The organism is Collinsella intestinalis DSM 13280 (assembly GCF_000156175.1).
GTDB lineage: Bacteria > Actinomycetota > Coriobacteriia > Coriobacteriales > Coriobacteriaceae > Collinsella > Collinsella intestinalis.
The window spans coordinates 1047623-1105293 of the sequence record NZ_GG692710.1 but is presented as its reverse complement, the minus strand read 5'-3'; the positions used below and the strand labels follow the sequence as shown (position 1 = coordinate 1105293).

The following is a 57671-nucleotide window of genomic DNA, read 5'->3' as shown; positions in this document are numbered from 1 at the left end:
GCCGTCCTGTTTATCGAATATCCCAAGTGCACTACCTGCAAAAAGGCCAAGAAATGGCTGGATGAGCATGGCGTCGAGTACGTCGATCGCCATATCGTCGAGGATAATCCCACGGCAGCGGAGCTGGCGGAGTGGCACGAGCGCTCCGGTCTTCCGCTGCGCCGCTTCTTTAACACGAGCGGTATGAAGTACCGCGAGCTCGGCATCAAGGCCAAGCTCGACGTCGGCATGACGGACGAGGAGGCCTATGAGCTGCTCGCCACCGACGGTATGCTGGTCAAGCGCCCCCTGATCGTTGCGGACAACGCTGTTTTGACGGGGTTCAAGGAGGACGCCTGGGCGGAGGCACTCCTGTAGCCGTACACCGCGCGAGCATGTCCCGGTGCGGCGCGCGTGTGGCTTCTGCGGCGGTTGACATATGTTTCACGTCGGGCATCTCGCCCGGATACCTTTGAGTCCGGCCGCGGCACCGCGCTGCGGCCGATCACGTGGATGGAAGTGCCATCCGGGGAATCGAAAGAGAGGCCGATGGAGGTTCATGAACTAGAAGCTCTCGCCCGCGACGTCGCGGGCGGACGTGTGGCTCCTGACGAATTGGTGAGGCGCGTCCAAGCCGGTGCGACGACCGATCTCGGCTACGCGTGCGTAGACATGCAGCGCGGCCTTCGCACGGGCGTGTCCGAGGTCATCTACGGTGCGGGTAAGACTGCCGGTCAAATCGCGGGCATCGTCGGTGCCATGCGTGAGGGCGGCCAGGAGCGCGTCCTCATCACGCGGCTCGACGAGGCGAAGGCTCGGGACCTCGCCGACCTGGGTTGCCCGTTCGAGTATGTTGAGGCCGCCCGCTGTGGCGTGGTGGGCGGACTGCCCGAGCCGGATGGAAATGGCGAGGTCTTGGTGCTCACCGCCGGCACGAGCGACCTGCCCGTCGCCGAGGAGGCTGCGTTCACCGCGCGTTTCCTGGGCAATCGCGTGAATGTGGTTCACGATGTCGGCGTCGCGGGCATCCATCGGCTGTTGTCCCATGCCGAGGAGATCTCCCGCGCGCAGGTGATCATCGCTGTCGCTGGCATGGAGGGGGCGCTGCCGAGCGTGGTTGGCGGTCTGGCGCGGTGCCCGGTGATCGCGGTGCCCACGAGTGTGGGCTACGGTGCGAACTTCGAGGGTGTGACCGCGCTGCTCGCCATGTTGAACAGCTGCGCGAGCGGCGTATCCGTCGTGAACATCGACAACGGGTTTGGAGCTGGGTTCCAAGCTTCGCTCATCAATCATCTGCCTGGTAGGGAGGCATAGACTACATGGTGAACGAGAAGGGGATGCCCTCATTGGCGGATGGCACCGCTGGCAACGACGCTGGCCGCGGCCGCACGTTGTGGCTCGACTGCCAGGCCGGTGTCGCGGGCGATATGCTCGTGGCCGCCTTGATCGATGCGGCCGAGGATTCGGAGGCGGCCGAGCGAGCCGTGCGCGCTACGCTGGCGGCTCTGCCGGTCGAGGGATTCTCCCTCGAGGTGGGCCGCGTGTCCAAGGCGGGCATTTCGTGCCTGGACTTCAATGTGGTGCTGGACGAGGCGCATGAGAACCACGACCACGACATGGCGTACCTGCATGGGCACGAGCATGCGTGCGAGGGTGATCACGGTCACATCCACGGCCGGGAGAGCGGGTGTGGCCACGACCATTGCGACGATCATCACCATGAGGGCCATTACCACCATGCCGGCCACACCCACGACCATGCCCACCATCATGATCATGCGGGAGGCGGCGCCCACGACCATGCCCATCGCAACCTCGCCGACATCCTCGCCATCATCGAGGCCGCCCCGCTCACTCCTGGGGCCGCCGCATTCGCCCGCCGCGCCTTTGGCATCCTCGCCGAGGCCGAGGCCGAGGCCCACGGCTTGCCGGTCGAGCAGGTGCACTTCCACGAGGTGGGGGCGGTCGATTCGATCGCGGATATCGTGGCGGCGGCGGTCCTCGTCGATCTGATTGGCATCGAGCGCGCGATCGTGCCCGTGCTCGTCGAGGGGCGCGGAACCGTGCGCTGCCAGCACGGCGTCATGCCCGTGCCGGTTCCGGCGACGGTGGGCGTGTGCCGTGCACACGGTCTGCCGCTGGCGCCCTGCGAGGTCGAGGGTGAGTTGGTAACGCCCACAGGCGCCGCCCTGGTGGCGGCGCTCAACCCCGAGTTCGTGCTTCCGGAGCGTTACGTCGTGGCGAGCGTGGGCCTCGGTGCCGGCAAGCGTGCCTACGAGCGGCCGTCCATCCTTCGGGCGATGCTGATCGAGCCGCTGAGTGGGCCGACGCCCACTTTCCATCGCGGGCGCCGCGGTGCCGCGGGCGAAGATATCCTTGCCGATCCCCTGCCCTCGTCTCGGCCCGCGCCCCTCTCGAGCGAGACGCAGCCTCCGACCACGGTATGCAAGCTCGAGTGCGACCTGGATGACATGACGCCCGAGCAGATGGCTTACGCCGCCGAGCGACTGTCCGAGGCCGGTGCGCGCGAGGTCCATTGGGTGCCGATCGTTGCCAAGAAGGGCCGCCCCGCCTACGAGCTGCAAGTTCTGTGTGAGGCGCAGGAGGCTGCGGCCATCGAGGCCGTGGTGTTTCGCGAGACGAGCACGCTTGGCATCCGCCGTTGCATTATGGACCGCACGGTGCTGCCGCGTCGCCTCGAGGTGCGCGACACCGCGTTCGGCCCTATCTCCGTAAAGATCGCCGTGCTGCCCGATGGGGCCGAGCGTGCGACTCTCGAGTACGAGGATTGTGCCGCGGCGGCTCGGGCGGCCGGCATGCCTTTGACCGCCGTGATGAATGCGGTGCGCGCGTCCCTTTGACCTGACGGGGGATGCAGTGCGTGCGTCCCCTTGATCGGCCGGGTTCTCCCGACACACCTCGATGCAGCGCGGCGCACGTCCGCGCGGAGAGGATTCACCATGAAATTCGTCATCGCCTCCGACATCCACGGGTCGGCATACTGGGCCGAGCGCCTGATGGAGGTCGTCGATCGCGAGCGGCCCGACCGCGTGCTGCTCTTGGGCGACCTGCTCTATCACGGCCCGCGTAACGACCTCCCGCGCGATTACGCTCCCAAGCGCGTGATCGAGCTGCTGAACGGTCTGGCAGCGACTGGGCGCCTCATCGCCGTGCGCGGCAATTGTGAGGCCGAGGTCGATCAGATGGTGCTCGCCTTCCCTTGCATGTCCGACAGCGCCGTGGTTTTGGACGACGACGGCCGCGAGCTGTTCTGCACCCATGGGCATGTCTTTGGCGCGGGCAAGCACAGCAGCACGGATCGCGTGCCGCAGCTCCCGGAGGGTTCGGCGCTGCTGTTCGGTCACACGCATATCAAGGTGAACGAGGAGAGCGCGGGCCATCCCGGCCTGTGGCTGTTCAACCCCGGCAGTGTATCGATTCCCAAGGACGGGTCGAACAGTTGCGGCATCTACGAGAGCGGGCTGCCCCTCTGTGAGGCCTTCCGCCACATCACCCTGGACTAATCGCAATTTGTACCTGTCCCCAATCGAGACGTCAGAGCAAAAGGAGCACGAGACATGGGTTCATGGACCGAGACCGGGTCGTCGAGTCTGGCGAGCATCACACGCGACACCTCGACGCTTTCCGACGCGCGCGAGGAGATGCAATCCCTCGTTGAGACGATCTGGCGCCTGCGCCAGCCCGATGGTTGCCCTTGGGATCGCAAACAGACCCACGAGAGTATCGGCAAGAACATGATCGAGGAGGCCTACGAGGCCCTGGACTGCATCGAAGCCGGCGATGAGGCGCACTTGCGCGAGGAGCTCGGAGATGTGCTCATGCAGGTGGTGTTGCATGCCCAGATCGCGGCGGACGCCGGTGCCTTCACAATGGCCGACGTCGCGCGCGACATCAACGACAAGCTCATCCGTCGCCACCCGCATGTGTTTGGAGGGCGCAGCGCCGATTCCGCCGACGAGGTGCTCGCCATTTGGGACAGCGTCAAGCTTGCCGAGAAGGGCGCCAAGGACGCCGATGCGGCGGAGGCCGGCGAGCGTCCAGAGGGCCTGCTCGAGGGCGTTCCGCGGTCGTTGCCGGCGCTCATGGAGGCTCAGAAGGTCTCGCGCAAGGCGGCTTCTGCGGGCTTTGAATGGGAGACCGTCGCAGACGTATGGGACAAGGTGGCCGAGGAGCGTGCGGAGTTTGAGGCGGAGGCACCCGGCACCGCCGAGCGCGAGCTCGAGTTTGGCGACCTGCTCTTCGCACTGGTGAACGTGGCCCGCAAGGAGGGCATCGACGCCGAGAGCGCGCTGCGTGCGAGCACGGCGAAGTTCCGCGAGCGTTGGGCCGCGATGGAAAACGTCGCCTATGAGGGTGGGGTTTCCCTGGAGTCTCTTATGACCGAGCAGCTCGATTCGCTGTGGGACAAGGTCAAGCGCGGGTAACGCGGACCTCGCGTTGCCACATGCAGGCGAAGCGCAGGCCGGCGAGCGCCAGAGCGCACCCGAGGCCGGTGTAGAACACCGCGATGAACCCCTCGGGGGCGAGGCCGAACGCGCGGATCGAAATGCCGCCCGTCATCATGACCGCCATGATGACAAAGGCCGGTACATCGAAGAACTTGAGGAAGAAATGACGCTCCTCCTCATAGCCGGTGATGCGTGCGGTGTGCTTCACCACGAGCTTGCCGAAAATGAAGGTCCAGAACACGATGCCCACAACCGCGCTCAGCACGATGTTGAGCAAGGTGAGGTGTCCGGCGGCGTAGGCCTCCAGGCCGATGCGGGCGATGTTCACGCCGGCCGCGAGCCAGACGATGCTAGCGATGAGCAGCAGCGTGTTCTTGTGAACGCTCAGGAATTTCATGATGCGCCTCCTGACGAATGGATGGGACGGGGTGTCCGGAACGCGTGCGCCTTAGGAACGTTTGGCCGGACGGAACACGAGCACGGCGGCGATGGCCGCGACCACGAGGCTCGCGATCACGGCGGGGACCGTGCCGAGCTTGATCATGGGGATGCCGACGAGCATGCCAATGACATAGGGGACGAGCCAGGCGACCCACACGGCGGCGCTCAGGCGATGGAAGGTGCGCTCGCGCTTGAGGGCGGCCGCGCCACCGCGCTTACCCTGGAAGTAGACGAGCGTCGCCCAGCCGGCATGGAAGAGCATTAGCAGGATCGCGGCGAGCCCGGTGATGCCGTGGATCGCGGGGGCGGCTTCGGCGCTGGTGCGGGCCATGATGGACATCAGGGTGGTGCCGGTGGTGTCACAGGCCAGGCCGATCCAGAACAAGACGACGTGCGACCCGCGCAGGCTTCCGTCGGCCCGTTCTTTGAAGACGCCGATGGTGTAGAGGACGAGTGCGCTTGTGATGGCGAGGCTGGCGAATATGAGCATGGGGGACATACGTCTTTCCTTTCCACGAGTAAAACGTGCGTTGTTCGCATATAATATGAACAACGTTCATCTGAACAATGTTCATGTTAGGGTTCGAGGACGGGCCGGGCAAGAAACAACGGTCGATTTCCGGATTCACCCTGAACGTTTCACGAGCTTGTTCAGCTGGCGGAATTGCCTGCCATAAGGGGTGCGGTCGGGCGATGCCTGGAAAACGTGAGGAAAGGAACCCGCCGTGGGGAGTAGGAAAGCCATCACCAAAGAGCAGATCATCGACGTCGCGTACGAGAAAGCCCAACGGGAGGGCCTTTCCTCCTTGAGCGTCCGCGCGGTCGCCGAAGCGTGTGGTGTGGCAACCGGAACCATGTACAACCACATCCCCGACATCGCCGAATTGCGCACCGAGGTGCTGAGGCGTTTTTGGCGAGAGGCGCTGAGCGGGGCGGACCTGAACCAGTGCGCCCGCGAGGCGGGTTCGGCGCTGGATTATTGCCGCAAGCTCACGGAGACGCTCGCGGAATCACTGCGTGGTTTTCGAAGCACATGGCTGCGGGACGCGGGTGCGGCCGATGGTCGCACGCGTCAGCGCGCCGCCGAGGCCGAGCGTGCCTGCCTGCAGGACATCCAGCTCACCGTGCGCCATGCGTTTGAGCGCGATGCGGCGATTTCGGAGCGCGCTCGCGCCGAGCTCGACATGGGCAAGGTGGCCGAATTCGTGTGGACGGCGATGCTCATGGGCATCAAGCGCGACGACTTCTCGTGCGAAACGCTTTTTGCGCTGGTCGAGCTGGCCCTCTATTAGGTTTTGTTCTATTGGCCCGGTTCTTGGTTGGGGGCGGGACCGCTTGATTCGGGCGGCGGGTGGACTCTGCACGATTGCACCCGCAGGCGTTCTCCCGCCGCCCCGCCGGCGCGGCAACTTCGACGGGGCGCGCGCCGTCGAGCGCGTCCCGTCGCAGCAACCACAAAGCCTGCATCCCCGCCAGAGCCCGCCGTGCGATAATGGACAGCGCATAAGCGCACATACACCTTCAATCACACAAGGCGCCCATGGCTATTTCTTCTTCGAACAAAACATCTTCCGCCCGCATGGGCGATCCCGATAAGACCGGGGATCTGTCCGCCGCTGCTGCGGCAGCGGCCCCGTCCAAACCGCATAAGCGTTCAGCCCGCGGTAGCGATGTGGTCAAGCGCGAGAAGCAGGAGCGCCGCGCCGCTCGCAAACAGGCCGCGACCGCTTCGCACTCCACGCGTAAGTCGGTTGCCGGCGCTCCGGTTGCGAGTGGCTCCCCGCGCGCGAAAGGCGGCAAGGCACCGCGCCCGGCCCAACAGGATCTCATGCGCTACGCTTCGGATAACGCGGTGGTGCGGTGGTTCTACGCCCTGACCACCGGTCCGCGCCGCTATCTCTTTTATGGCGCTGTGGTCGCGCTGGTGTTGGTGGGGATTTACGGCCCGGTGAAGGATTTCTACATCGCGCGCCGCACGGTGATGATCCTCGAGGAGCAAACCGCGATTCGCAAGGAGTACAACGAGACTCTCGGTGACGAGGTGGGCAGCCTCATGTCCCAGGAGGGTATCGAGGACACGGCGCGCAAAGACTTGGGCATGGTGATGCCCGGCGAGCAGATCATCACCGTCGAGGGTTTGGACAGCGAGGGCAATCCGGTTGTGGTCGATCCGAGCAAGCCCGCCGAGGAGGGCGAGGGCGCTTCGGACGAGGCATCTGCCGAGGACCCCGCCAAAGTCGACTCCGATAAGGATTCCCAGCCGCTGAAGGGTGCCGACGCCGCGAACAAGGACAAGACCGGGTCGAGCGCCGCCGCGGCCGACCCTTCGAAAAAGCCGATGACCTCTGCGGAAGTCGAGGCCGCCGAGCGTGCCGTGTTGGAGAACTCCCCTTGGTATTGGAAGGTGCTCGACGTGCTTTTCGGGTTTGACGGCGCGAAAGGCATGGCCGTGGTCTCGACGGGGGAGAAGGAGTGAGCACGGTGAAGATCGCCGCTATCGACTTGGGAACGGTGTCCTCTCGTTTGCTGTGCGCCGAGATGAGCAACGGTCAAATCACGGCATCGATCAAGCGCACCGTCATTACCGACCTGGGCGAGCGGGTGGACGCTACCGGCGTCTTTGCCCCCGCCGCGATCGACCGCGTTACGCAGGCCTGCGCCGAATTCGTCCGCAAGGCGCGAGAATTCGGTGCTCAACACGTGTGCTGCACGCTGACGAGTGCTGCCCGCGATGTGTCCAATGGCAATGATCTGCTGGATCGCTTGCGAGATCTCGGGCTTGTTCCGCAGGTCATTCCTGGCGAGGTTGAGGCTCGCTTGACGTTTTACGGCGTCGCGCACGACTTTGCAAACGAGCGCATTGCCGTAGCCGATTCCGGCGGCGGGTCGACGGAGCTGGTGGTTGGGCGCGCATGCGATGGGGGCCTGGAGCTCGATTGCACCGAGTCGCTCAACATCGGATGCCGTCGTGTGACGGAGCGCTTCTTCTCAAGTGTTCCGCCGAGTGCCGACGAGGTGGATAAGGCCGCGGCATGGGCGCGCGCGCAGTTCGAGCCCTATTGGGCGGGACTTGCCAACCGCCCGGAGCGGCTTGTCGCCGTGGGCGGCACCGTGACCACGCTTGTTGCGATGGTCCACGAGCTCGCGGTGTACGACTCGCATTTCGTGCATCTGCGAGATTTGACGATCGAGCAGGTCGAGGACGGTATCGACCGGATGAGAAGCCTCACCGTTGAGCAAATTGCGCAGCTTCCGGGCATCCAGGCCAAGCGCGCGCCGGTGATCTTGGCGGGTGCGATCGTAGTGCGCGAGCTCATGCGCGCCGGCGGGTACGGCCGCCTGACGGTGAGTGAGAACAGCCTGCTTGCAGGTGCGGCGGCAACGATTTACGAGGCGGCCATGAGCGGTCGCACCGTCATCGGTTGGATCCCCGAGCTATCCAGTTGGTAAACAAGTAAGCCCTCCGTAGCCGGAGGGCTTTTTCATCCTGGTAGAGGCGGTGGGACTCGAACCCACAATCCCGAAGGCCGAAGATTTTAAGTCTCCTGCGTATGCCAATTCCGCCACGCCTCCATAGGGGAGAAGTGTACCATGCGCGGGTGCCGCCTGCTGCCCTGTTCGCACTCGCTCAGAATGTGGCCACGTTCATGGAGGCATTCCTGGCAATCGATGCGCTCGCGTGGCCCGCCGGTGCGGTTGGGGTCGTATCGAAGCGCCTGGTGAGAAAAAATGAAAAAAGTTCTTGCCCGTCCCCGTGTCTTTCACTATTATTGGAAGTCACGCGGGCGTGGCGGAATTGGCAGACGCGTATGGTTCAGGTCCATATGGGGGCAACCCCGTGAAGGTTCAAGTCCTTTCGCCCGCACCACTGATTGAGAGAGCCCCAGCAATGGGGCTTTTTTCATGCCCTGATTCGATGCTCGATGCGCGCGGTGCTCGGTACGCACGCAGCGCTCGATGCGCACGCCCATTCAGCGATGTTAGCTGTTGGGGGGCGCTGGAGGGCATTGCGTCCCATCCCGTGCGTGTCCGAGTGTGTGTCCGATTTGGGCGTCACTGTTGCCCTGCGGTCCTCGTTTTTCCGCAAATGAATAAAAATCAAAGTTTCGCCACGCACAATGAATAAGTTTTTGCGAATGACGGAAATCGCTTCGTGCGTTTTCGGCGTTATGGTCAAAATACCCTGATTGTGCGCTGAATTTCGCTTCCAGAGTTGGTCGGAAGCCGGAAAGGGAGGGCAATGGTCTGCCGAGGGGGCCATATTGCCGAACGCTTGCGTGACAATTGGGCAAAATGCCAGGATTCGGACGAATCCATTTTTATGCACGGCTTCGATGCCCCTCTTTTCGGCGCACTATTAGGGTATTTTGACCACTTCCGGGAAAACGAATAAAAACAAACCCCCTATTGGACGGCATTTGCTGCTCGAGGGCCCGCGCACCTGCCATGTACGCCTTGGTGTCTGCCATGTGCGCCCTTGCGTCTGCCGTGTACGCATTGTTGGGTGCGACGTATTTTCACGGGCAATTAATCGGGAGCTGGTAATCGGCAGAGTAGAATACGGGACGTTGGCCCGTGTTGGCGTTTGGCCGGGCCTCCTTGGATGTAAGCGCCTTCGATTTGGGAATGTCCTGCATGATCGAGCTTCTTAAGCGATTCTATAGGCCCTTTCGCCTCGAGTGCATCCTCGGGCCCCTCAGCAAACTGATCGAGGTCGTGTTCGACCTGACCACCCCTCTCGTGGTGATGCGGATAATCGACCGTGGGGTGGGCGGCCGCAGCGTGGAAATCGTGCTTGCATACGGTGGTTTGCTTGTGCTCATGGCGTGCGCGGGTTTTGTTTTTACGCTTGTCTGCCAAAAAATGGCGTCTCGTGCTTCGCAGGGCATGGGAACCGACATGCGAAACGCCTTGTTCGAGCGCGTTAATGCCCTGTCCTATGCCGAGATCGACCGTTTCGGTACGCCATCGCTCATCACCCGTATCACCAACGATGTCAATCAGGTTCAGCTTGCCATCGCTTTGGGCGTGCGTCAGCTCACGCGCTGGCCGCTGCTTTCGGTGGGCTCGATGATCGCCGCGATGGCCATCGATGCGAAGCTGAGCATCATCTTCTTTATCTCAATGCCACTCATCGGCGGTATTTTCTGGTTCGTGATGGCCCGCTGCGTCCCGTATTTCAAGCGCATGCAGCAAAAGCTCGATCGCATCGGCTTGCTTACGCGCGAGGGTCTGTCGGGCGCTCGCGTGGTGCGCGCATTTGTACGGGAGGACCACGAGCGTGAGCGCTTCCGTCATGCGGCGGATGATCAGGCAGATATTGCCATCGCCGTTGGAAAGCTCTCCTGCGTGCTCAACCCCGCGACGTTTCTCGTGATGAATCTCGCCGTCTGCGCGATTCTGTGGGTGGGAGGTCTGCAGGTGAATGTCGGCGCTCTCACGCAGGGCGAGGTGATGGCGTTCGTCAACTACATGACGCAGACTTTGCTGTCGATCGTCTATGTTGCCAACTTGGTAGTGGTATTCACCAAGGCGGGCGCGAGCGCCGGGCGCATCCTGGAGGTGCTCGATTGCGAGCCGGGAATTCGTTCGGGGGCCGATGCGGCGACCGAGCCGGATGAGCATGCGGAATTCGCCATCGCCTTGCGCGATGCCTGCTTTGCGTATCCCGGGAGCACGGTGAACGCCGTCGACCATGTGACACTCGAATTGCCTCGGGGCGGGACGCTTGGGATCATTGGGGGCACCGGCTCGGGCAAATCAACACTCGTGAGTCTCGTTCCGCGTCTTCACGAAGTGACGGGTGGCTCTGTCGAGGTGCTCGGACGTGATGTACGGGCCTGGGACCTTGATGCGCTTCGTCGTCAGGTGGGTTTTGTGCCGCAGAAAGCCGAGTTGGTGAGCGGGACGATACGCTCGAATCTGACGTGGCGCGATCTTTCCGCCACGGCCGCCGACCTGTGGTCCGCACTTGAGACGGCGCAGGCACGCGAGTTTGTGGCCGCGCTTCCCTTGGGGCTCGACGCACCGGTTGAGGCGGGCGGCAAGAATTTCTCAGGCGGGCAGCGGCAGCGTCTGACCATCGCCCGCGCGCTAGTGGGCAGCCCTCGGATCATCGTCATGGATGATTCGGCTTCGGCGCTCGACTTCAAGACCGATGCCTCCCTACGTACGGCGATTAGGGGGCTCACGTGCGCGAAGGGCGCGCAGGGTGGGGACCCGACCACGGTGATCGTGAGTCAGCGCGTGTCCTCGGTGCGCGACGCCGACCTCATCTGCGTGATGCGGCATGGCTCGGCCGTGGGCGTGGGCACGCATGAAGAGCTGCTGAGCAGCTGCGATATCTACCGCGAAATCTGCGCATCCCAACTTGGGGCAGGGGAGGGGGCGACGTCTCATGCCTAATCCGTACGCATCCACGGCCGGCGCGGCTACCATCACCGCCGCAGTTGCCGGCAACGAGAGCCTGAATGAGCTAAAGGGACCGTCCGGCCCCGATCGCGACCCGGTCTCGGGCACAAGGATGTCGGCGGCTCAGGTCACGCGCCGCTTGCTGACCTATGTTCGTCCGCACCGAATGACGCTGGTCGCCGCGTTTGCAAGCTCGGCGGCGAGCGTGGTGCTGCAACTCTACACGCCGATTCTCATCGGCCGCGGCATCGACATGATTCTGGGTACGGGCCGGGTTGATTTTGTCGCGCTCGCCCCGCTGTTGATCGAGCTCGCGACGGTGGTTGTTGCGGGCGCCTTGCTGCAGTGGTTGCAGGGCGTGTGCGTGAATCGCGTGTCTTATGTCACCGTGCGCGACCTGCGCGTCGAGGCTAACGACAAGCTCACGCGAGTTCCGTTGTCGCTCGTGGATTTGCATGCCCATGGCGACCTCATTTCACGCGTGGTCAATGATGTCGACCAGGTGGGTGACGGTCTGCTCCAGGGGTTGAACCAGCTCTTCAGCGGCGTGGTGACCGTGCTTACGACCCTTGTCTTCATGGTCGTGACTTCGCTGCCCATGGCGCTCGTGGTGGTGCTCGCAACTCCGTTTTCCATGCTCGCGGCCAGTGCCATGGCGCGCTTGTCGGGCAAGAGCTTCACTGCGCAGATGCGCATCCAGGGCGGGCTTTCGGCGTATATCGAGGAGTATGTCGGAGCGCAGCGGCTGGTGAGCGCGTTTGCGTACGGTGACCGGGCATGTGAGGGGTTCTCGGCAATCAATGGCGAGCTCTATGCGGCGGGCGAGCGCGCGCAGTTTTTAAGCTCGCTCTCCAATCCGGGAACCCGCTTTGTAAACAACATCATCTACGCCGCAGTGGCCGTGGCGGGATTCGTCGGCGTGATTACCGGGTTCCCCGCCCCGCTTACTGTGGGCGAGGTCCAAATCTTCCTGTCTTATGCGAACCAGTACACCAAGCCGTTCAACGAGATCTCGGCGGTGGTGACGCAGATTCAGGGCGCATATGCCTCGGCGCACCGCGTTTTCACGCTCCTCGATGCCGTTGAGGACGTGCCGGATGCGGAAGATGCGGTCGAGTTGGACGTGCATGCGGCAGGCCCGGCTGTTGCGGCGGGCGATGTCGTGTTTGACCATGTTGATTTTTCTTACGTCGAAGAGCGTCCCGTGCTGCGAGACATCTGCCTGCACGCGCGCCCTGGCATGCGTATGGCGCTTGTGGGCCCCACTGGGTGCGGCAAGACGACTCTCATCAATTTGCTCCTGCGCTTTTACGACGTGGGCGCGGGCGAGATTCGCATCGATGGGGTGCCCATCGAGTCGTGCACCCGCGAGAGTCTGCGTCGGTCGTTCGGCATGGTGCTGCAGGACAGCTGGCTGTTCGAGGGCACCGTGCACGACAACATAGCCTACGGCCGTCCGAGCGCCACGCGCGAAGAAGTTGAGCGGGCCGCCTGTCGTGCTCATGCCGACGCGTTCGTGCGCGCTCTGCCCCATGGCTACGACACGGTGCTTCCCGAGGATGGCGGCTCCCTGTCGCAAGGTCAGCGCCAGCTGCTGTGCATCGCTCGCGTCATGCTTGCCGATCCGACGATTCTGCTGCTCGATGAGGCTACGAGCTCCATCGATACGCGGACCGAGCTCCAGGTCCAAGCCGCGTTCGATGAGCTTATGAAGGGCCGTACGAGCTTTGTGGTCGCGCATCGCCTGAGCACGATCCGAAACGCCGATTGCATCTTGGTCATGCGCGATGGTCGCATCGTCGAGAGCGGCACGCATGACGAGCTTCTCGCTGCGGGAGGGTTCTACGCCACGCTTTACAGCAGCCAATTCGCTCAATAGTTGCAATCTGTACCTGTCCCCAAGTGGGCCACCAAGTGGGCCCCCACGTGAGGCCCGTTGCACTGCCTTGCGACCGTTTGGCCGAATACTTACCGAGCCTTAACGTGGCGTGCCGTATCATTACGATACTTGCTTAAAGCAGCGTTAGGAACCGACGGGAAGGGCCGCTGGCATGGCACTCAAATACACCAAGATGGAGCGCAACTGGGTCATGTACGACGTGGGCAATTCCGCCCTCGTCCTGCTGAACACCGCTGTCGTGCCCATCTACTTCAACGCCATCAACACCGGCGCGCACCCGGCGGAGCTGGTGACCGCCTGGGCCAATGCCCAGACGGTCGCCTCTCTTGTGGTGGCCCTGCTCATGCCCATCCTGGGTTCGCTGGCCGATTATGCGGGCAATAAGATCAAGTTCTTCACGGGCTTTTTCTTCACCGGTGTCATCTTGTGCATGGTCGAGGCAATCCCCATGGGGGCGCTGCCGTTCTTGGTAGTGTATGTGCTGTGCACCATCGGCCTCAACTCGTCGATGACGTTCTACGACGCCATGCTCACCGACGTCACCACCGATGAACGCATGGACGCGGTGTCGAGCTCCGGTTTTGCCTGGGGCTACGTTGGCTCTACCATACCGTTCATGGCATGCATCGCCCTGATCTTCGCCGGCCCGGGTATGCTCGGCCTGGACACCCTCACCTGCACGCGCATCTGCTTCATCATCACCGCCTTGTGGTGGCTCGCCTTCACCGTTCCGCTGCTGCGCACGTATCAGCAGCGCTTTGGCAAGGAGCGCGACGAGAGCGTGAGCGGCGTGGTCCACAACATCAAGAACACGTTCAAGGGCCTGGCCGACACCATGCGCAGCATCATGCACGACCGCGTGTTGCTCGTCTTCATGGTCGCGTTCTTCTTCTACATCGACGGCGTCCACACGGTCATCTCCATGGCTACCAGCTACGGAGCCGCCCTTGGCATCGACTCCACCCAGCTCGTACTGGCGCTTCTCGTCACGCAGTTCGTGGCCTTCCCCTCGGCGATCATCTACGGAAAGCTCGCCGGCCGCGTGGGCACCTTGCGCATGATCATCGTCGCGGTGGCGGCCTATGTGGGCATCGTGCTGTTTGCCGCCTTCTTCCTCAAGTCCGCTGCGGAGTTTTGGATCTTGGCCGTCCTGGTGGGCATGTTCCAGGGTGGCGTCCAGGCGCTTTCTCGCAGCTACTTCGGTCGTCTCATCCCCAAAGAGCGCTCCAACGAGTATTACGGCTTCTTTGATATTTTCGGACGTTACGCATCTGTCATGGGTACTCTGCTAGTATCTGTCGTGACCTCGCTCACGCATGATCCTTCTTTAGGAGTGCTTTCCATCGGGATCTTGCTGGTAGTGGGTTTGGTCATGCTAGTAAAGCTCTCCCGCATGCAGGAGGCGCGCGTCTAAGCGCTTGCCTGTGCCCCGCGCCGTCCGGTGCGGGGGATGACATCGGTCACCTTTGCGGAGGGCTTTGCGAGCAACAGCAAAGCCCTCCGATTCTTTGAAGGTGATGAAGAACATGGAACAGAACAGCAAGAACACCCCTTCCGTCATGACGGGTGAGGCCCCCGTGCGCTCGCGTGACACGCATTACATCGCGCGCGTGGGCATGATCGCGGCCGTGTACGCCGCCGCCACGCTTGTCACAGTGATGTTTTTGGGCAGTCTCGCCTGGGGCCCCATCCAGTTCCGCGTGAGCGAAGCCCTGTGCGTCTTGGCCCTGTTCACGCCTGCGGCCGTTCCGGGGCTTACCCTGGGCTGCGCCATCGCCAATATCGCCAACATCGCCCTGTCCGGTACGGGCATGCTCGGCATGCTCGACGTGGCGTTCGGCTCCCTCGCCACATTCGTTGGCGCGTCCATCACCTGGAAGCTGCGCCGTCGTCCGGCGATCGCGCTCATGGGCCCGGTGCTGGCCAACGCCCTCATCGTTCCGGCGTATCTTCCTCTGTTGCTGCAGGGGATCGGCTTTTACACCATTCCCTTCACGTCCATCTCGCTAGATGGTACCTATCCGCTTATGTATCTCTTCGGGTTGGTGACCACGGGGCTGGGTGAAGCGGTTATCATGTATCTGTTGGGGTATCCGCTTGCCCGTTCGCTGGCAAAAACGCCGCTCATCAAGCGTGAACTCGCGCAAACGGGTACAAACAGGTAATAGCTGCGGGAGTTCGCTCGCACCGCGCGCCGTGAATCGGCGCGCGATTACAGGCGCTTCCGCTCGAGATGTTAGCCGAGGGGAGGGCGCATGAATCCAACCATCGTGATACCGAGCTATTGGGCGGGCGATTCCGCCGATCTCGAATCGCCGGGGGCGTATGATCACGCTTCCGAGGTGGGCTCCGCGCGCCCCGAGCTCGATCGCTGCCTGGCCTCCCTCGAGCAGGTCAGGAACATCGGCCGCATCATCGTGCTGCTCGTCTGCCCCCAGCAGCTCACGGAGCGCATCGCCGAGCGCGTCCATGGAATCATCGAGGACCATCCCTCGCTCGAGGTGACGCTCGTCACCAACCGCGAGGCCTCGGTCATCATGGACCGTGTCGCCGCGATCGCGCCCAAGGTGCGTGGCGAGGGCGTGTCCCTGCGCGGCTACGGCGCCATTCGCAACATGGGCTTGGTCTGCGCCGCTATTCTCGGCCATGACGCCGTGGTGTTCTTGGACGACGACGAAGTGGTGCTCGCCCCCGATTTCTTGGAGAAGGCCCTGTACGGCCTGGGGCATGAGACGCGCCAGCGCCTGCCCATCCTCGCCAAGAGCGGCTACTTTTACAACGAGGCTGGCTCGCCCCTGGCCGACACCACGAAGAAGAACGGTCTCACCAATCGCTGGTGGACCAAGCGCATCGAGTTCAACCGTTGGATGGAGCGTGCTCTTTCGGGCACGCGCATCTCGCGTTCGAATTACGTGTGCGGCGGTTGCTTTGCCGTGCACGCGCGGGCGTTTCGCCGCGTGTCCTTCGATCCGTTCATCACTCGCGGTGAGGACCTGGACTTCCTGTTCAACATGCGCCTCGCCGGTATGGACGTGTGGTTCGACAACGCCTGGGTGGTCAAGCATCTGCCGCCCCACCAGGCCGAGTACGCGCCGCGTTTCATGCAAAACGTGTACCGCTGGTACTACGAGCGCGCCAAGCTCGCCAGCGCCGCGCGCCGACCCGACATCACATCGGTCACGGCCGCCTCGCTCATGCCTTATCCGGGCCCGTGGATCTCGGATGGGCTGGACGACCGCGTGCGCAAGACCGCGCTGGTCCGCGCCCTGTTCACCCGCGAGCATCGTGGATATTGGCGCGTCTATCGCCATGGGATAGACGAGGCGCGCGAGCATGCGCGCGAGCATCAAGATGATTATCTGCGCTTTGTGAGCTTCTGGCCGAGTATCGTGGCCGGTCTCGCGGGCGACGAGGGGCTGCGTGCCCTGTTGGAGCGTTAATGAACAAGCAAGATATGCGGGCGAGCGCCCGAATCGCCGCCGATGCGCGCGGCCTGGCCCCTGTCGATGCGCTTCCCGCCATACGCCTGTTGAGCGCGATGGCGATTTTCGCGTTGGTCTGCCTGTTCGGCCACGCCATCCTCACGGGCGTCGAATCGATCACGACCCTCGCGGCGCTCACGCTGCTCGTGATCTTGGTCCTCGCGTTCATCTATGCGTTCCTCACGCCTGACACGTTGCGCTCCCAGTACACCGAGCAGACGCTCGCCGTCGCGTCCGAGATGCTCGAGGACATCACCTGTGGCCTCACGCCCGAGAGCGCCGAGCAGATCTGCCGCCGCCTGCTGCCGCATACCCGTGCGATGACCATCGCCGTCACCGACCGCGAGGTCGTCCTCGCTTGCGTGGGCGAGCTCTCTGAGGATTTTCCGGCGGGATCGTCCATTCACACCCCCGCCACGCGCTATGTCATCGATCACGGCATCGCCCAGTCCTTCACCAACGTGATGGACGTGCGCGGCGAGCGGGGACGCCGCCGCCACATTCCGGCGGGCATCATCGCGCCGCTCATGGTGCGCGGGCAGGCGGTGGGAACGCTTAAGTTCTATTTCCGCTCCCCGCGCCATGTCAACCGCACCCAGTATGCATTGGCATCGGGTTTTGCCGAGCTGCTCTCCACCCAGCTCACGGTGCACGAGCTCGAGCGCCAGTCCGAGCTCACCGCCCGCGCCGAGATCCGCGCGCTGCAAGCCCAGATCAACCCGCATTTCCTGTTCAACACGCTGAACACCATCGCGGCGCTCACCCGTACCGAGCCCCTGCGGGCTCGCGAGCTCCTGCGCGAGTTCTCCCAGTTCTACCGCGCCACGCTCGAGAACTCCGGCCAGCTCATTCCCGTCAAGCGAGAGATCGCCCAGACGTTGCGCTACCTGAAGTTCGAGAAGGCTCGCTTTGGTGAGGACCGTATCGTCGTGACCACCAATGTGGACGAGGACGCGGAGGACATGCAGATTCCCGCGTTCGTCATCCAGCCGCTGGTGGAGAACGCCGTGCGCCATGCCATGCCCGACGAGGGGCCGCTCGGCATCTCCATCACCGTTGCCATGGCGGGGAATCGCGCGGTGTCCATCGAGGTCGCCGACGACGGCGTGGGCATGGACGAGCAGACCGCCATGCGCCTGTTCGACCAATCGGTGACACCTCCCGACCCTAATGCACCCCAGGGCGGTGGCGCGGGCGTTGCCATGCACAACATATCTGAGCGCATCAAGCGCTTCTACGGGCCCAAGTCGCGCACGAGCGTCGAGTCCGAGCCCGGACATGGAACCGCCGTTCGCCTGCATCTCGATCTTGAGGGTAGTATGTACGACGAGGGGTAGAATGGGTACGAGACCGTACGGACGGCGCCTGTGCCGGGTCCCATTTGTAGGAATGAAAGGTAATCGATTTATATGCTACGTGCGATGATCGTCGATGACGAGGCCCCTGCGCGCTCTGAGCTGCGTTTCCTCTTGGAGCAGACGGGCAAGATCGGCTCCATCACCGAGGCGTCGAGCGTCCGCTCCGCCATCGAGATGCTCATGGGGACGAGGGTCGACGTCGTGTTCCTGGATATCTCGATGCCCGGAGCGTCGGGTCTGCAGCTTGCCGAGGCCCTCTATAAGCTCAAGAATCCGCCTGCGATTGTATTCGTGACCGCCTACAGCGACCATGCGGTCGAGGCGTTCGACGTGGATGCGGTCGACTATCTCATGAAGCCGGTCGAGGAGGCCCGTTTGGACCGCGCGATCGAGAAGGTCATCGCTCGCGCCAAGCCGGTGCCGGTCGAGCCTGTGGCCAAGCCAACCAACATCGAGCGTATCCCGGTGGAAAAGGGCGGTCGCAAGGTTCTCATCCCGGTCGATCAGATCCGCTTCATCATGGCCAAGGACGATTACTCCTGCATCTTCACGGAGGACGATCGCTATCTGTCCACCACCTCGCTCGCGCAGTTCGAGTCCAAGCTGGGCGAGTTCGGCTTCTTCCGCGTGCATCGCCGATATATCGTGAACCTTGTCAACGTCGAAGATGTCGAGACCGTGCCTTCCGGCGCCATCCAGCTCGGCGTGAGCGGCGTAGATGAGCGTATCCCCGTGAGCCGTCGCCGTGTGGTTCCGCTCAAGAAGGCGTTGAATCTGTAATGGCGCGCCGCATCGACATCGTCTCGGATACGCACGGCTATCTCGCACCGGAGCTCAAGCGTGAGATTGACGGGTGCGATCTGTTGATCCATGCAGGGGATATCACATCGGAGTCCAATTGGGCCGAGCTTGAGGTGAGCGTGCCTGCCATTCGCGGCGTGCTCGGCAACAATGATGGCTTTTACGCGTACGGCCCCGAGGTCGTTCGTTTGAACGAGTTCACGTACGAGGGCCTGCGTTTCGCGGTATCGCACTTCCGCGAGCGGCTGCCTTTGGGTGACGTCGACGTGGCCGTGTGCGGTCACACGCACCGCGCCATGATCGAGCGTCTTGATGGGTGCTTGGTGATCAATCCGGGATCGGCTTCATTGCCGCGCGGCATGCGCGGGCCCACCATCGCGCGTTTGATGGCGGAGGCGGGCCGAGTTCTCTCGGTCGAGATCATCGATTTATAGGGAGGGGCTGCGCATGTGCGCGGCCCTTTTTTCTTAGATGGGCGATGGGTTTAGAGAAAAAGTTTTACGCTCATCGGCGCGAAGAAGCCTGTTTAAGGCGAGTTTTATCGCATCTGACCTGCGGTTTTATATCCATTGGGCAACGGGAAAATTTTTTTGAAAAAAGTTCTTGCGTCCATCGTTGTTCTCTGTGTATACTAATCCCCGCAGCAAGGAGCACAAGCGAATTGCCTGCCTGGGGAGTTAGCTCAGTTTGGTTAGAGCGCCGGCCTGTCACGTCGGAGGTCGCGGGTTCGAGCCCCGTACTTCCCGCCATCGCAATTAAAGCCTCGTCGTCTGACGGGGCTTTTTGCGTTAGATTTAAGTCTTAAAGTATATGAGTTCCCAAAAGGACGTCTTTCGTCAAACGTTGTATAGTTGATGAAAAAAACTGATATAAATTGATAGGGGGTCTTCTCGGGGCGCCCGTGTTCATACTGATTGTGTTTTAACCTGCGGTCGAGTGGCGTGAAGCCCAGCAAGGAGTTTATTGAGATGGATATCTCCCGCAAAACCGATTACGCCCTCCGAATGCTGGCGATGCTTGCCGAAGGTAACAAGAGCCTTCTGTCGGTCCGTACCGCCGCCGAGGCGGTGGATGTCCCGTATTCTTTCGCTCGCTCGATTCAGCACGGTCTGGTTCAGGCCGGCATCGTGGAGAGCTTGCGTGGCGTGCGCGGCGGTATGCGCTTGCGCCTCAAGCCGTCCGAGATCACCATTCGACAGATCGTCGAGGCTGTGCAGGGCCCGCTCGTCATGAACGACTGCACTGCCGAGGAGGGCATGTGCCCGCGTATGGAGTGCTGCTGCTATCACCCCATCTGGGCCGGTGCTCAGGAGTTGCTGCGCGACTACCTTGATTCTGTGACGCTTGACGATGTCGTCAATCACCGTCAATATCCCGCTGTTGACGTTAAATTCACCGACCGCGACCGCTTTGTCGAATACGCGTCGTGTGGGAAGGTGTGCGGCAAGTAAGCTGCTCGCCCTTAAGGAGCACGCATGGACATGAACCCCTTCCGTACGCTTGTGAGGACGGAAGGGGTTCGTCTGTATCGCGACCTTCCGTGGCGCCGCACGCGCGATCCGTATGAGATATGGCTGTCCGAGGTCATGTTGCAACAAACGCAGGTGGCGCGCGTGGAGACCCGTTGGGTCGAATGGCTGGACCGGTTCCCGAGCGTGTTCGCCCTCGCCGAAGCCGGTACAGCCGAGGTGTTGGCAGCGTGGCAGGGCATGGGTTACAACCGCCGTGCGTTGGCGCTCAAGGCGGCGGCCGAGCAAATCGCGTTCGATTACGACGGCGTCTTCCCCACTGAAGTGAAGGAGCTCGTCGCCCTGCCCGGCATCGGACCTGCGACGGCGCAGGGGATTCGGGCGTTCGCCTTCGATCTGCCCGGGGTGTACCTCGAGACGAACGTGAGGACCGTGGTACTGCACCATCTCTTTCCCGACGTGCCGTCTGTGCCCGACAAGGAGCTTGTTCCCATCGTCGAGGCAACCTGCCCGGCGGGGCTGGATTCGTTCGAAACATCGATCGACGTCGATGGCGGGTTCCTGGGTGCTTACGCCGTTCCTCAGGACGAAGACGATACGCCCCGTTCTTGGTATTACGCGATGCTCGATTACGGTGCGTACCTCAAAAAGACCGTTCCCAACCCCTCTCGACGCGCTAAGGCGTATACGCGCCAGTCGAAGTTCGAGGGGTCCCGTCGTCAGAAACGCGCTGAGATCGTGCGCATGCTTCTCGCGGCGGGCGAACTCGGGGAGGGGATGGATGCCCCGTCCGTGCACGCGGCGCTTTGCGCCTCCGAGCGCGATGCAGGCCGAGCTCCGGTGGAGCGTGAGCTGGTCGAGTCCATCCTCTCGGATCTGGAACGCGAGGGGTTCTGCTGTGAAAACGAAGGGGTTTGGCGCATCGCCTGATTGAGGCATCGTGGAATTGGGGTACAACTATCTCATTGGGACGGTTTCTCGATAGGGGCCGGCCCATCATCGGGTCGTGGATGTGGTGCAGCCGCGGCGCCGTGCCTGTGTTGCACCACCGAGGGAGGAACTCATGGATTTCGAGCAGTCGCAGACCAAGAAGAACCTCGAGGCCGCATTCGCCGGCGAGTCTCAGGCGCATACCAAGTATCGTTACTACTCCTCCAAGGCTAAGAAGGAGGGTTTCGTTCAGATTTCCAACATCTTCATGGAGACGGCCCTGAACGAGGCCGAGCACGCCAAGCTGTGGTTCAAGGAGCTGCACGGCGGCGATATCCCGAGTACGCTGGAGAACCTGCGCGACGCGGCGGCGGGCGAGAACTACGAGTGGACCACCATGTACGATGAGTTCGCCAAGACCGCCGAGGAAGAGGGCTTTACGGCCATCGCCGCCAAGTTCCGCGGCGTCGGCGCCGTTGAGAAGGCCCATGAGGAGCGCTACAACAAGCTTGCCGAGCGCGTTGAGAAGGGCGAGGTCTTTGCTCGCGAGGGCGTGAAGGTCTGGAAGTGCCTGAACTGCGGCCATCTGCATGTTGGTCCCACTGCGCCGGAGCTGTGCCCCGTATGCGCTCATCCGCAGGCCTATTTTGAGGAGCAGGTCGTCAACTACTAGGATCGGCGCCTCGCGTATTGCAAGTGAAGAGAGCCCCCGTGATCGAGCGATCGCGGGGGCTTATTCGTGATAGGCGATTTCGCGGTGCGAAAAACATATTTCCCACCAAGGTACTAGGGTAAAATAAGCGGGTACTATACACGCAGCATAAAAGGAGTGCGCCATGGCCATGATCGACCAGCGCCCCCGCGAGGCCCATCTCGCAACTACCCGCTATGTGAATACCTCCCGCACTGCGACGAGTGCGATCAGGGCGGCCGCCGTAGCCGCCGGTATCGTCACGGCATCGGTGGCGGTTCCCATGGCGACGCCGCCCATCGCTGCCCACGCGGCGCCGGCGAGCGCGGCTCAGTCGCTTGCGAGCCTGGATGGACAGATCCGCAAGCTCGGTAGTGCGCGCGATCTTGCGGCCCGTGCCGCCGAGGGCGCGTTGGATGAGGCCGCGGAGCGTCTACTTTTACAGCGGGAGCTCGTCAACCGCGCGGGCGAGCAGAAGCTCCGCGAGTTTTGCGAGAAGGATGCGGCCAATGCCGAGCTCGTCGACTGGCTGATGGGCGATCTTTCCGCGTTGCGTCATTACATCCTGGGCGGCAAGGTTCATACAAATAGGCGGAACGCTGTGGCGCTTCCGGCTGACTACATCCAGTCCCTCGGTATTTTGCGCGATTTGCGTAAGGCCTATGGTGGGGATCTGACTGGTGCCGACGCCGACGTCTTCCTGCGCATGATGATCGCCGCCTCGCTCGACGTCTCGGGTCGCGCGCGCCTGTGGACGGGCGACCCGGGTTTCGTATCTGATCCGCTCGTGCGCTACAACATGATCAAGGTCTTTCGCGCGGACAGCCGATATCGCTTCCAGAAGGAGCTCTTCGACGGACTGCCGGTCGAAACCATGCGCTATGTGTTCGAGAACCAGATCCCAGACGAGGAGCTCGCCTGGCTGGCCAACTACTCGCTGCATCGCTATCCCAACGCCGAGCATGAGGACAGTCGCCTGAATGCGTATTCGTATGTGTGGTACAAGGGCGATTTCACCAACAATGGCGGGTACAGCTACGCCGATTTTTACGACGATGCGAAGTTCACCGGCCCTGTGACCGAGATCAAGTCCTCCACCGGAACGGATGGCGGTGCTCTTACGACGTGGCAAGGCGGTTGGCAGGAGAAGTATCGCCTCGCCTACGATGATCCGAACTTCCCTAATCAGAAGCCGACCGATCCCTATCACATCGGCTGTGGCGAAACTTCAAAGGTCCCCGGTGCCACGCAGGAAAAGACGAGGTACCACCGCCTGTGGATGGCGTTTGAGAAGGGCGGCGTGTGCGGTGCCCTTGCAAAGACGTTCGCAAATCTCAACGGCATGGTGGGTGTCCCCTCATTCGTGGTGGGACAGCCCGGCCATGCGGCGACGCTCACGTACGAGCTGCGTCGGGACGCGTCGGGCAAGATGGTGCCCACGTATCGCGTCCAAAATGACGTGTCGGGTTTTGGGCGGAGCCGGAACGCCGACGTCGCGCACTGGATGGGCGACTGGGGCCGTACCTCCACCTATGATTTCCGCGGCGGTTACGCCCTGTACGCCCAGGAGGCGCTGGCGGATGCGGAGACGTATCGTCGCAGCTACGAGGCGCGCCTGGTAGCCCTGAGCTTTGACGGCGACGCCGCCGCCCAGGAAGAGGCGATGAATGCGGCGCGGGCTGCGCAGGCCATCAACTACGATGCCATTTGCGGGCAGATCGACCTTATGGTGAAGCGCGGCGCTGCGGCCGAGGAATGGGCGGCATTCGCCTCCGGGCTCGCGGAGGACTTGAAGTTCCATCCGCTGCCGATGCACGACCTCATCAAGGAGATCAACCGTCGCACCGAAAACAAGTACCTGGTGGCACTGGACGCGATTCGCATGGATGCGCTGCAAAAAGCCACGCAGGTGACAAAGGAGGAGACCGTCAACCGCGATGCATGCGTGAGCATCGCCCATGCTCTCATGGGTCGCTCCGATGGCGCGGTGGCGCTGTTCTCCTATGATGGCGAGCATGGCGGAAAGATCCGCCTGGGCGAACACCTGCGCGGCGGCGTTGCTTGGAAGTACAGCTTGGACGGAGGCTCCTCCTGGACGCAGCTGACCGCCGGCGAAACCGAGGTCCAGCTCACGGGTGATCAGCTCGAGTCGATCACGGCCGAGAACGACATCAAGATCCAGCTCATTGGCGCGAATGTGGTCAACTCCATCGATATTTCCAAGCGCGAGCTCGGACGCATCATGATCGAGGGCAACGATCGCGCCAACCGCATCTACTTCCAGGACGGCAAGGTCGTCGAGGGGCTGCAGATGCGTGTTGACGGCGGAACGTGGGAGCCTTTTGATATCGGGCGCACGTACAAGGGAAATCGCACGGTCGAGGTGCGCCGTCCCGCAACGGGAATGTCGGCGGCTTCCGAGGCTGTGACGTTCCCCTTCACCGCGGGCGAGCGCGATGCGAGTTTCGTGCCGTACGAGGAGATGGCCGTGAACTCGTATTCGTCTTCGCGTGACGGCGCGGCGATGGCGAACCGTGTCATCGACGGATATTACGGCCCGGGCAACGAGTTTTGGATTACGAATGCGGAGAGCGGTCCCGACGCATGGATCGTGATCGATTTGGGTCATGAGCGCGAGATCAGTTCGCTCACCTACTGGAGGCCGAAGGGCATCAACACCAACGGCATTCCCCGTTGGGGCAAAAACATGAGGGTGACGGTCTCGGCGGCCCCCGATACGGGCCTGCCGACGGGCGAGCCGGTCGATGCGGCGCAATTCACCGAGGTCGAGGGCTACAGCTGGAGGGGGGGCACGGATACGAGGCCGTCCGAATGGAGCGATGAGAGACTGAGCGCGGAGTTTGCGTTCAAGAACGGTCCGGTGCGCGGTCGCTACTTCAAGATTCATCTGACGGACATCTACTTCAGCGTGACGCTTTTTGATTTTTACGAGGTCCATGAGCCGGGTCTGGAGGCCGAGCCGCTGCGCTTCAAGCCGATGGAGGTCGGTCAGCCTGTGGAGGCCCTGCCCATCGAGCTGGTCAACACGAGCAAGGCCGAGGTGACCATCGAGTCCGTCACCGTTGATTCCGATGCGTTTGTCGTGACAAAGGGGAATTCCGCGGTGGCTCCCGAGGGGACCGATTCGAGCTGGAAGATTTCTCCGGCTGCGGGCATCGCGGCCGGCACGCATGAGGCCGTGGCGACGGTGACGTACCGTGCGGCGGGTTCGAGCGCTGAGGTGCGCCAGCTCAACGTCCCGCTTGCGGTGACGGTCTCGCCAGCGAACGTGCAGGTGGCGATTTCGGTCGAGAAGATCGGCGGGGATTCGCTGCGCTTGAGCGCGACGGTTTCGGGCGTTGAGGGGCTGGAGCATCGGATTGAGTACGCGCTGTGCGATTCGCCCAATCCGCCCATGGAGGCTCCGGTGCTTCTGGGGGACGAGCCTTCGGTTCAGGGCAACCCGCTCAACACGTGGACAGCCGACCCGGTGTTCACGAGCCTGATGCCGGGCGAGAAATACTATGCCTTTGCGCGTGTGAAGGGTCTGCCCGGCCTCGACGCGGTGACATCGGATGAGGTCCAGATCGATTTGGGCCCCGCCGAGCCTGGCCCCGAGCTTCCTGGTCCCGATGGCGGCAATGGCAACGGTGGCGATAGCGGCAACGGTGGTGACAACGGCGGCGGTGACCATGGCAATGGCAACGGCGGTGACAGCGGCAACGGCAACAGCAACGGTGGCGATGGGTCCGACGGCAGCGGCGGCGCTCCCGACGGCTCCGAGAAGCCTCAGCGGCCCGAAGGCGAGCAGTCTCAGCCGGATGCCGAGCTCGATACACCGGAGGAAACGCCCGGCGCGAGCGGTAAGCCTGCCAACGGTAAGCCCGTCAGCGGTTTGCCCTCGACGGGCGATGCTTCAATGCCGATGGCCCTGGGGGCTTTGGCGCTTGGCCTGAGCACGGCGTTTGCCGGCTTGATGCAAAGGCTTCGCCGGTCCTAGGTGATTGATCGGGCTGTTGCGGTGACACCGTACGGGTGATAGGTGAGCGCGGTCGGCGAACGGGTCTTGACTCCGGACGCCGGCCGCGCAATGCTAAGAGCTCCGATCCATGTGCGTCCTTCCCAAGGAGGAGGGCTTTGCATGGACCTTTTTATTGAGCAGCGGAAATCTATTGGATCCCAAGCGGCTTGTACCGTTTTGGACGATTCGCCTCACTCTGTCGCTTATGAAGAGTATCAGGCTGAGCTGGCCTTCGACCGCAGGCGAGTTCGCAGGCGCCGGGTGTTGGCCGTGCTTCGGACCCTTGTACTCATCTTGGCCGTGCCCGTCCTTCTGGTGGCGGTGTTCATCGCCTCCTACGCGCTGACGTTCGTGTTGAGTGGGGCTAGCCCCGAGGAAGTCGTGGAAGCGCTTGCCGACTGCTTTAAGATGGTTTGGGAGAATGTCAGGTCGGTCGGCGCCTCGTGGGGCATTTGGCCGTTTGAGTGAGGGCAATGGCATGGGCATGGAACTGGTTGCGGCGTTGGCTTCCGTTGCGGCTGCGGTGTGCGCGGCCACGGCGATTGCGATGCAAGTACGCGCACATCGTGAGCTCGAGCGCAGCCGTGCGCGCATGGATGAGGCGAGCGAGCAGATGGCGCGCGCAAATGAAGCGCTCGTCTCCGTCCAATCTGTGCTTTCCCAGGTGCTCACGACGATGCAGGCGACGCTCAACCAGGCGGCCAGCACCTCGATCATCGAGCAGCAGCATTTCGACTCGCAGGTGCGTGCGATCGACCAGGTGAGTTCCAAGGCCGATGAGGCGCGTCGTGAAATCGCCCAGAATCTCGAGCAGAATCGCGGGGCGGTGGAGCAGCGCCTAGACAAGGTCCGCGAGACCGTCGACGTGCAGCTCAGCGCTATTCGTCGGGATAACGAGCTCAAGCTCGAGGCAATCAGGGCCACGGTGGATGAGAAACTCGCCACCACCCTCAACGACCGCCTCGGGGCTTCGTTCAAACAAGTGAGCAGCCAGCTCGAGGCGGTGTATCGCGGTCTTGGCGACATGCAGAACATCGCCTCGGGGGTGGGCGATCTCAAGCGCGTGCTCTCGAATGTGAAAACGCGCGGTATCTTGGGCGAAGTCCAGCTCGGTGCGATCTTGCGGGACATACTGACGGCGGACCAATACGCCGAGAACGTGGCCACGAAGCCGGGCAGTGCGGAGCGCGTGGAGTTTGCGGTCAAGCTGCCCGTCGAGGGCGGCGATCCCATTTGGCTGCCCATCGACTCCAAGTTCCCCGGGGACACCTACGAGCATTTGCGCGACGCCATCGAGGCGGGCGATGCGGAAGGGGTGGCGGCGGCGCGCCGAGCCCTCGAGCAGGTGATCAAAGCCGAGGCCAAAGATATCTCCTCCAAGTATCTGAGCGTTCCAGAGACCACGAACTTCGCAATCATGTTCTTGCCGTTCGAGGGGCTATATGCCGAGGTGGTGGACCGTCCCGGCCTTATCGAATGCTTGCAGCGCGATTATCAGGTGAACATCGCGGGCCCTTCGACCATGGCGGTCATCTTGAACAGTCTGCAGATGAGCTATCAGACCTTTGCCTTCCAGCGCAGAGCGGATGAGATCCAAAGGGTCTTGAGTGCCGTGAAAGCTGAGTTTCCCAAATACCAGGCGGAGTTGCGCCGCGCACTTCGGCAGATCGAAACGGCGGGCAAAACCGTCGACGGCATCATCAACACCCGCACGAATGTGATTGAGCGCAAGCTCAAGAGCGTCACCGCGATGGAGGATGGCGCCCTGGCGGCCGAGTTGCTCGAGATCTCGGATGTATCCAGCGATGTAGCGGACGACGAAGAGTAAGCAAGGAGCGTGCACGAATCATGCCACGTGAGACGAATGCGGCCAAGCGCGAGCGCGCGATCGAGACATGTCGTAGGCTCAACGAGCGCTATGGCCCGGTTGAGTGCTTCCTGGACCATGAAACGCCGTTCAGATTGGTCATCGCCGTCCTGCTCTCTGCACAGACGACGGATGCCCAGGTCAATAAGGTGACGCCCGAGTTGTTTCGCCGTTGGCCCACGCCAGAGCAGATGGCCGGGGCGACATACGAGGAGCTTTCCGACGTCATCAAGTCGCTCGGCTTTTACAAGACCAAGGCCAAGCACTGCATCGCGTGCGCGCAGATGATCGTGGCCGATTACGGCGGTGTGGTTCCCAACGAGATGAAGGAGCTCGTCAAGCTTCCGGGTGTGGGGCGCAAGACGGCTAATATCGTTTTGAACGTCGGTTACGGAATCGTTGATGGCATTGCGGTGGATACCCATGTGAACCGCATCGCCCATCGTCTCAAGCTCTCGCCCAAGACCCATGAGAAGGAGCCGCTCAAAACCGAGCAGGACTTGCTCAAGATCTTGCCGCGTGAGTACTGGAATGACGTGAATCACCAGTGGATCATGCTGGGACGCGAGATCTGCGACGCCCGCAAGCCCCTGTGCGGCGAGTGCCCGCTGGCCGACATCTGCCCAAGTGCCAAACTGGGATAGTCCATTGAGATTTGTTGAGAGGCACCCTTCATGCTTATTCACCGCATAGCCGCGCAGCTCTACACCGCGGAAGCGCTTCAGGACATCGAGGCGGCCCTCGCCGCTGGTGAGGACGCCACGCTTGCGATTTCCCAATCCGGCCGCACCCTTGCGGTCGCGGCGCAGTTTGCCCGCACCCCGCGCCCCACGGTGTATATCGTTTCGGGCGAGGAGGCGGCAGATCGGGCGGCCCGTTCGCTCGCGGCGTATGTGGGCGTGGAGCACGTGGCTCGTTTTCCCGAGCGCAAGGATTATCCCTGGAAAAGCAACGAGCCGGACGATGCGGTGGTCGCCGCTCGTTGTGCCGCCATGTCGCGTGTTGCCCAGGGCGAATCGTGCATCATGGTCGCCTCGGCGCGTTCGCTGCTGCGCTGCGTCCCGCCGCTCGAGAGCCGTTATTGGCAATCGACCGTCTTTTCGGTGGGGGAGGAGATTCCGTTCGAGCAGGTTCCTGCACGCCTGGTGGGCATGGGGTACACGCGCGCCGACGCAGCCGATGCCCCCGGCCTCTTCCGCGTGCAGGGCGATACCGTCGAAATCTGGGCCGCCCAATCCACGGCCCCGGTGCGTATCGAGTTCTTCGGCGATGAGATCGACCGCATCCGCCTCATGGTGGCGTCGACCGGCCAGACGATCGGCGATGAGGAGTCGGTCGAGATAAGTCCCGTTCGCGAGCTCGCCCTCACCGATGACGCGGTGAAACGCATCTCGGAGGCGCTTTATCTTCCCGCGCAGAATGACACGGAGCTTGCGGCGCTGCTCGAGCTCGTGCAGGCGCGCGTGGTTACACCTGAGCTCGAGCGGTTCTTGCCGCTGATGTACGGGGGCACGGTGAGCCCGCTCGCGCACGTGCACCGCGATGCGCTCGTGATCCTTTCCGAGCCGCGGTCGTTGTTCGACGATTGCGCGCGTGCGTACGAGGATCTTGAGCGCCGTGCCGCCGATGCGAAGGTCGCGCGTTTGGACGGCCTCTACGTTCGCCCCCAGGAACTTGATTTCGGACGGCAGCAGCGCCTGAATTACGTGAGCCTCATCCGTGCCGGCGGCCAGGTCACGGCCGAGCTCAAGATCGAGCAGCCGGCGTTGGCGGGCTCCGACAACCGATTCGTCAGTCGCATCCAGGAGGTGGTGAACAACCGCTATGCCTGCGTGTTCGCCATCCCCGATCGCGGGGCGCGCGAGTCGATGGAGCTCTCGTTCACCGATATCTCCGTCCCGTTCGAGGAGTCGCTGCAGGCAGCGCCGGAAAACGTGGGCCATGTGGGATCGGACGTGACCGTCTTCCTGCTCAAGCGAGATGTCGATGCGCTCAACGCACGCGGCCTCGAGGAGGGCTCCGTGGCCGTGCCCACCATCACGCGCGGTCGCGTGACTTTTGTCGACATCCCCATTCCGTCCGGCGTGGTGGTACCTTCGGCTCATTTGGCTGTGTTCAGTCTGGCCGACCTCAATTCGCGCATGGACGGCAAGCGCGGACGCCCACGTCGTCGCGTGGACATCACCGAGGTGACGTTCCCGTTCAAGCCTGGTGACTACGTGGTTCACGCCACGCACGGTATCGCATTGTTCTCCGAGATCGTTCGCCAGGAGGTGGGCGGCAAGGAGCGCGATTATTTCATGCTGGAGTATGCGGGCGGCGACAAGCTGTACGTGCCGCTCGAGCAGGTCGACCGCATCACGCGCTACGTCGGTCCCGACGGCGACAACCCGCGTCTCACGCGTCTCAACACCGCCGACTGGAGCCGCGCCACCACCAAGGCCCGTAAAAGCGCTAAAAAACTCGCGTTCGACCTGGTCGATCTGTATACGCGCCGCAGCTCCATCACGGGCTTCGCCTTTGGGCCGGACAGCGCGAGCCAGATCGAGATGGAGGAGAGCTTTCCGTACGACGAGACGCGCGACCAGCTCGATGCCATTGCCGACATCAAGTCCGATATGGAGTCGACCAAGCCCATGGATCGCCTGCTTTGCGGCGACGTGGGTTTTGGAAAGACCGAAGTCGCCCTTCGTGCCGCGTTCAAGTGTGTCGACGGTGGGCGTCAGGTCATGGTCCTGTGCCCCACGACGATTCTCGCCCAGCAGCATTACGAGACATTCTTCGAGCGCTTTGCGCCCTTTGGCGTGGAGGTCGAAGTGCTTTCTCGCTTTCGCACACCCGCGCAGCAGCGCCGCGCGTTGGCTGCGTTTGCCGAGGGTAAGGTCGACGTGCTCATCGGCACACATCGCCTGCTCTCGGCCGATGTGAACCCGCACGAGCTCGGCCTGGTCATCATCGACGAGGAGCAGCGTTTCGGCGTCCAACACAAGGAGCAGCTCAAAAACATGCGTGAGCAGATCGACGTGCTCACGCTTTCTGCGACGCCCATCCCACGCACCATGCAGATGGCCATGAGCGGGGTGCGCGACATGAGTCTCATCACCACGCCGCCTACCGGGCGCCGCCCGGTTGCTGTGCATGTGGGTGAGTACGACCCGGATGTGGTGAGCGCGGCCATTCGTTTGGAGATTGGGCGTGGCGGCCAGGTCTACTACGTGTCCAACCGCGTGAAGACCATCGACGACGCCGTCGAGCGCGTGCTCGAGGCGGCGCCGGAGGCGCGTATCGGCGTGGCGCACGGTAAGATGAGCCCGCGCGAGGTCGAGGATGTGATGGTGCAGTTCGCCACCAAGAAGATCGACGTGCTCATCGCCACCACCATCGTGGAGAGCGGAATCGACAACTCGAGCGCGAACACCCTCATCATCGAGGACTCGCAGCGCTTGGGCTTGGCGCAGCTCTATCAGCTCAAGGGCCGTGTCGGTCGTTCGGCAACCCAGGCGTACGCGTACTTCATGTTCCCGGGCGAGCTTCCGCTCACCGAGGAGGCCACGGCGCGCCTCACCGCTCTCTCCGAGTTCCAGGACCTGGGCAGCGGTATGCGCATCGCCATGCGAGACTTGGAGATTCGCGGTGCGGGTTCGCTCGTCGGCGCCGAGCAGCACGGCAATCTTTCGAGTGTGGGCTTCGACCTGTTCACGCAGATGCTTGGGGCTGCCGTGGCCGAGGCGCGCGGCGAGGGCGGTGCGGACGTGGAGCAGTCATGCGTTGCCATCAACCTGCCAGCCGACTTTTTCCTGGCAGAGGAGTACGTTCCGACGGTCGACCGTCGCGTGCTGGTGTACCGAAAGCTCGCTGCCGCGGACATGCTCGAGCAGGTGGACGCGCTGCAGCTGGAGTGCGAGGAGACATTCGGGGCGCTGCCCGAGGCCGCGCAGAACCTGTTCGACCGTACGCGCATCCGCATTCGCGCCGACAGGCTCGGGCTCGAGAGCGTTTCGCTCATCGCGGGCAAGCTCACGTACCAGGGTGTCGACGTGCCCAAGGACGTTACGTTCGAGCTGCGCACCAAGCTGGGGGCCATCGCATTTCCCAAGACGCGTAAGTTCACGGTCCCGTACAAGGTCGGGGTGGGCAATGGCAGCGGTATTGGTCGCGGCATCAACGCAGATGTCTCCAACGGCGGCATCGGGCCCGTTCAGGCGGCGCTTGAGATCCTCATCCAGCTCGGCCCCTCGGGAGACGACGACTAGCGCCTCGTTCGGAGATGCGTCTCACTTGGGGACAGGCACCAATTGAGACGTGATCGAGGTGTGCGTGCAATGTCGAAAAATGCAGCGTTGAGGCGTGCCAATTTCGACATTGCACGCGCCTTGTCGGACGCTTCAATTGAGGCCGTCTCCAATTGAGGCGGAGATCTATCGGGGGATGCAACCGATTCGTAGCGACTTGACGTTGGGCTAGCGGCCGTCGTCCTGCTGCAGGCCGGACTGCTCCTGGCGGCGGGCCTGCTTGGACAGCAGACGGGCGGGCTTGTCCGGGTCGGGCACCGCGGTGGGCAGCGGCTCGTCCACATGGCCTCCCCACCAGCCGCCCACGAAGTCGAGCGTGTGGAACACGTTGATCACGGCGCCGGGGTCGACGTCGCATACGAGCTTGATGATGTCCTGGCTCTCATAGGTCGATACGACGGTGTGAAGCAGGTACATCCTGTCGCGGCTGTATCCACCGACGACCTCGGCGCAGCTGATGCCGTGCTGGAAGTGGTTGACGTAGGCGGTCATGACCTCGTCCGCCAGGCGCGTCGTGATTTGCAGCGTCACGCGGTCGTAGCGATGGTAGAAGCTGTCGATCGTCTTGGTCGAGATGAACTGGAACACGATGGAGTACGCGGCGTTGTCCCAGCCGAATATCTGGCCGAAGATCACCAGGATGAGGCAATTGAAGGCGAAGATGGCTCCCCAGATGGTCTTGCCCGTGTGATTGGAGACCCACAGGGCGATAAAGTCGGTGCCGCCCGTTGAGGCGCCGGCCTTGAGGGCGATGGCGATGGACAGGCCCGAGACCACGCCGCCGAAGATGATGAGCATGATCTTGTCGCCCAAAAACGGGCCGAAGTTGAAGATGTTGAGGAACAGCGAGGATAGGGCGACTTGGGTCATCGAGAAGATGACGAAGCGCCTGCTGATGCCGCTCCAGCACATGGCGGCTACGGGGATGTTGAGCGCGAGCATGCCGAGCGAGGTGTCGATGTGTACGCCGCCGAGCGCGGTGATGCGGTCGACGAGGACCGCCACACCGGTGAAACCGCTCGGCAGCAGGTCGGCGGGCTGGACGAACGCCTGGATCAGGAATGTCTGGATGAGCGCCGAGACCGTGACGGCAACCGCGGTGATGATGCGGCGGACGATCGTGAGGCGCGCGAGTTCGAGCGCGCGATCGGTGAGTGCGTCGACGGCGTTTGCCACGGCAGCTCCTTCGAGGTGGGGATTGGATAAAAGTGTGGGCCGATTGTATCACGCGCCCTTGGCTTCGATGATGTGGTAGCGCGTTGCGCGCGCTTTACCATCTTTCGCCATGATTCCGCGTTCGACCAGCCCGTTCAGGACCTTGAGTGCCGTGTCGCGCCCGCAGGAAAGGACGTGTTCGACATCTTGGCGAGAGAGCTCACCGTCCGTCTTGCGCGCGTATTCGAGGATTAGGCGTTCTGCTGCGTCACCGGTCCACCTTGCGTCCAATTCCACCTTCCTGGCGTAAGGTCGCTTCTCGTCCGAGGGAATGGCGGCTTCATGGCTCGCGGCGATGCGCCCGTCGCACCGCTTGACCTCGCGCAACCGGCTCTCCGTCTGCTCTCTTAGCGGGCGGAATGCGCGGGCGACATCAGGTGGCAGCGCCCCCTCGTCATCGAGCCGTCTGAATGCGTCGTAATCCCCGCGGAGGCCGGGTCCCTCGTTGCTCCTGAGGTTGAGATACGGGTTGCGCGTCGTGTTGCAGTTGGGCAGCGTGAGATAGAAGAAGCCGTTGGCCTCTACCTCTGGCTGGAGTTCCTCGTGTTCGTAGAGCTTGAAGATCTTTCTCAGGCCCGAACCGTACGCCTCTGCGATTCCCAGACGGTGGAAGATTTGCACGAGGGCTCCGTTCCTGCTGTTCGAGGAGCCCATGATCGCCTGTTCAAGGCTGATGTCGAATAAGTCTCCGCGCGATATGAAGCGCAGTTGCGTTCTGTTCATTTTCACCAAGGTGGGTGTGTCTTCATCGTAGTCGCGGTGAAGCAGGCAGTTGAGCAGTCCTTCTCGCACGGCTTCGAGAGGGTAGTCGTACTTGTCGATGCGCTGCGCCGTTGGGAAGTAGGAGCGCAGGTTATTGTTGAATGTGAGGAACTGGAGGGCGTCATCGAACTGCTTGAGGATCGAACCGGTGCATTCCAGGCGGTTGAGGAACTCAGTCTCCGCATCGTCGTTGAAGATGGCGAGCTTGAGTTCATGGGGATTTTGGTCGGAGATGAGTAGCGCGAGGTTGGAGAAGACTCCTTCTCGGGAGTAAAGACCGAGGGCCTGGAAGCGGATCTCGTCGAAGGGGATGCCGCGGTAATCGAATGCGCGCCTCGCTTCATGGAAGGTCAGGTCCTGCATGCGAGACTGACGCGTCTCGTATGAATCTCCGTCTACCAGGCGGATCATGCGTCGGATGTCCCGTCGAGACATGGGGATATTCGCGGGCCCCACACGGGTGAATGCCCCGGCGGGTACGGGTCCCTTGTTCGCAAGATAGTAGGGCCGTTCATCTCCGACGTCGACGCCGATCTTGATGAGCGTCTTTCCGTTGAGATCATATGGTTCTATCGATACGAACTGCATGATCTCGGGACAGACGAGATCATGGATGAGATTGCTGAGCTTGAGCATCTCACCGTCGAGCTCTTCGGAGGGGACGCCGATTGGATTGCCGAAATCGTCGATGCCGACATAGATGGTGCCTCCGAGCGTGTTGGCAAATGCGATGACCGTCTTGCAGATGCGCTCGTTGACCTCGAGCTTGAATTCCATACGGTCGGATTCTCTCAACTCCACGGCGCCTCCCGGTTCTATCGGTATCGACGATATGATGAGTCTATCATCGCTAAATCGACGATTCAACCTACGATACACTGTCTGCACGAACGGCTATCATCGTGTGCGGTATCGAAAGCGAAAGGTGCGGCGCGTGATAGACGGGGCAAAGCAGACACTCAAACAGTACTTTGGCTACGACTCCTTCCGTCCGGGTCAGGAGCGGATGGTTTCTGCCATCCTCTCCGGTGAGGACGCGTTGGGCGTTATGCCCACGGGCGCGGGCAAATCCATTTGCTATCAGGTCCCGGCTCTCATGCTGCAGGGGCTCACCCTGGTCATCTCGCCCCTCGTCTCGCTCATGGGCGACCAGGTTCGCGCACTCAAGGAAGTCGGCGCCCGACCGAGTTATCTCAATTCCTCGCTCACGCCCGCCCAGCAGAATACGGTGCTCAAGCGCGCCTCAGAGGGTTGGTATCAGATCATGTACGTGGCGCCTGAGCGTCTGTCCGATCCTCGATTCGTCGAATTCGCCCAGCGCCTGGCCCAGCCCGATGGGTTGGGGCTGCCCCTGATCGCGGTCGATGAGGCACACTGCGTATCCCAATGGGGCCAGGACTTTCGACCCTCCTATCTCGCGATCGCCGATTTCATCGACGCGCTGCCCCAGCGCCCCGTGGTGGCGGCTTTTACGGCCACGGCGACGAACCGTGTGCGCGACGACATTTCCGAGATGCTCGGGCTCCATTCGCCGCAGTCGGTGGTGACTGGCTTCGACCGTGCGAACCTCTCCTTCAACGTGGAGGAGATGGGAGACAAGGCCAAGGCGACCTGGATCCGCGATTACGCGCTCGCCCACAAGGACGAGAGCGGCATCGTGTACTGCGCGACGCGCAAGGCGGTGGACGAGCTCTCCGACGAGCTCGGCCGTGTCCTGGGGCCGCACGGCATCCGGGTCGCGCGGTACCACGCGGGTATGGGGCAACAGGATCGCGCTTCCGAGCAGGCGGCCTTTATCGCCGACGCCGCGCCGCTCATGGTCGCTACGAACGCCTTTGGCATGGGCATCGACAAGCCGAACGTGCGCTACGTGATCCACCACAACGTGCCGGAGAGCATCGAGGCGTATTACCAGGAGGCGGGCCGCGCGGGGCGCGACGGTGATCCGGCGGCGTGCTATCTGCTTTGGAACGGGCATGATTTCAGCCTGCGTCGCTTTTTCATCGAGAAGGATGTGCCGGACGACACGTTGAGTCCGGAGGAGCGCGAGTTTGCGCGTCAGAACCGTTATCGCCTGCTCGCCCAGATGGAGGGCTATTGCCAAACGACCGGTTGCCTGCGCGCCTACATCCTGCGGTATTTCGGCGACGAGGGGGCTCTTGGCATCGAGACCGGCGGGGCCTCGTCATCTGATTGGTGCGGAAACTGCTCCAACTGTTTGACGCACTACGAGGTCGAGGATGTGACGGACGTCGCGCTCTCCGCCCTGCGGATGGTCGCCGCGACGGGTGGGCGCTTTGGCAAGGCGCTCGTTGCCGATGTGCTGCATGGTGCGAATACCGAGAAGATCCGGCAGTTCAACTTGTTTGACGCTCCCGGGTACGGCGCTGTGGGCGAGGTCCCTCTCAAGCGCATCAAGGAGGTCGTGGACCAGTTGGTGGGCTGCGGGTACCTGGTGCAGTCGCAGGGGCGCTTCCCGGTGGTGGGCCTCGGTCCTCGCGCCGATGAGGCCCTGGCGCCGCAGCATGCGGGCGAGTTTGCCTTCACCGTGAAGAAACGCGCCTCGAAGACCAAATCGGCCAGCCGTGCGCGGCGCGCCGTCGATTTGGTGCGTGAGGAGGCGGCGTTGGATGCCCGTTCGCGCGTGGGCGATGATGCCGAGCTGTTCGAGGAGCTGCGCGATCTGCGTCGGGAGCTCGCCGACGAGCATCAGGTTCCCGCGTACATCATCTGCTCAGATGCCACGTTGCGTGGCATGTGTCGCAAGAGACCGGCCACGCGAGAGGAACTGCTCGACGTTCCCGGCATCGGCGAGAAGAAGGCTGACGCATATGGGGCGGCCTTCCTTGCTGCGATCGCCGATTACGAGGCGAGCGTGCGATAGGCGCCGCCCCCGAGCGGAGGCGGGGCCGTACGTCCGGTTCCCCGTCGTTACCACTGGGGGGTGGCGGTCGCCTGGGGGTCTTGCGCGGTGAACGAGAACATGTCGCTGTTGTAATAGGTCTCCGTGTATTCGAAGGGTGCCGTCGACCCGTCTTTTACGGCGCAGTTGACATGCGAGGACCTAAGAAGGGCGATCTCCTTCGCTTCGAGGAGCTCGAGCTGCTCATCGCTCGGCAGGACCGCACAAATGCGCACCTGCTCGGCGGGATGTATCTCTATTCCCAGGGAACGAACATATGCGTAGAAGGAGCCGTCGAGGCTTTCGATGTCGACTGCGGGGATGACGCTTCCGCGGATGTAGGTGTAGCCGATCGCGACGGGGCGCTCGTCGCCCGTGCGCAGGCGAACAAAGTGGTGTATGAGTTCGTTCTCATCGGCGTGCAGATGCTTTGCGATCTCGGGCACGTCGCGCGCGCGAAGCACTTCATACGATATGAGCTTCGCGCCGGCCTTGAGACCGATGGACGCCATGTCCTCGGTGAAGCTGCTTGAGCTTCCGGCCTGTTTTTCCACGTGCGCCGCTTTGACGAACGTCCCCCGTCCGGCGACGCGTTCGATATAGCCGTGTGCGCGGAGGTTGTCGAGTGCCTTGCCGGTGGTCGTGCGGGAAAAGCCGAAGCGCGCGCAGAGCTCCTCTTCGGTCATGAGCTGATCGCCGACCTTGAGGGTTCCGTCGATAATGGCGTCGCGTATGGCACGCTCGACGACTTGGTATTTTGAAATTTTTGGCATGACAAATCCTCCTAAACGTCTTATATGGTAGACGAGAATGCAATGCAGGGGAGTTCACATTATCCGAGCTGCCGATAAATGGCTTAAAACGGGTGGATAGCGGTATCAGGCGTGAAGGCCTCGAGATGTATGTTGTCAAAAAGCCCGGGAAAAGCGAAATGTATCGGCAGGTTGGGGGCGCTTAGTCGTCCGAATGCCTCGCGCCGTGCTACCGCTTACCGATAAAACATGACAATTAAACCGATAGTCCACCAATATGTCATTGCAAATAGAATTAAATTGTTCTATCAATATCACCAGCAACGCGAGAAACACCTCGCATTGTCCTGATATCTGATAGTGGCAAGGAGGAGCATTGACGTTTTTGGATTCAATCGCCTCGATTCCGCCGATCCTCGAATCGATGGTGCGGTCTCGAAGCGAGCGCATGGACTCGCTTATGGATGTGATCACCGGACGCGGGTATAAGCGCGCGGTCTTCATCGGCAGCGGATCCTCTTACAACGGGGCGCTTGCCGCCTGCCCGCTGTTCGATCGCCTGGGCATCGAGGCGCAGCCAGTGTTCCCGAACCAGTTCACCTCGTACGCGACTTCTTTTGACCGCGATGCACTGTATGTCGTAATCAGCCAGGGCGGTGCGACGCGCCTTGTGTACGAGGCGGTTGAGAAGCTGCATGAGGCGGGCTGCACGGTGTGCTCGATTACCGCGGACGTCGAATCACCCATCGCCGCGGCTTCCGATGTCGCAATCGAGATGGGGTGCGGCGAGGAACGGTTCCTCTATCGAACGGTCGGCGTTTGCACGACGATTCTGAGCTGCTGGCAGCTCGCCATCTCGATGGGGATCGAGTCGGGGACCGTTTCAGAGGCCGGAGCGTCTCAGATGGACGATGAGATCCTGTCCGTCATCGGCGTCATGCCCGAGCGAATGGATCGGGCGCTCGCCTGGTACGACCGGCATCGTTTCTCCCTCATGCGCGCCGACTACCTGATGTGCGCCGGTTCCGACGACTTGTGGGCGGTTGCCCGCGAGGCGGATATCAAGGCGATGGAGATGGTGCCGATGGTCACGCGCAGCTTCGAGCTCGAGGAGATCATCCACGGTCCGCAAAATGCCTTCGACGCTTCGGGCGCGTACCTCATCTTCGCCCGAAAGGGGGCTGACGCCGACAAGGCGCGCGCGATCGCGACGTTCCTGAACGAAGAGATCGGCTTCTGCGCCTTGGTGGGCGGTGTCGGAACGGGGTCGCGGGACTTCGTGTTCGAGGAGGCGAGCGAGCTGTTCGGTGCCTTGGAACACCTTACGTTCGCGCAGGTGCTCGCGTATCGCCTCGCAGATGACCACGGGCGGGACCTCACGCGCAGGCTCAATGCGGGCATCAGCGCGTACATCTCGAAGGAGCTGTAGGCGTTTCACGCCTGAATGGGAAAGGATTTATCCATGATTCAGAGAATCCGAATCGACGACAGGCTTTTGCACGGTCAAGTTGCATTCAGCTGGAAGTCGAAGCTCGATTTCAACGCGATCGTCATCGCGAGCGATGCGGCGGCGAACGACCCAATGCGCAAGCAGATCATGAAGATGTGCTGCCCCGAGGGCGTCAAGCTCGCCGTGCGCACCGTCGAGGATGCCGCGGAGTTGCTCAAGAACCCCCGTCTGGAGAGCATGCGCGTGTTCGTGGTCTGCCCCGACCCGGAGACGGTCAAGCGGCTCCTCGACCTCATCCCCGACCGTCCGCTCGTCAATTTGGGAGGCATGGCCTCCGGGGAGGGCAAGCGCCTGTTCTCCCGCATGGTGTATGTGAGCGATGAGGACGTGGCTGCTCTCGACGACATCGACGCCATGGGCATCGAAATCGAGGTCCAAGAGGTCCCCTCGACGACGGCGCAGTCCTACAAACATCTGCGCGAGAAGTTCTAATCCAGGCATCTGAAATCAGGTATCAATCCGGTTTGCCGGAAGTAAAGGGGAAGGAGTTCCTATGTACGAAGCGATCATGGTCGGTTTGGTCATGGCCATCGCTTGGACCCTCGAGAAGATGGGCGGAACGTGCATGGTCATGCGCCCGCTCGTCGTGGCGCCGCTGGTCGGCCTTGTCTTGGGCGACCTGGCGACGGGTCTCGTCGTCGGCGCCAGCCTCGAGCTGGTGTTCATGGGCGCTATGCAGATCGGCGCCGCGGTTCCGCCGGACGTCATCGTGGGTGCCGGCCTGGGCACGGCGTTCGCCATCATATCCGGTAAAGGTACCGAGACCGCCCTCGCGCTTGCCCTGCCCATCTCGATTCTGGCCCAGTCCATCAAGGTTGCGCTCTTCATCGTCCGCAGCTGGTTTATGGACTTCGCCATGAAGCTCGCCGCCGATGCGAACATCCGCGGAATGCACGCCCTCAATTTCGGCGGCCTCATGCTGCAGAGCGGTATGTACTTCCTGGTGGGCTTCATCGCGGTGCTGCTCGGCGCCCCCGCCGTCACCTCGTTCGTCGAGGCGATCCCGCCGGTTATCATGAGCGGACTGACCCTTGCGGGCGGCATGATCCCCGCCGTGGGCTTCGCGCTGCTGCTCCAGCCCATGATGAACGGTCGCAACTTCATCTATTTCCTGCTCGGATTCGTGCTCTTCGCATATCTCAAGCTGCCGATCATGGCCATCACCATCATCGGCGTCGGCGTCGCGTTCATCGTGGCGTATGAAAACGGTTCCGCGGGCACTCAGGCTGCCGCTGTTGACGAGGGAGATGACCTGTTCGATGAGTAGCGAGAAAACCACGCTTTCCACTGACGACAAGAAGCTCGTGAAGGAGCTGTTCGTCAACTCGTTCTTCCTGGAGAACTGCTACAACTACGAGCGCCAGCAGGGCCTCGGCTTCGCGCTTGCCATGTGGCCCGCCATCAAGCGCTTCTGGCACACCAAGGAGGAGCGCGCCGCTGCCCTTACTCGCCATATGGCAATCTTCAACACCACGCCCCACGTGGTGGGCGCCATCTCCGGCGTGTCCGCAGCCCTCGAGCGCGAGGCCAGCGAGAACCCCGAGTTCGACACTTCCATCATCAACAACGTGAAGGTCGGCCTTATGGGGCCCTTCGCGGGCATCGGCGACTCGTTCTTCCAGGGCACGCTGCGCATCATCGCGAGCGGCATCGGCATCTCCCTGTGCCAGCAGGGAAGCCCGCTGGGCCCGATCCTGTTCCTGCTGATCTTCAACATCCCCCACATCATCATCCGCTACTTCCTGACCATGCTCGGCTACAAGTCCGGCACTAGCCTGGTCGAGGGCGCTCGCGGCGGGGCGATCCTGCAAAAGCTCAGCAAGGGCGCGACGATCGTCGGCCTCATGGTCATCGGCGGCATGAGCGCGAGCATGGTGGCGCTGTCCACCCCTCTGGCGATGACCATCGGCGAGACCACGTTCGAGATGCAGTCCTATCTCGACCAGATCTTCCCGTCCCTGCTCTCGCTGCTGTACGTGTTCCTCATGTTCGGCTGCCTCAAGAAGGGGATGAAGGCGACGGGCATCCTGCTCATGACGATTGCGATCGCCCTGGTCGGCGCGTTCTTCGGATTCCTCGCCTAAGAGAGGCCATATGACGCCCCGAGTGCTTCCCCTCAGGCGCTTCTGGGGCATGGGGTCGCCCGGCTTGAACGATGCGTTCGGGCCGGGCTCATTGTTCTGCACGGGTGCCGGACGACACGGGAAAGCGGGAATTGCGTGTAGTGCAAGGGGAGTGCGCATTTCGACGTCATGCGAGGTGGGCGATGTGACATGATGGGTGGCGATCAAAGATTCGGTTGCCGAAGACGGAGGGATGGATGATGGCGGAGGCGCACGCCGGCACGGCATCGCGTGCCGGGTCGTATCACATGAACCTGCGCGGTGTGGCCTGCGCCCTGGCGGGCGGCGCGCTGTGGGGCTTTTCCGGTACGGCCGTGAGCTATCTGTTCCGCTCGAGCGGAATCGACCCCATGTGGGTGATGAGCGTGCGTATGGTCCTCGCGGGCATCCTGTTTCTGCTGTTTTCCGTTGCGCGCGGCGATCGCCGTCCCTTTGAGCTGCTGCGCGACAAGTCCGCTGTGCGGGATTTGCTGCTTTTCGCGGGCGCGGGGCTGTTTCTCAACCAGTTCTCTTACCTCATGGCCATCCAGGCGACGAATTCCGCCACGGCAACGGTCCTGCAGAGCCTGCAGCTTCTGCCCGTTGCGGCGGTTGCGTGTGTGATCGGCCGACGAGCGCCCAAGCGTCGCGAGGTCATCGGCATGGTCCTTGCACTCGCCGGCACCTTTCTCATCACCACCGGCGGGGACCCCTCGCAGATGGCGCTGCCGCCCGCGGGTCTCGCGTTCGGCCTGCTCGCCGCTTTGGGAGGGGCCGGCCTTGCGGTGTTTCCCGGCAAGATCCTCTCCACCTACGGTGTTTCGGCGGTGAATGGCTGGGCCATGCTGCTGGTCGGTCTCATCGCCGCTCCGTTCGTGCCCGATTGGGGGCAGGCCGTCGCCTCGTTCGACATCTCGTGCTGGGTGGTCTTCGGCGCGCTTGTGGTCTTGGGCACTTGGTGCTCGTACCTTTTCTATATGCAGGGTGTGCACGAGATCGGATCGCTCAAGACTGCGATGCTCTCCACGGTCGAACCCATTTCCGCCACGGTGTTGAGCGCGCTGTGGATCGGCGTCGTGTTCTCACCGACCGACCTGTTGGGCTTCGCGATGATCATCATCATGATGCCGCTCGTCGCGTGAGGCGCGTCTCGCGGCTACTTGGCGTTCCAGGCTGCCTCGTCCCACCAATCAAGCTGGGCGATGTTGTCGCGGATGTGCTGGCAGCTCTTGTGGAAGCCTTCGAGCTCGCGCTCGGAAAGATCGAGTGTGTAGACCTCCTCGACGCCTTCGGCTCCGATCACGCACGGCAGCGAGGTGAAGATGCCCTCCTCGCCGTATTGGCCGGTCATGAGCGTGGAGGCGGAGAGCACGGCGTGCTCATTGTGCAGAACGGCGGCGCAGACACGCGCGGCGGAGTTGGCAACGGCGTACTCGGTGCACTGCTTGCCAGCGTATGTCACATAGCCGCCCTTGCGTGCGAGTTCCTCGATCTGCATGTGATCGAACGCGTACTTCTCGGGGTTCTCGGCCTCGAGCTCGCTGAGCTTTTTGCCGGCGATGGTCGCCGCCTTGAACGCACCGATCTGGCTGAAGCCGTGCTCGCCAATCATGTACGCGTCGATGGACTTGGGCGAGATGCCGATCTGCTTGGAGATCTCGGTGCGCAGGCGCGCTGAATCCAAACCGCAGCCCGAGCCGATGATTTTCTTGGGATCATAGCCGGTCAGGTGCCAGAGTTCGGTGCACACGACGTCGCAGGGGTTGGAGATGCTCACGAAGATGCCGTCGAACCCGGCGTCGACGACGCGATTGGCGAAGGTACGCGCGGCGTCGGTGGTGTAGAACAGCTCGCCGTCGCGGTTGGTCGCGGCGAGTGCGACCTTGCCTGCGGCGTTGACAACGATGTCGCAGCAGGAGAGTTCTTCGTAGCGGTCGCCGCAGTTCACGATCTTGGTGTTGTACGGCACGAAGCTGAGTGAGTCGCGCAGGTCCTGGACCTCGGAGGTCACCTTCGTCTCATTGATGTCGCACAGGTAGAGCTCGTCGGCGATACCCTGCATCAGCAGGCTGTTGGCGACATGCGCGCCCACGTGGCCCTGGCCGATCACGCCGATCTTTCGAGTCTGGTACATATCCGAGTCCTTTCGGCCGAAGTTCGCGTAAGGGTAATTGTAATTCGCGCCGAGCACTGTGCCGAGATAAAGTGACGCGACTTCGTTCTGACACATTGCGGTGGCGGCATGTGGGGGCGGACGTTCCGGGCGTGATGGGCTCTGCGGACGAAGCGGGTTGCGGGCGCGGCGGGGTTGCGGGGCAGCGCGGGCACGCACGTATGGCGTCTGTGGCGCGCGGTTCGCTCCGGCACCGGTTCGCATCGAGCCAACCTCCCAGCGCGCACGTTTGTGTCGTACCATAGGGGAATGTGAACCAAGGAGGCCCCATGCCCATTCGCATCCCCGACGCCCTGCCCGCTACCGCGGCGCTCGAGAGCGAGAACATCTTCGTCATGACCGAGTATCGCGCGCTGCATCAGGACATTCGTCCGCTGCGCGTGCTGATCTTGAACCTCATGCCCACCAAGATCGCCACCGAGACGCAGATCATGCGGAAGCTCTCCAATACGCCCCTGCAGATCGAGGTCGAGCTGCTGCGCACCCGCAGCCACGAGGCCAAGAACGTCTCGCCCGAGCATCTCGAGACGTTCTACCGCACGTTCGACGAGGTGCGCGACGAGCGCTTCGACGGGCTGATCATCACCGGCGCCCCGGTCGAGAAGCTCGATTTCACGGACGTCGACTATTGGGACGAGCTCGTAGAGATCATGGATTGGTCCACCACCAACGTTCACTCCACGCTGCATATCTGCTGGGGCGCGCAGGCGGGCCTGTTCCATCATTACGGGATCGACAAGCACGAGCTGCCCGCCAAGCTCTCGGGGGTGTACGGGCACCGTCTGGAAAAGCCGAGCTCGCCGCTCGTCCGCGGCCTGGACGATCGCTTCTTTGCCGTCCACTCGCGCTATACCGGCGTTGATGAGGATGCCGTGCGCGAGCATCCCGAGCTCGAGGTCATCGCGAGCTCCGATGAGGCGGGCCTGTACTTGGTGAAGAGCTTGGACAGCCGACGGTTCTTCGTGTTCGGACACCCCGAGTACGACGCCGACACGCTGCGCCTCGAGTACGAGCGCGACGTCCGCGCCGGAATCGGCCCGGACGTGCCGGTGAACTATTTCCCCGACGACGATCCCGCGCGCGAGCCCCTGTGCTCGTGGCGCGCGCAGGCCCAGCTGCTCTACACCAACTGGCTCAACTACTACGTGTACCAGACCACGCCCTACGACGTGGCCCGCGTCGGCGCGTAGGCGCGCTGCGGTGGCAGGGGGCTGCGGCCTGTGACGGGAGCGCGACCGCGACGGGGCGGGCGTGCGGCGTGCGGCCTGCGGCGGACGCGCAGGGGCCTTGGAACTTATGCACGATTTCGCTGGCAATTTTTGCAGCTTATGAACGATTCGTGCATAAGCTGCGATTTTGCACGCTTTCTACCTGGGCTTTTGATTGGCCGTACCGTGAGGCAAAATCAAAATCGTTCATAAGCTGCATTTTTGCACGGGCTGCAAATCGCCCGCGCGTGCCCCGCTTGCGGAGAAGGGGTTCATCCGCGCGCCCGGGGCGTTTCTATCCGCACGCCTCGGTATACTGAATGAGATCAAATTGAAGGCCGGCCTTGTGTCGGCCCTCGTGTGTTTTGGAGAGAGTGTATGTCGAATCAGCCTGGCCTCTGGGACGCCTCCGCTCCCGTTCCGACCCCCGAGCCCGACCTTGTGCCGCTCGACGCGTATGGCGCAACGCCCGACCATGTCGAGGTCCCCGCCGATTACATCCCTGTGGACTACGAACCAGCGGCTCTCGCCGTCCCGGCCCCAGCCCCGTCGTACGCCTCCGCCGCCCCGGCGTACGCTGCGGCCCCGAACGCTGCCGCTCCAGCGCGTCCCCTCGTCGACATCGACACGCTCAACCCCGCCCAGCGTGAGGCGGTTCTCACCACCGAGGGCCCGCTGCTCGTACTCGCCGGTGCTGGATCGGGCAAGACGCGCGTGCTTACGTTCCGTATCGCCCGCATGATCGGCGACCTGGGTATTCGCCCCTGGCAGATTCTCGCCATCACGTTCACCAACAAGGCTGCTGCTGAGATGCGCGAGCGTCTCTCCGCCATGCTGCCCGACGGCGGTATGCGCGGCATGTGGGTGTGCACCTTCCATGCCATGTGCGTGCGTATGCTGCGCGAGGATGCCGATCTGCTCGGCTACACCGGCCAGTTCACCATTTACGACGATGACGATTCCCGCCGCATGGTGCGCGAGATCATGGCCCACCTGGGCATCGAGCAAAAGCAGTACCCCATCAACATGATCCGCTCCAAGATCTCCACGGCCAAAAACGCCATGATCGGCCCGGAGGAGTTCATCGAGAAGGCGAGCTCACCGCAGGAGCAGAAGGCTGCCCAGGTGTACCTGGAGCTGGAGCGCCGCCTGCGCGCCGCGAACGCCATGGATTTCGACGATCTGCTCGTGCGCACGCTCGAGCTGCTGCGCACTCGCCCCGAGGTGCTCGAGAAGTACCAGGAGCGCTTCCGCTACATCAGCGTCGACGAGTACCAGGACACCAACCATGTCCAGTACGAGATCGCCAACCTGCTCGCCGCCAAGTACCAGAACCTCATGGTCGTGGGCGACGACGATCAGTCGATTTACTCTTGGCGCGGCGCCGACATCTCGAACATCCTCGACTTCGAGAAGGATTTCAAGCAGGCCAAGGTGGTCAAGCTCGAGCAGAATTACCGTTCGACCGGCCATATTCTGGCCGCCGCCAACGCCGTGGTGCGCAACAACTCGCAGCGCAAGGAGAAGCGCCTGTTCACCGATTTGGGCGACGGCGAGAAGATCCAGGCCTATCAGGCGAGCGATGAGCGCGACGAGGGGCGCTGGATCGCCTCCGAGATCGAGAAACTGCGCGCTGCCGGCACCAGCTATGACGACATGGCCGTCTTCTACCGTACGAACGCGCAGTCCCGTATCTTGGAAGATATGTTCCTGCGTGCCGGTGTGCCTTACAAGATCGTGGGCGGCACGCGATTCTTCGACCGCGCCGAGATCCGCGATGTCATGGCGTATCTCAAGATGATCGTGAACCCCGCGGACGAGATGAGCGTCAAGCGCGTCATCAACACCCCGCGCCGCGGCATCGGCTCCACTTCTATCGGCAAGATCGAGGACCTGGCTCGCATGAATGCCTGCTCGTTCTTCCAGGCGTGCGAGCTCGCCATCGCCGAGACGGGCATGTTCTCCGCCAAGGTGCGTCATGCCCTCGGCGACTTTGTGAACATCGTGCGCGAGGGACGCCGCATGGACGGCGAGCTCAAGGACGTCGTCGAGATGATCGTGGACAAGAGCGGTCTGGTGCAGGCGTTCCGCGCCGAGGGCACCATGGAGGCCGAGTCCCGAGCCGAGAACATCCAGGAGTTCCTGGGCGTCGCCGCCGAATTCGAGGAGACGCACGAGGACATCGAGGGCACGCTCGAGAGCCTCGAGGAGCTGCGCGCCGCCGGCGTGGCGGACGTGCCGGAGGTCGCCCCCATGCCTGCCGGCATCGCGATGCCGATGAGCACCGCGATGACCGCTGCCACGAGCGTGCTGTCCGATGCATTGGCGAACCCTTCTATGGCGCCCGCTCTCACTCCGAACGCCGCCGCTCTCGCCGCAGTCGAGGTCGAGCGCATGTACGGCCCGCTCGCCTGCAAGGCCCTGCCGGCCCTGCTCGAGTGGCTGGCCCTGCGCAGCGACCTGGACGCCCTGGCGGGGGAGAGCCACGCCATCACTATGATGACGGTCCACTCCGCAAAGGGCCTGGAGTTCCCCGCGGTGTTCGTGGCAGGCATGGAGGAGGGCATCTTCCCGCACGTTGCCGGCTGGTCAGACGACGATCCGGCAAAGCTGGAGGAGGAGCGCCGCCTGGCCTACGTCGCCATCACGCGCGCACGTAAGCGCCTGTTCCTCACCTACGCCGCCACGCGCCGCACCTACGGTTCCACGCAGGCAAACCCGCGTTCGCGCTTTGTGAACGAGATTCCCGCCGAGAACATCGAGTTCTCCGGGATCGGTTCTTCCGGGTTCGAGGGCACCGGCTGGGAGAAGCGCGGCGATCGCCGTGGAACCTTTGGCTCGGGCCAGGGCTCGGACATGTACGGTGGCCGCGTGTTCGGTTCCTACACGCGGTCCACGCCGGGTACGCAGCGCCGTACGGCAATCAGCCCGGATGCCGGCCGTGTGGGCACGGCGGGTTCCGATAGGGGGGCGGCATCGCGCAAGCCGGCAACGTTTGGCTCCGGCGCCCCGCGCCCCAAGAAGAGCACCGTCTCGGCAACGGTCGAGCGCAAGGTGGATGTCGAGGCGGCGGCAACGACGTTCGTCGCCGGCGATCGCGTGAGTCACAAGACGTTCGGCCCCGGTACGGTCATCTCCGCCGCCGGAGATATGATCGAGGTCCAGTTCGAGCGTTCCGGCCAGACGAAGAAGCTCATGAAGGGATTTGCGCCCATCGTCAAACTCGTCTAGCGGATAGGCACTCCACTCTGATACAGTTTCTCCCATTACAGAAACGACGATCCGGAGGGAGGCGCACATGACGAGCGCAAAACTCACGCCCCGACAGTCCCTGTTCGTGGGCGTCACCTTGTTCTCTATGTTCTTCGGGGCGGGCAACCTCATTATCCCGCCCCTTCTCGGCCTGCAGGCGGGCGGCGCCGTCGTACCCGCCATGATCGGTTTTCTCATCACCGGAATCGGCCTGCCCATGCTCGGCATCATCGCCGTCGGCCTTGCCGGTACGATTCGCGACCTCGCTTCGCGTGTGCACCCGGCGTTCTCGAGTGTGTTCGTCGCCGCCATCTACCTCGCGATCGGACCGTGTTTGGCCATTCCGCGCACCTCGTCGACCTCTTTTGAGATGTTGCAGCCGCTGCTTCCTGCCGGCATCTCGCTCGAAGTGGCGCGCCTTGTGTTCTCGGTGGCGTTCTTTGCCGTGGCTTACCTGCTGGCCATGCACCCCAGTGCGCTCACCAAGCTGCTGGGGCGCATCACCGGTCCCGCGCTTATCGTGCTGATCGTGGCCGTGGTGGGCGCTGCGCTGTTCAATCCCGTGGACGCCGTCCGTGCGACGCACGGCGCGTATGAGAGCAATGCGGTCATGGCGGGTTTCCAGACGGGCTACCAGACCATGGACCTGCTTGCGTCGCTCACCTTCGGCATCATCATCGCGACGAATATCCGCGAGCTCGGCGTGACCGATGATGCGGGTCTCACGCGTGAGGTCTCGCGCGCGGGCGTGTTCGCCGGCTTGCTCATGGGTCTCATCTACTGCGGTCTGGCCGTGGTGGGCCTGAATGTGGCCCCCGCCATGCCGGATGCAACGAACGGCGCCGCGATCCTGACAGCTTCGGCCACCTTGCACTTCGGCTCCATGGGAACGGTGGTTGTCGCTGCGATTTTCCTGCTCGCTTGTCTGAACGTGTGCATTGGACTCATCAGCTGCTGCGGCGCGTATTTCTCCGAGGCGTTTCCGCGTGTTCCCTATCGCATGTGGGCCCTGGGTTTCGCCGTGTTCTCCTGTGCCGTTTCCAATGTGGGCCTCGATGCGATTCTGGCGTTCTCGGTCCCGTTGTTGAGCGCGCTGTATCCGGTGGCGATCGTGATCGTGCTCATGGGGATGATGCACAAAGGATGCGACCTCGTTCCTCGCGTGTGGCCGTGGGTTGTGGGCTTCACGGGCGTGGTGAGCGTTGCCACTGCTCTGCGCGATGCGTTCTTCGCGGGCGCGTGGTTGCCCTTCGATGCGATGCCCTTCGCCGACCTTGGCATGAATTGGGTCGTTCCGGCGCTGGTGGGTATGGTCATCGGCGTTGCGGTGTCGGGCATCCGCTCCTCTGCCGTCGAATAGGCGTTGGGACCGTCTGCCGGGTTGTGGCGCGCACGCCGCGCGATGCTAGGTATAGTCGAGAGCGGAAGCAATACAGTCGCCTCAGTTCGGTTTGGGTGGCGTGAAAGGAGACCTTATGGCGGAGAGCAAACAGTACTACATCGGTGTCGACGTCGGAGGCACCTCCGTCAAGCTCGGCTTGTTTGACGAGGAGGGCGACCTGCTCGGTAAGACGAGCGTCCCCACGCCGTCACTGGCATGCGGTGAGGGCCACGCCGCCGTGGTTGGCGGCATCGAGCAGCTCATGGCTGGCGTGCAGCAGCCCATGCTGTTCGTGCGTGGTATCGGTTTGGCAGTGCCTTGTCCGGTGCCCGCAAGCGGTGTGATCGCCATGGCGGCCAACATCGAGATCGACGCCCCGGCACTCAAAGAGGCGCTCGAGGTACGCTGCCCGCATGCGTTGGTTCGCTATGTGAACGACGCGAATGCGGCGGCGATGGGCGAGGTCTGGCGCGGCAGTGCGCAGGGGCACCGCAGCATGGTTATGGTGACCATCGGAACGGGCCTCGGCGGTGGCGTGGTGGTGAACGGCGATGTCATCGACGGCGCGTTCGGTGCCGGCGGCGAGATCGGGCACATCTGCGTGAATCCGGCCGAGGAGCGCGCGTGCGGCTGCGGTCTGCACGGATGCCTAGAGCAGTACGCCTCGGCTTCCGGCGTGGTCAGCAACTACCTGCGCGTGTGCGAGGAGCGCGGTGTCGAGCCTGTCGAGCTGGTGGGTCCGAGCGATTCGCGTTCGGTGTTCGACGCGGCTCGTGCGGGCGATGAGACGGCGCTCGCCGCGATCGATGTCACCATGGACTATCTCTCGCTCGGTTTGCAAATTATCTCCGCCGTTGTGGATCCCGAGGTTTACGTGCTTGGCGGTGGCGCGTCCGCTTCGGCCGATATGTTCCTGGATTCCCTGCGCGCGAAGTACGAGGCCCGCGCGTTCCCCGCGAGTCGCGCCACGGCGATCGAAGTCGCCTCGCTCGGCAACGACGCCGGCATCTTCGGAGCGGCATACGTGGCGCTGCGCGCCGCCGCTCGCGAGGTGTAGGCTTTCGGCTGCAGTCGTGTTGCCATTACGGTTGCGAGCAGCTGGAGGTTATGAACGGTTTTCTTGTCACGCTTGGAGCTTATGAACGATTCGTTCATAAGCTCCATTTTTGTACATGCCCTGAGCTGCAGTTTTAGTTGTCCTCAATAATCGACGTGCAGCAAATCGTTCATAAGCTCCAATCGCGCACAGCGTCCTGGCGCGCGCACCCTACAGCTTGTGGAACATTGGCTCCATGTCCTGGAAGGTGCAGAACTCGGTGAATCCGATATCCTTCAGGCGCTCGCGCATCATGGGGATGTGCGCGCCGAGGTGCTCGGGCTTGTGCGAGTCGCTGCCAATCGTGAGGATGCGCCCGCCCAAGTCGCGGTACAGGCGCAGTAGTTCGGTGCTCGGGGTGAGGTCGGCGAGTCCGTAGCGGATGGACGACGTGTTGAGCTCGATGCCCTTGCCGCGGCGGATGGCCTCCTCCAAGATCTCGGCCACAATATCGCGGGCGTTTGCGTCCGGCCAGGGGCCGGCCTGGTCATAGCGCTTGATGAGGTCGAGGTGCCCGAGCGCCGACCAATGGTCGAAGCGCTGCGCCACGCGCAGCATCTCCTCGTAATACCCCATGTTGTACTCGTTCTGCGTGCGGCCCTGCTGGAACGTGCCGTTCCAGAATTCCTGGTTGCCCACCTGGTGAATGGACAGGATGGTAAAGTCCCATTCGCCGGTAAAGCGCTCGAACAGCTCGTCGAAGCGCCCGATCGTGTGCGATTGCACGCCGAACTCCATGCCCGTCTTCACGGTGAGCTCGCCCGCAAAACGGTCGCGAGCCTCGGCGATCGTGGGGAAATAGCGTTCGTAATCTACGTTGATGGACGGCTGCCCCTCGATGATAGGTGCGCAGCTGGGGTCGGCGCGGTACTCGTCCCAGTCGGGACGGATCTCAAAGTCCACATGGTCGGTGAAGCAGATCTCGTCGATGCCGCGCTCGATGGCGAGGGCGCAGACGTCGTTCACGGGAAAGACGGAGTCGTCGGAGAATTCGGAGTGCACGTGGTAGTCGGCGAGCATGGGGGTCCAATCTTTAGGGTGAAGTCCGCATCACGAGCGGCGGGATTCGGGAGAATCGGCCGACAAGATGCCGCTCGTGATGCGGACTTGCGAGCGGGCATGCCCCCGATGGCGGTTTCACGTCCGCGGCAAGCTCTCGAGGCGGGGGCGGGGTGTTCGTATTCCGCACGTATGATACCGCGCTTGCAACGACATCACGGCGCCGTTCGCGCGCTACAATAGCTGTATCTATGTATTCGCAACAAGGGAGGAACCCCATGGCCAACGTCCTCGTGTTCGGTCACCAGAACCCCGACAACGACGCCATCATGTCCACCGTCGTCCTGTCTCAGCTGCTCAACCAGCTCGAGTACCAGGGCAACACCTATACCGCCTGCTGCTTGGGGCCGCTGCCCGCCGAGTCCGCCAAGCTCCTCGAGGACGCCGGCGTGCCCGCTCCGACGCTGATCGACGCCATCGAGCCTGCCGCCGAGGGCGCCGAGCCCCAGCTCGTCATCCTCACCGACCACAACGAGCCCGGCCAGTCCGTCGCCGGCCTCGAGAACGCCACCGTCTTCGGTGTGGTCGACCACCATCGCTTCGGTGACTTCACCACCGCCGCCCCGCTGCACATCGTGGCGCTGCCCTGGGGCTCTTCCTGCTCCATCGTGGCCAAGCTCTTCGAGGTCATGGGTGTCGAGCCCACGGACACCCAGGCCAAGCTGCTGCTCTCCGCTATGATGACCGACACCCTCATGCTCAAGAGCCCCACCGCCACCGCTGTGGACGCTGCCATCGCCGCCAAGCTCGGCGAGCAGCTCGGCGTCGATCCGGTCAAGTTCGGCATGGAGGTCTTCCTCACCCGTCCGTCCGGTTCTTTCACCGCCGAGCAGATGGTCGGCAACGACATCAAGATGTTCGAGGTCGCCGGCACCAAGCTCCTCATCGGCCAGTACGAGACGGTCGATAAGTCCCGCGCGCTCGGCATGATTCCCGAGATTCGTGAGGCTATGCGCGCCTACCAGGCCGAGAAGGCCGCCGATGGCATCGTGCTGTGCATCACTGACATCATGGAGGAGGGCTCCCAGGTCCTGCTCGAGGGTGATACCGCCACTGCGCAGAAGGGCCTTCAGATCGAGGATGTGGCCGAGGGCGTGTGGATGCCCGGCGTGCTCTCCCGCAAGAAGCAGGTCGCCGCTCCGATTCTCGCCGCCAACTAACAGCTCGGTAAACAAAACGCTTACATTTGTCGCCGAGTTTTGGATTCGGTCTGTAGCCGACCCTCTGCTCTTTTTAGGCGCATGTAACCGTTGGGTACCATAGGACCATACGTGTTTGATAGAAAAGCGGTTCGTATCACGCATGTGGTGCGGCCGCTTTTTTTCGTACCCATGCGCGCATGGGGCCGTCTCGCGAGGGGCGCGCCTTGGCATACGCGTAGTGAAGAGACAAGGAGTGCCATGGACGCACGCGAGCAGCTGTTTACCGAGAAGCAGAGGAAGCGCATCGAGCGCCGCGACACGTGGGGGCGCATTTTCGAGAACGGCACCGTTGCCGCCGCCGTGATGGTGCTTGCCGCCATCGCTGCGGTGATCTGCGCCAACACGGATGCTTATGAGGTGATCCATCATTTCTTGATGGAGCCGATCCATGTGGGCATCGGTGAGTTCACCGTGGCGGTCTCGGTCGAGGTCTTCGTCAACGACTTTCTCATGGCGATCTTCTTCCTGCTCGTGGGCATCGAGCTCAAGTATGAGATGACTGTCGGCGAGTTGCGTCGTCCGCGTCAGGCCCTGCTCCCCATGCTCGCCGCGGTGGGCGGCGTGGTTATGCCCGCCATCATCTACGCGCTGTTCAACAAGGGCGGCGCGATGCATGGTTGGGCCATTCCCATGGCGACCGACATCGCCTTCGCCCTGGGCGTGCTCTCGCTGCTTGGCGATCGCGTTCCGGCCGGTGTCCGCGTCTTCTTCTCCACGCTCGCCATTGCCGACGACTTGATTTCCATTGCGGCAATCGCGATCTTTTACGGCCACGCGCCCAATCTGTTCTGGCTCGGGTGCGCCGTCGTGGTGACGGCCGTGCTGTTCTGGCTCAACAAGACGCAGCATTTCCGCCTTGCGCCGTATATGGTCGGAGGCCTGGTTCTGTGGTTTAGCCTGTTCCAGTCCGGCGTGCACGCCACGCTGGCCGGTGTGATCCTCGCCTTTACCATCCCCGCGCGTTCTGGGATGCGACTGAACAACCTGACCGATTGGTTGCGCGGCTACATGCCCGACATGGTCGACAGCTACGATGACGATGCGCACATCCTCGACCAGCACGACTTCACCAGCGCCACCTTTGGTGCCGAGCGCGTGATGCACCGCGTGTCCCCTCCGCTGGTCCGCCTGGAGCGCATGATCCACACGCCGGTGAACTTCATCATCCTGCCGATCTTTGCCTTTGTGAACGCGCAGGTGCGTCTCGTCGGCGTCGACTTGGTCCAGCTCGCGCTCGACCCCGTTGCCATGGGTACGTACTTTGGCATGCTGTTGGGCAAGCCGTTGGGTATTGTGGGTGTGACGTTCCTGCTGGTGCGCAGCGGTATCGCCGACATGCCCAAGAACGTGACGGGCGCTCATATCCTGGGTGTGGGTATTCTGGGAGGTATCGGGTTCACGATGTCCATCCTCATCGCCGGCCTGGCCTTCCCGACTGAGCCGTATGAGGTCCTGGCTGCGAAAGCCGCCATTCTGGCTGGGTCGGTGAGCGCGGCCGTCCTTGGCATGACGTTCATGAGCGCGGTGTGCAAAAAGAAAGCGGATCCCGAAACCTCAATTTAGGGACAGTCCCTAAATTGAGGTCCCGCATTGAGACCTCATGCTTTGTTCGGGGCGCCTATTCCACTGTTCCGTACGTGGCGCCCCAGCCGTGGGCGGCGAGCGCGGAGTTGATCTGGTCGCACAGGCGAGTGCGATTGTAGGTCCCCGGGGGAACGAGGTTCACGATTTCGAGCAGGTCGGGTGCAAGGTCCAAGATCTCGGCCTGGACAATGAGATCGAGGCGATCGATCGTCTCGCGCCCCGTGAACAGGCCGTCCACCAGGCGCTGCAGGTCGCCGAATTCCTCGGCTTGAAACATTCCAATATGCATGGGGCTCCTTACTCGATGGGGGTTCGGATTGCCTCGTCGGGCGCGTTAAACCTCAAATTAGGGACTGTCCCTAATTTGAGGTTTTGTGTATCGCTTCGATCACGCGCTCCATGGTCTCGTCGATGCGGTCGCGCTTGAGCTCGCATTCCCATATGGTGATGGCGCACCACCCCAGCTCTTCGAGCTCGGCGAGGGCGCGCTTGTCCCGCTCGACGTTGCGACGGAACTTCGCCTCCCAAAACTCGACGTTTTTGCTCGGCATGCTGGGGTTGCAGTGTGGGCAACGGTGCCAGTAGCACCCGTTGACGAAGATGGCGATCTTGCGCCCGGGGAAGGCGATGTCGGGCCTGCCGGGTGCCTTGGCCCAGTCGAGTCGGTAGCCGGTGAGGCCGGCCGCCCTCAGACGCTGTCGTACGAGGAGCTCCGGTTTGGTGTCGCGGCGCTTGTTGCCCTGCATAGACTTGCGCACGGCTGCACGACGCTTCACCAGCGCCTGCTCCTCTTCCTCGCCCATGCGCACGAGCATGTTGACGAGCTCGATGTCGGCGGGCATCCATTCGAGGGTCGCCAGCGAGCTCTTGTGCACCCAGCGCATATCGCGCTGGCGATCGTTGCGCGCGGGTTCGCCGCTCTCCTCGTCCAAGTGGCACAGGAAGCAGTTCATGGAGAGATGGAAGTCGGGGTAATCGTATTCGAGCGTGTAGAAGTCCTGCAAGCTCGTGATGCGCACGTCCAGCTCTTCTCGCAGCTCGCGCAGGCAGGCCTCCTCGGGGGTCTCGCTTGCGTCGATCTTGCCTCCGGGGAATTCCCACAGCCCGTCCATCTCCCCGTAGCCGCGCTGTACGGCCAGGACCTCGTTGTCGCGCTGGATGATTCCGGCTGCCACACGGACGGTCTTCATGCTGCCACCTCGCCTTCTCATAATCGTCGCGTCGTACGGGCAACCTTACAACAATGCAACCGGCTCGTAAGCCAAATCGATGGTTGCCAATAGGGCGCCCTGCCAGTATAGGGGTCGAAGAAGCGAGGCGCCGCGTGGCGCAGCGAGAAAAGGAGATTACGATGAAATCCATGAACACGCAGTTCGCTCCCGAGCTCGTTCAGGGTGACGCGGCGATGGTCAACGCGAGCATGTCCCAGGTCGAGATGACCGTATGGCTGTGCGTGATGGCGGTGCTCGCGGGCGTTATGCTCGCACTGCTCGCCATGGTCGGCCAATAAGTTCGCCTCGCATCGAGAGCTTGTGAAAGGAATGATTGAGATGGCATTTGGTAAGAACGGCGCCCATATGGCGGAGCCCCAGGTCCCGGGCGTGAGCGTCGCCGGCGGTGCCGCCGTGCGAGCGGGCGTGCCCGTGCTCGAGGTCAATCACGTCGAGAAGGTGTACGGCAGCCGCAACAACGTGACGCGAGCGTTGGCCGATGTGTCCTTCGCGGTGGACAAGGGCGAGTTCGTGGGCATCATGGGCGCCTCGGGATCCGGCAAGTCCACCCTGCTCAACTGCGTGTCCACCATCGATACCGTGACGAGCGGCAACGTGGTCATCAACGGTGCCGACGTCACGCGCATGAAGCACGCCAAGCTCACGCGTTTCCGTCGCGAGCAGCTGGGCTTCATTTTCCAGGACTCCAACTTGCTCGATACGCTGACGGCCCGCGAGAACATCGCTCTGCCGCTCACCATCGCCCGCGTCCCCGCTAAGGAGACGCTTGCCCGGGTGGAGCAGGTCGCCCAGCGCCTCGATATCGCAGGGGTGCTCGACAAGTATCCGTATCAGATGTCCGGCGGCCAGCAGCAGCGCGTCGCCGCAGCCCGCGCCCTGGTGACCGATCCGGCCATCATCTTGGCCGATGAGCCCACCGGCGCGCTCGATTCCAAGAACGCCCGCCTGCTGCTCGAGAGCATCGAGACCATGAACCGCCAGTATCAGGCAACCGTTCTCATGGTCACGCACGACAGCTTCGCCGCGAGCTATACCAACCGCGTCCTGTTCATCCGCGACGGCCGCATTTTCACCGAGCTTCGCCGCGGAGACAGCCCGAGGCGCGAGTTCTTCGACCGCATAATGGAGGTCGTCGCCATGATGGGAGGGGAGGGCTCCGATGCTCTGTAAGCTCGCTTGGGGCAATGTGCGCCGTGCGGGCAAGGACTACCTGGTCTATCTCCTCACGCTCACACTTGCCGTATCGGTGTTCTATGCGTTCAATACCATATCCATTCAGGTCGATTTCGTTTCCATGGAAGAGGCGCTGTCACAGTTGCTCGGCGGCATCTTCTCGGGGCTGACGTTCTTCCTCGCCGCTGTCATGGGCTTTTTGATGGTGTATGCGAACGGTTTCATCATGAAACGCCGCAAGAAGGAATTCGGCCTCTACCAGGTGCTCGGCATGAGCCGCGGACAGGTGGCCCGCGTCATGGCCCTCGAGACGGCCATCGTTTCCGGCGCGGCGCTCGTGCTGGGCATTTTGTTCGGAGTCGGGGTCTCCCAGCTCATGACGTTCTTCACGGCATCGATTTTCAAGACGCAGATCGCGAACTTCCATTTCTTCTTCTCCATGCAGGCGTTCACGCTCACGGTGGGGTGCCTGTTCGTCATCTTCCTAGTGACGCTTGCCTTCAACCTGCTCGTGGTGGGTCGGACGAGCATCATCGACCTCATGAGCGCCGGCCGTAAGAACGAGGCCATCAAGACCCGCAACCCGATGCTGTCTGCCGTGGTGTTCGTGCTGGGCGCGGTCTTGATCGGTGTTGCGTACTACCGTCTGCTGCGCGACGGTCTTCCGGTTGACGCGCCCGCCGCCGAGATGGACGCGGCTATGGCCCAGTTCTCCCTTACCACGGGTATCGTGGTGGCGGGGACGATCCTGTTCTTCTTCGGCCTCTCGGGTTTTCTGCTCAGGGTGCTGCAGAGCGCGAAGGGCCTGTATTGGCGCGGACTCAACATGTTCACGCTGCGTCAGCTCTCTGCCAAGGTGAACACGGTTAGGGAAAACCCGGTAAAAGGGGTTTTGAAAACTTTACCCTAAAAACCCCCGTTTTTCCGGGTTTACCCAAACCCGGTTCGGGCCCCCGG

At 62.6% G+C, this 57671-nt stretch carries 48 protein-coding genes and 3 tRNA genes (1 of these 51 cut by a window edge); 41 read left to right on the top strand and 10 right to left on the bottom strand.

Going from position 1 to position 57671, the window contains the following annotated elements; translation table 11 throughout:
- From COLINT_RS05090 to mazG, 5 genes are all read left to right on the top strand, one after another.
- On the top strand, positions 1 to 357 hold the 3' portion of the coding sequence (locus COLINT_RS05090; protein WP_006723338.1) for an arsenate reductase family protein. The gene continues 3 nt to the left of window position 1, outside the view; the window shows 357 of its 360 coding nt (coding positions 4-360); its start codon lies beyond the left edge, outside the window; it ends in the stop codon at positions 355 to 357.
- A gap of 171 nt (positions 358 to 528) precedes the next feature.
- Positions 529 to 1293, top strand: coding sequence for a nickel pincer cofactor biosynthesis protein LarB (gene larB, locus COLINT_RS05085; RefSeq protein ID WP_039910375.1), 765 nt, complete (start codon positions 529 to 531; stop codon positions 1291 to 1293).
- A gap of 5 nt (positions 1294 to 1298) precedes the next feature.
- Positions 1299 to 2840 (top strand): nickel pincer cofactor biosynthesis protein LarC, encoded by a 1542-nt coding sequence (gene larC / locus COLINT_RS05080; protein ID WP_006723336.1) that lies wholly within the window; start codon positions 1299 to 1301, stop codon positions 2838 to 2840.
- Between the two features lie 99 nt (positions 2841 to 2939).
- The gene (gene yfcE / locus COLINT_RS05075; RefSeq protein ID WP_006723335.1) at positions 2940 to 3503 is read left to right on the top strand and encodes a phosphodiesterase; all 564 of its coding nucleotides are present in this window, start codon (positions 2940 to 2942) and stop codon (positions 3501 to 3503) included.
- 54 nt (positions 3504 to 3557) lie between these two features.
- Positions 3558 to 4424: a nucleoside triphosphate pyrophosphohydrolase gene (gene mazG, locus COLINT_RS05070; protein WP_006723334.1), complete on the top strand. Its 867-nt coding sequence runs from the start codon at positions 3558 to 3560 to the stop codon at positions 4422 to 4424.
- Here the strand turns inward: mazG and COLINT_RS05065 are convergent.
- Together COLINT_RS05065 and COLINT_RS05060 are read right to left on the bottom strand one after the other, a co-directional pair.
- The gene (locus COLINT_RS05065; protein WP_006723333.1) at positions 4411 to 4845 is read right to left on the bottom strand and encodes a hypothetical protein; all 435 of its coding nucleotides are present in this window, start codon (positions 4843 to 4845) and stop codon (positions 4411 to 4413) included. The genes mazG and COLINT_RS05065 overlap by 14 nt on opposite strands.
- A 51-nt stretch (positions 4846 to 4896) precedes the next feature.
- Complete coding sequence (locus COLINT_RS05060) at positions 4897 to 5388, bottom strand: HsmA family protein (protein ID WP_006723332.1); 492 nt, start codon at positions 5386 to 5388, stop codon at positions 4897 to 4899.
- A gap of 226 nt (positions 5389 to 5614) precedes the next feature.
- Between COLINT_RS05060 and COLINT_RS08160 the strand changes: the two genes are divergently transcribed.
- The 3 genes from COLINT_RS08160 (at position 5615) to COLINT_RS05045 (ending at position 8339) form a co-directional block, all read left to right on the top strand.
- Positions 5615 to 6181 carry a TetR/AcrR family transcriptional regulator gene (locus COLINT_RS08160; protein WP_006723330.1) on the top strand — a complete coding sequence of 189 codons (567 nt, stop codon included), beginning with the start codon at positions 5615 to 5617 and terminating at the stop codon, positions 6179 to 6181.
- A gap of 248 nt (positions 6182 to 6429) precedes the next feature.
- A complete protein-coding gene (locus tag COLINT_RS05050; protein WP_233418344.1) occupies positions 6430 to 7365 on the top strand; it encodes an FtsB family cell division protein in 936 nt (311 codons plus the stop codon).
- Positions 7362 to 8339 (top strand): Ppx/GppA phosphatase family protein, encoded by a 978-nt coding sequence (locus tag COLINT_RS05045; protein ID WP_006723328.1) that lies wholly within the window; start codon positions 7362 to 7364, stop codon positions 8337 to 8339. Before COLINT_RS05050 ends, COLINT_RS05045 begins: the two co-directional genes overlap by 4 nt.
- A gap of 38 nt (positions 8340 to 8377) precedes the next feature.
- Here the strand turns inward: COLINT_RS05045 and COLINT_RS05040 are convergent.
- Positions 8378 to 8462, bottom strand: a tRNA-Leu gene (locus tag COLINT_RS05040).
- A 208-nt stretch (positions 8463 to 8670) separates the two neighbouring features.
- Here COLINT_RS05040 and COLINT_RS05035 point away from each other — a divergent pair.
- The 18 genes from COLINT_RS05035 (at position 8671) to mfd (ending at position 32072) form a co-directional block, all read left to right on the top strand.
- Positions 8671 to 8757 (top strand) — tRNA-Leu (locus tag COLINT_RS05035).
- Between the two features lie 767 nt (positions 8758 to 9524).
- Positions 9525 to 11294, top strand: coding sequence for an ABC transporter ATP-binding protein (locus COLINT_RS05030; RefSeq protein WP_039910373.1), 1770 nt, complete (start codon positions 9525 to 9527; stop codon positions 11292 to 11294).
- On the top strand, positions 11287 to 13179 hold the full coding sequence (locus COLINT_RS05025; protein WP_006723324.1) for an ABC transporter ATP-binding protein: 1893 nt from the start codon (positions 11287 to 11289) through the stop codon (positions 13177 to 13179). The genes COLINT_RS05030 and COLINT_RS05025 overlap by 8 nt, the downstream gene beginning before the upstream one ends.
- Positions 13180 to 13351: 172 nt before the next feature.
- Positions 13352 to 14614: an MFS transporter gene (locus tag COLINT_RS05020; protein ID WP_006723323.1), complete on the top strand. Its 1263-nt coding sequence runs from the start codon at positions 13352 to 13354 to the stop codon at positions 14612 to 14614.
- A 145-nt stretch (positions 14615 to 14759) separates the two neighbouring features.
- Positions 14760 to 15365: a QueT transporter family protein gene (locus tag COLINT_RS05015; protein WP_039910616.1), complete on the top strand. Its 606-nt coding sequence runs from the start codon at positions 14760 to 14762 to the stop codon at positions 15363 to 15365.
- A gap of 90 nt (positions 15366 to 15455) precedes the next feature.
- Positions 15456 to 16640 carry a glycosyltransferase gene (locus COLINT_RS05010; RefSeq protein WP_006723321.1) on the top strand — a complete coding sequence of 395 codons (1185 nt, stop codon included), beginning with the start codon at positions 15456 to 15458 and terminating at the stop codon, positions 16638 to 16640.
- A complete protein-coding gene (locus COLINT_RS05005) occupies positions 16640 to 18019 on the top strand; it encodes a histidine kinase (RefSeq protein ID WP_006723320.1) in 1380 nt (459 codons plus the stop codon). Before COLINT_RS05010 ends, COLINT_RS05005 begins: the two co-directional genes overlap by 1 nt.
- A gap of 72 nt (positions 18020 to 18091) precedes the next feature.
- Entirely contained in the window at positions 18092 to 18820 is a 729-nt protein-coding gene (locus tag COLINT_RS05000; RefSeq protein ID WP_006723319.1) for a LytR/AlgR family response regulator transcription factor, read from the top strand.
- Positions 18820 to 19275 (top strand): metallophosphoesterase, encoded by a 456-nt coding sequence (locus tag COLINT_RS04995; protein ID WP_006723318.1) that lies wholly within the window; start codon positions 18820 to 18822, stop codon positions 19273 to 19275. The genes COLINT_RS05000 and COLINT_RS04995 overlap by 1 nt, the downstream gene beginning before the upstream one ends.
- A gap of 237 nt (positions 19276 to 19512) precedes the next feature.
- Positions 19513 to 19590, top strand: a tRNA-Asp gene (locus COLINT_RS04990).
- A 219-nt stretch (positions 19591 to 19809) separates the two neighbouring features.
- The gene (locus COLINT_RS04985) at positions 19810 to 20292 is read left to right on the top strand and encodes an RrF2 family transcriptional regulator (RefSeq protein WP_039910372.1); all 483 of its coding nucleotides are present in this window, start codon (positions 19810 to 19812) and stop codon (positions 20290 to 20292) included.
- A 24-nt stretch (positions 20293 to 20316) separates the two neighbouring features.
- Positions 20317 to 21240: an HhH-GPD family protein gene (locus COLINT_RS04980; RefSeq protein WP_006723315.1), complete on the top strand. Its 924-nt coding sequence runs from the start codon at positions 20317 to 20319 to the stop codon at positions 21238 to 21240.
- A 133-nt stretch (positions 21241 to 21373) separates the two neighbouring features.
- The gene (gene rbr, locus COLINT_RS04975) at positions 21374 to 21913 is read left to right on the top strand and encodes a rubrerythrin (RefSeq protein WP_006723314.1); all 540 of its coding nucleotides are present in this window, start codon (positions 21374 to 21376) and stop codon (positions 21911 to 21913) included.
- Between the two features lie 163 nt (positions 21914 to 22076).
- Positions 22077 to 25931 carry a discoidin domain-containing protein gene (locus COLINT_RS04970; protein ID WP_006723313.1) on the top strand — a complete coding sequence of 1285 codons (3855 nt, stop codon included), beginning with the start codon at positions 22077 to 22079 and terminating at the stop codon, positions 25929 to 25931.
- Between the two features lie 141 nt (positions 25932 to 26072).
- Positions 26073 to 26420 (top strand): hypothetical protein, encoded by a 348-nt coding sequence (locus COLINT_RS08155; protein WP_050750539.1) that lies wholly within the window; start codon positions 26073 to 26075, stop codon positions 26418 to 26420.
- 10 nt (positions 26421 to 26430) lie between these two features.
- The gene (locus COLINT_RS04960) at positions 26431 to 27780 is read left to right on the top strand and encodes a DNA recombination protein RmuC (RefSeq protein WP_006723311.1); all 1350 of its coding nucleotides are present in this window, start codon (positions 26431 to 26433) and stop codon (positions 27778 to 27780) included.
- A gap of 20 nt (positions 27781 to 27800) precedes the next feature.
- On the top strand, positions 27801 to 28463 hold the full coding sequence (nth, locus tag COLINT_RS04955) for an endonuclease III (RefSeq protein WP_006723310.1): 663 nt from the start codon (positions 27801 to 27803) through the stop codon (positions 28461 to 28463).
- Between the two features lie 30 nt (positions 28464 to 28493).
- Positions 28494 to 32072 (top strand): transcription-repair coupling factor, encoded by a 3579-nt coding sequence (gene mfd, locus COLINT_RS04950; RefSeq protein WP_006723309.1) that lies wholly within the window; start codon positions 28494 to 28496, stop codon positions 32070 to 32072.
- A gap of 207 nt (positions 32073 to 32279) precedes the next feature.
- On the opposite strand, the gene COLINT_RS04945 is transcribed toward mfd, so the two are convergent.
- Both COLINT_RS04945 and COLINT_RS04940 read right to left on the bottom strand, forming a co-directional pair.
- Positions 32280 to 33287, bottom strand: a complete 1008-nt coding sequence (locus COLINT_RS04945; protein ID WP_006723308.1) for a YitT family protein — start codon at positions 33285 to 33287, stop codon at positions 32280 to 32282.
- 48 nt (positions 33288 to 33335) lie between these two features.
- A complete protein-coding gene (locus COLINT_RS04940) occupies positions 33336 to 34889 on the bottom strand; it encodes an RNA-binding domain-containing protein (protein ID WP_156780330.1) in 1554 nt (517 codons plus the stop codon).
- A gap of 133 nt (positions 34890 to 35022) precedes the next feature.
- Here COLINT_RS04940 and COLINT_RS04935 point away from each other — a divergent pair, with 133 nt between their 5' ends.
- Positions 35023 to 36972: a RecQ family ATP-dependent DNA helicase gene (locus COLINT_RS04935; RefSeq protein ID WP_006723306.1), complete on the top strand. Its 1950-nt coding sequence runs from the start codon at positions 35023 to 35025 to the stop codon at positions 36970 to 36972.
- Between the two features lie 47 nt (positions 36973 to 37019).
- Here COLINT_RS04935 and COLINT_RS04930 read toward each other — a convergent pair whose 3' ends face one another.
- A complete protein-coding gene (locus tag COLINT_RS04930; RefSeq protein ID WP_006723305.1) occupies positions 37020 to 37763 on the bottom strand; it encodes a GntR family transcriptional regulator in 744 nt (247 codons plus the stop codon).
- Between the two features lie 355 nt (positions 37764 to 38118).
- Here COLINT_RS04930 and COLINT_RS04925 point away from each other — a divergent pair, with 355 nt between their 5' ends.
- The 5 genes from COLINT_RS04925 to COLINT_RS04905 all read left to right on the top strand — a co-directional run bounded on the left by COLINT_RS04925 (position 38119) and on the right by COLINT_RS04905 (position 42496).
- On the top strand, positions 38119 to 39171 hold the full coding sequence (locus COLINT_RS04925; RefSeq protein ID WP_039910371.1) for an SIS domain-containing protein: 1053 nt from the start codon (positions 38119 to 38121) through the stop codon (positions 39169 to 39171).
- 33 nt (positions 39172 to 39204) lie between these two features.
- Entirely contained in the window at positions 39205 to 39684 is a 480-nt protein-coding gene (locus COLINT_RS04920) for a PTS sugar transporter subunit IIB (RefSeq protein ID WP_039910370.1), read from the top strand.
- Between the two features lie 61 nt (positions 39685 to 39745).
- The gene (locus COLINT_RS04915; protein ID WP_006723302.1) at positions 39746 to 40519 is read left to right on the top strand and encodes a PTS mannose/fructose/sorbose/N-acetylgalactosamine transporter subunit IIC; all 774 of its coding nucleotides are present in this window, start codon (positions 39746 to 39748) and stop codon (positions 40517 to 40519) included.
- Positions 40512 to 41336, top strand: coding sequence for a PTS system mannose/fructose/sorbose family transporter subunit IID (locus tag COLINT_RS04910; RefSeq protein ID WP_006723301.1), 825 nt, complete (start codon positions 40512 to 40514; stop codon positions 41334 to 41336). Before COLINT_RS04915 ends, COLINT_RS04910 begins: the two co-directional genes overlap by 8 nt.
- A gap of 239 nt (positions 41337 to 41575) precedes the next feature.
- Positions 41576 to 42496 carry a DMT family transporter gene (locus tag COLINT_RS04905; protein WP_156780329.1) on the top strand — a complete coding sequence of 307 codons (921 nt, stop codon included), beginning with the start codon at positions 41576 to 41578 and terminating at the stop codon, positions 42494 to 42496.
- 14 nt (positions 42497 to 42510) lie between these two features.
- Here COLINT_RS04905 and COLINT_RS04900 read toward each other — a convergent pair whose 3' ends face one another.
- Positions 42511 to 43584: an L-lactate dehydrogenase gene (locus COLINT_RS04900; protein WP_006723298.1), complete on the bottom strand. Its 1074-nt coding sequence runs from the start codon at positions 43582 to 43584 to the stop codon at positions 42511 to 42513.
- A gap of 212 nt (positions 43585 to 43796) precedes the next feature.
- Between COLINT_RS04900 and metA the strand changes: the two genes are divergently transcribed.
- From metA to COLINT_RS04880, 4 genes are all read left to right on the top strand, one after another.
- On the top strand, positions 43797 to 44717 hold the full coding sequence (gene metA / locus COLINT_RS04895; protein ID WP_006723297.1) for a homoserine O-acetyltransferase MetA: 921 nt from the start codon (positions 43797 to 43799) through the stop codon (positions 44715 to 44717).
- Between the two features lie 396 nt (positions 44718 to 45113).
- On the top strand, positions 45114 to 47966 hold the full coding sequence (locus COLINT_RS04890; RefSeq protein ID WP_006723295.1) for an ATP-dependent helicase: 2853 nt from the start codon (positions 45114 to 45116) through the stop codon (positions 47964 to 47966).
- A gap of 67 nt (positions 47967 to 48033) precedes the next feature.
- Positions 48034 to 49347 carry a branched-chain amino acid transport system II carrier protein gene (gene brnQ / locus COLINT_RS04885; RefSeq protein WP_006723294.1) on the top strand — a complete coding sequence of 438 codons (1314 nt, stop codon included), beginning with the start codon at positions 48034 to 48036 and terminating at the stop codon, positions 49345 to 49347.
- A 115-nt stretch (positions 49348 to 49462) separates the two neighbouring features.
- Positions 49463 to 50425: an ROK family protein gene (locus COLINT_RS04880; protein ID WP_006723293.1), complete on the top strand. Its 963-nt coding sequence runs from the start codon at positions 49463 to 49465 to the stop codon at positions 50423 to 50425.
- 210 nt (positions 50426 to 50635) lie between these two features.
- On the opposite strand, the gene COLINT_RS04875 is transcribed toward COLINT_RS04880, so the two are convergent.
- Positions 50636 to 51484 carry a histidinol-phosphatase HisJ family protein gene (locus COLINT_RS04875; RefSeq protein WP_006723292.1) on the bottom strand — a complete coding sequence of 283 codons (849 nt, stop codon included), beginning with the start codon at positions 51482 to 51484 and terminating at the stop codon, positions 50636 to 50638.
- 257 nt (positions 51485 to 51741) lie between these two features.
- On the opposite strand from COLINT_RS04875, the gene COLINT_RS04870 reads away from it, so the two are divergent.
- Both COLINT_RS04870 and nhaA read left to right on the top strand, forming a co-directional pair.
- Positions 51742 to 52683 (top strand): DHH family phosphoesterase, encoded by a 942-nt coding sequence (locus COLINT_RS04870; RefSeq protein ID WP_039910368.1) that lies wholly within the window; start codon positions 51742 to 51744, stop codon positions 52681 to 52683.
- 240 nt (positions 52684 to 52923) lie between these two features.
- On the top strand, positions 52924 to 54288 hold the full coding sequence (gene nhaA, locus COLINT_RS04865; RefSeq protein ID WP_006723289.1) for a Na+/H+ antiporter NhaA: 1365 nt from the start codon (positions 52924 to 52926) through the stop codon (positions 54286 to 54288).
- Between the two features lie 55 nt (positions 54289 to 54343).
- Here nhaA and COLINT_RS04860 read toward each other — a convergent pair whose 3' ends face one another.
- Positions 54344 to 54598: a hypothetical protein gene (locus tag COLINT_RS04860; RefSeq protein WP_006723288.1), complete on the bottom strand. Its 255-nt coding sequence runs from the start codon at positions 54596 to 54598 to the stop codon at positions 54344 to 54346.
- 70 nt (positions 54599 to 54668) lie between these two features.
- Positions 54669 to 55499: a DNA mismatch endonuclease Vsr gene (gene vsr / locus COLINT_RS04855; RefSeq protein ID WP_006723287.1), complete on the bottom strand. Its 831-nt coding sequence runs from the start codon at positions 55497 to 55499 to the stop codon at positions 54669 to 54671.
- A 161-nt stretch (positions 55500 to 55660) separates the two neighbouring features.
- On the opposite strand from vsr, the gene COLINT_RS08635 reads away from it, so the two are divergent.
- Genes COLINT_RS08635 through COLINT_RS04845 form a run of 3 tightly spaced genes read left to right on the top strand, consistent with a single transcriptional unit; the run spans position 55661 to position 57624 of the window.
- Positions 55661 to 55819 carry a hypothetical protein gene (locus COLINT_RS08635; RefSeq protein ID WP_169302870.1) on the top strand — a complete coding sequence of 53 codons (159 nt, stop codon included), beginning with the start codon at positions 55661 to 55663 and terminating at the stop codon, positions 55817 to 55819.
- A gap of 31 nt (positions 55820 to 55850) precedes the next feature.
- Positions 55851 to 56711, top strand: coding sequence for an ABC transporter ATP-binding protein (locus tag COLINT_RS04850; RefSeq protein WP_006723285.1), 861 nt, complete (start codon positions 55851 to 55853; stop codon positions 56709 to 56711).
- Complete coding sequence (locus COLINT_RS04845) at positions 56701 to 57624, top strand: FtsX-like permease family protein (protein ID WP_006723284.1); 924 nt, start codon at positions 56701 to 56703, stop codon at positions 57622 to 57624. Before COLINT_RS04850 ends, COLINT_RS04845 begins: the two co-directional genes overlap by 11 nt.
- The last annotated feature ends 47 nt before the right edge of the window (positions 57625 to 57671 follow it).

Bases quoted from the DNA above. Each gene is read 5' to 3' on its own strand.
- rbr (WP_006723314.1), top strand. From the start codon at position 21,374: ATGGATTTCGAGCAGTCGCAGACCAAGAAGAACCTCGAGGCCGCATTC.
- COLINT_RS04970 (WP_006723313.1), top strand. From the start codon at position 22,077: ATGGCCATGATCGACCAGCGCCCCCGCGAGGCCCATCTCGCAACTACC.
- COLINT_RS04905 (WP_156780329.1), top strand. From the start codon at position 41,576: ATGGCGGAGGCGCACGCCGGCACGGCATCGCGTGCCGGGTCGTATCAC.
- COLINT_RS05000 (WP_006723319.1), top strand. From the start codon at position 18,092: ATGCTACGTGCGATGATCGTCGATGACGAGGCCCCTGCGCGCTCTGAG.
- COLINT_RS04995 (WP_006723318.1), top strand. From the start codon at position 18,820: ATGGCGCGCCGCATCGACATCGTCTCGGATACGCACGGCTATCTCGCA.
- COLINT_RS05060 (WP_006723332.1), bottom strand. From the start codon at position 5,388: ATGTCCCCCATGCTCATATTCGCCAGCCTCGCCATCACAAGCGCACTC.
- COLINT_RS05050 (WP_233418344.1), top strand. From the start codon at position 6,430: ATGGCTATTTCTTCTTCGAACAAAACATCTTCCGCCCGCATGGGCGAT.
- nhaA (WP_006723289.1), top strand. From the start codon at position 52,924: ATGGACGCACGCGAGCAGCTGTTTACCGAGAAGCAGAGGAAGCGCATC.
- mfd (WP_006723309.1), top strand. From the start codon at position 28,494: ATGCTTATTCACCGCATAGCCGCGCAGCTCTACACCGCGGAAGCGCTT.
- COLINT_RS04930 (WP_006723305.1), bottom strand. From the start codon at position 37,763: ATGCCAAAAATTTCAAAATACCAAGTCGTCGAGCGTGCCATACGCGAC.
- COLINT_RS04845 (WP_006723284.1), top strand. From the start codon at position 56,701: ATGCTCTGTAAGCTCGCTTGGGGCAATGTGCGCCGTGCGGGCAAGGAC.
- COLINT_RS04850 (WP_006723285.1), top strand. From the start codon at position 55,851: ATGATTGAGATGGCATTTGGTAAGAACGGCGCCCATATGGCGGAGCCC.
- COLINT_RS05030 (WP_039910373.1), top strand. From the start codon at position 9,525: ATGATCGAGCTTCTTAAGCGATTCTATAGGCCCTTTCGCCTCGAGTGC.
- COLINT_RS05005 (WP_006723320.1), top strand. From the start codon at position 16,640: ATGAACAAGCAAGATATGCGGGCGAGCGCCCGAATCGCCGCCGATGCG.
- metA (WP_006723297.1), top strand. From the start codon at position 43,797: ATGCCCATTCGCATCCCCGACGCCCTGCCCGCTACCGCGGCGCTCGAG.
- larC (WP_006723336.1), top strand. From the start codon at position 1,299: ATGGTGAACGAGAAGGGGATGCCCTCATTGGCGGATGGCACCGCTGGC.
- COLINT_RS05010 (WP_006723321.1), top strand. From the start codon at position 15,456: ATGAATCCAACCATCGTGATACCGAGCTATTGGGCGGGCGATTCCGCC.
- COLINT_RS04960 (WP_006723311.1), top strand. From the start codon at position 26,431: ATGGGCATGGAACTGGTTGCGGCGTTGGCTTCCGTTGCGGCTGCGGTG.
- COLINT_RS04870 (WP_039910368.1), top strand. From the start codon at position 51,742: ATGGCCAACGTCCTCGTGTTCGGTCACCAGAACCCCGACAACGACGCC.
- COLINT_RS04985 (WP_039910372.1), top strand. From the start codon at position 19,810: ATGGATATCTCCCGCAAAACCGATTACGCCCTCCGAATGCTGGCGATG.
- COLINT_RS05065 (WP_006723333.1), bottom strand. From the start codon at position 4,845: ATGAAATTCCTGAGCGTTCACAAGAACACGCTGCTGCTCATCGCTAGC.
- nth (WP_006723310.1), top strand. From the start codon at position 27,801: ATGCCACGTGAGACGAATGCGGCCAAGCGCGAGCGCGCGATCGAGACA.
- COLINT_RS04860 (WP_006723288.1), bottom strand. From the start codon at position 54,598: ATGCATATTGGAATGTTTCAAGCCGAGGAATTCGGCGACCTGCAGCGC.
- COLINT_RS05015 (WP_039910616.1), top strand. From the start codon at position 14,760: ATGACGGGTGAGGCCCCCGTGCGCTCGCGTGACACGCATTACATCGCG.
- COLINT_RS05020 (WP_006723323.1), top strand. From the start codon at position 13,352: ATGGCACTCAAATACACCAAGATGGAGCGCAACTGGGTCATGTACGAC.
- COLINT_RS05025 (WP_006723324.1), top strand. From the start codon at position 11,287: ATGCCTAATCCGTACGCATCCACGGCCGGCGCGGCTACCATCACCGCC.
- vsr (WP_006723287.1), bottom strand. From the start codon at position 55,499: ATGAAGACCGTCCGTGTGGCAGCCGGAATCATCCAGCGCGACAACGAG.
- COLINT_RS04910 (WP_006723301.1), top strand. From the start codon at position 40,512: ATGAGTAGCGAGAAAACCACGCTTTCCACTGACGACAAGAAGCTCGTG.
- COLINT_RS08635 (WP_169302870.1), top strand. From the start codon at position 55,661: ATGAAATCCATGAACACGCAGTTCGCTCCCGAGCTCGTTCAGGGTGAC.
- yfcE (WP_006723335.1), top strand. From the start codon at position 2,940: ATGAAATTCGTCATCGCCTCCGACATCCACGGGTCGGCATACTGGGCC.
- COLINT_RS04890 (WP_006723295.1), top strand. From the start codon at position 45,114: ATGTCGAATCAGCCTGGCCTCTGGGACGCCTCCGCTCCCGTTCCGACC.
- COLINT_RS04875 (WP_006723292.1), bottom strand. From the start codon at position 51,484: ATGCTCGCCGACTACCACGTGCACTCCGAATTCTCCGACGACTCCGTC.
- COLINT_RS08155 (WP_050750539.1), top strand. From the start codon at position 26,073: ATGGACCTTTTTATTGAGCAGCGGAAATCTATTGGATCCCAAGCGGCT.
- COLINT_RS04920 (WP_039910370.1), top strand. From the start codon at position 39,205: ATGATTCAGAGAATCCGAATCGACGACAGGCTTTTGCACGGTCAAGTT.
- brnQ (WP_006723294.1), top strand. From the start codon at position 48,034: ATGACGAGCGCAAAACTCACGCCCCGACAGTCCCTGTTCGTGGGCGTC.
- COLINT_RS04915 (WP_006723302.1), top strand. From the start codon at position 39,746: ATGTACGAAGCGATCATGGTCGGTTTGGTCATGGCCATCGCTTGGACC.
- COLINT_RS04900 (WP_006723298.1), bottom strand. From the start codon at position 43,584: ATGTGTCAGAACGAAGTCGCGTCACTTTATCTCGGCACAGTGCTCGGC.
- mazG (WP_006723334.1), top strand. From the start codon at position 3,558: ATGGGTTCATGGACCGAGACCGGGTCGTCGAGTCTGGCGAGCATCACA.
- COLINT_RS04880 (WP_006723293.1), top strand. From the start codon at position 49,463: ATGGCGGAGAGCAAACAGTACTACATCGGTGTCGACGTCGGAGGCACC.
- larB (WP_039910375.1), top strand. From the start codon at position 529: ATGGAGGTTCATGAACTAGAAGCTCTCGCCCGCGACGTCGCGGGCGGA.
- COLINT_RS04980 (WP_006723315.1), top strand. From the start codon at position 20,317: ATGGACATGAACCCCTTCCGTACGCTTGTGAGGACGGAAGGGGTTCGT.